Genomic DNA, 56,947 nt, shown 5'->3' on the forward strand with positions numbered 1-56,947 from the left:
GTGTTAGGCCTACCGCCAGCGTTCACTCTGAGCCAGGATCAAACTCTTCACTTAAAAACGCATAGTCCGAGGACTAAAAATTTAAAGCTGCAGATGCTTGACCGCTGGCAACGTTTCGCTTGCTTTAAAACAATTGATATGTTGCTTGATCAAACGTCTGCAAGATGGACAATCATCCTTCCTGCAGGCGCCTTCACAAGATACCTGCGCATACTGTCAAAGAACTTTGGAGTCGGCCTCAGCGCCTTCCTCCGTGTGCCCCGACGTTTCCGTCGTTGCGAGCCGCCCATTATAGCCGGCTTTTCCGCCTCGTCAACACCTTTTTTCAAGGCCGTTTCACCGAAGTGAGACGTTGTTGCCGATGCTGCTTCGTCGTGTGACCCGGAGGTCTTTTCGTCGAAGCGAGCCGCCTATTATGTCAGGCTTTTCGTTTCCGTCAACACCTTCTTTCGAAGCTTGTTGCCGTCGCTGCGGGTGGGTGTTCACCGGGGTGAAGACCGCGTCGCAGCGAGGGAGCGAATACTAAAGACTTCTGAAAATTCGTCAAGCGTTTTCGTCGATCTTTTTCATCATCGCGTCATCCATGCGTGCTGCTCGACAACAAGCGCGGCAGCACGCGCGTTGCGCGTGCTGCCGCAGGCTTGCTAACAATGCATCTCTTGTCATCAGGAATGCATGCGATGTCTGCGGTTGGCAAACGTTCGTTGTGGCGCGATCTCTCCCTGCCTGCGGTGATGGCAGGTTTCATTACCGTGTTGGTGGGCTTCGCCAGTTCGGCGGTGATCGTGTTCCAGGCCGCACGCGCGGTCGGCGCAGACCAGGCGCAGATCGCTTCGTGGATGTGGGCGTTGGGCCTTGGCATGGGCGTGACGTGTATTGGTCTGTCACTGCGCTATCGGATGCCGGTCGTCACTGCATGGTCCACGCCCGGTGCGGCGATGCTCGTGGTCGGTGCGGGCGCGGTCGGCTACAGCGATGCGATCGGTGCGTTCGTGCTTGCCGCCGTGCTTGGCATGTTGGCCGGCTTCTCGGGGATCTTCGCGAAGCTGATGAAGCGTGTGCCGATGGCGCTGGCCGCAGGCATGCTTGCGGGTGTACTGCTGCGCTTCGGGCTGGATGTGTTCGTCTCCATGGGCACCCAGCTGGGCATGGCATTGGCGATGTTCGTCACGTGGCTGATCGGGCGACGGCTGTTCCCGCGCTATGCGGTGATCGCCACGCTGCTTGTCGGTGTCCTGGTCGCCGCAGGTCAGGGTCTGCTTCATATGCAGGACGTGCGGCTGGAACTGGCCACGCCGGTGTTCACCTGGCCAACGCTGTCGTGGGCAGCGGTGTTCGGCATCGCCCTGCCCCTGTTCGTGGTCACCATGGCCTCGCAGAACATCCCGGGTGTCGCGGTGATCCGTGCCTCCGGGTATGACACGCCGGTCTCGCCCGTGATCGGCTGGATCGGCGTGGTCAATACGATCCTGGCCCCCTTCGGTGCGTATGGGCTCAATCTCGCCGCGATCACCGCCGCGATCTGCATGGGGCGCGAAGCGCACGAGGATCCGGCCCGCCGTTATACCGCCGCAGTGGCCGCGGGTGCCTTCTATATCGTGGTCGGGCTGTTCGGGGCGACGGTGGCCGCTGTATTTGCTGCCTTCCCCAAGGAGCTGGTCGCCTGCGTGGCCGGCATCGCGCTGTTCGGAACGATCGCCAACAGCCTGGCCATGGCGCTGCGCGAGGAGGCCGATCGCGAAGCGGCGCTGGTGACGTTCCTGGTCACCGCTTCGGGCCTGTCGCTGGCCGGGATCGGTTCGGCGTTCTGGGGGTTGGTGGCTGGCGGGATCTGTCTGGTGGCATTGCGGCCGCGCCCGGCCGCACACTGACCGGTCACGCGCCTTACAGCCGCCTCAGCACGACGGATGGCGGTCATGCACCGCCACGGCAGCATCGATCTGGGCGTCGATCATCGCCTCGTGCAGGGCGGCGCTGGGCGCGCGATAAGGATTGCCGGCCGTCTCGTCCGGCCGGGCCGGGGACGGAACCGTGCTCATAGCGGGCGAACCGCCAGGGTCTGCTGCAGCACATGCTGCGCGCCCGGCGCCAGGGTCACCACGTCCGGACCGGCGTTGGCCGCCTCCAGGCACACATAGTTGCGCCAACCGGCCCCGACGTCGGCCATCTTGCTGGCACCGGCCTCACCCGGGTTCCACGCCACCAGCGAGCGGCTGCCGGTGGTGGTGATCTCGATGCGGCGCTTCAGGCCCGGGTCCTTGAGCAGGTAACGGCCGCCAGCCTGCGTATAGATGCGGTCGCTGCGGCCCGGATCGCGCGGGTCGCGCAGGCTCCACTCGCCCTGCTGCTGGCGGGGGGCGGCGTAATTCTCGAACTTGTCCAGGTAGGACAGCCCCTCCAGCCCTTGCACGCTGACCTGCATCGCATCGCTGACATGGAAGTAGTTGTGCAGGGCCTGGGTGAAGGCGACCGGTTGGCGGCCGGTGTTCTCGGTGATCAGGCGCTGCTCCAGCGTGCGGCCGATCCGCAGCTCCATGCGCAGGCGCAGGTCCAGGTTCTCCAGCACCGGTGGGGCCAGGCTCAGCACCATGGTGCCATCGGCCTCGCGGCGGGCCTGCTGCAGCGTCCATGGCACGTTACGGACGAAGCCATGCGAGGGCACGTCGTTGCCCTGCCCCTGGCGGCCGAAATACGGCCAGCACACGGGGGTGCCGCCACGGATCGGCGTCGGCAGTGGCTGGGCACTGGGCGAGAGCCACATCAGGTCCTGCCCGCCCTTGGGCACATAGGACAGGAGCTGGCCGCCGAACACGCTGATCGCGGCGGTGGCGAACGGCGTCTCGACCTTCCAGGCAGGGAAGCCCTGGATGTCGGCCAGGCTGAGCCCGGGCACCTTGGGCAGGGCAGCGCGCGGCGCGGCCGGCGACTGGACGTACTGGGCGTGGTTGGGCGGAAGGGTGAACACGGTGGAGGTCGGCATGGTCGATGTTGATGAAAGAGGAGCACCGCGCAGGGCGGTGAGGATGCGCTGGCCGGCACGGCCATCGGCGGGGGTCCAGCCCAGGCGCTGCTGTTCGGCCTGGATGGCGCGCCGGGTGGCGGTGCCGATCATGCCGTCGGCTGTGCCGATATCGTGGCCGCGGGCCAGCAGCAGGGTCTGCAGTTCACGGCGTTCGGTACGGCCGATGCCGGGATCGTCGGTCGGCCAGGCGGCCACGATGCCCTGGCCACCGCGCAGGCGGTCGGCCAGGGTGGCGATCGCCAGGGCGTAGCTCTCGGCGGCGTTGTACGCGTAGATCGCGTCGTAGTTGCGGAACACCAGCCAGGCCGGGCCCTTGATCCCGGTGGGCAGCAGCAGCGCGGCACTGCTGTCGGCGGGCAGCCCGGCCGGGGCCAGCGCGCCGCCGGCCACCGGGACGATGCCCTGTGCACGCCAGTCGGCCAGTGGCCTGCGCTGGGTGCGGCCGGCCTGGCCGGCGTTGAAGCCGGCCGGAACCGTCACTTCCATCCCCCAGGGCTGGCCGGTGCGCCACCCGGCCTTCTTCAGATAATTGGCGGTGGAGGCCAGCGCATCGGGAATCGAGGCGACCAGATCGCGACGGCCATCGCCGTCGCCATCCACCGCGATGCGCGCATAGGTGGAGGGCATGAACTGGGTATGGCCGAACGCGCCGGCCCACGAACCGGTCAGGCCTTCGGCGCGCAGGTCGCCGGCATCGATCAGCTTGAGCAGGGCGAGCAGTTCGCCGCGGAAGAAGGGCTGGCGGCGGCCTTCGCAGGAGAGCGTGGCCAGCGACTGCAGCAGCGGGCGCTTGCCGAACACGCGGCCGTAGTCGCTCTCCACGCCCCAGACCGCCACGATGGTGGCCGGATCGACCCCGTACTCGGCCGAGACCCGGGCCAGCAGGTCACGGTGCTCGACCAGGCGGGCACGCCCGTCCTCGACGCGCTGGGTATCCACCAGCGCCGCAAGGTAGTCCCACAACGGGGTAGTGAATTCCGGCTGCGCGTCCAGCAGCGGCAGCACGCTGGGATCCGGGGTCAGCCCGGCGGTGAGCACATCGAAGCGCTCGGAGACGATGCCCTGCTTGCCGGCCTGCGCCTTGAGCGTGGCCAGACAGGTGGAGAACGCATCCGGGGCGGCCACCGCCAACGACGGTGCGCCGAGCCACAGCCCGGCCAACAACAGGGGCGACCATCGCATTGGCGGAATCCTTGCAGCCAGTGGACCTGCATCATAGCGGCAATGCCGCGCAGGTCAGACCGGCTGCAGCAGGCGCAGGCCGAAGGCGGGATCGGTGGCGTTCCAGTGGGCCGTCACCCGCAGGCCCGCGGCTGCGGCCATCGTTGCGAACACCGCGTCGGTGTACTTGTGGCTGTACTCCACCGTCATCGCCTCGCCTGCGGCGAAATCGAAGCTCTGCCCGTCCACCTGCACGCGCTGCTCGCGCTGGCTGACCAGTTCGGTTTCGATGCGCAGGCGCGGCACGCTGTACCGCGCGCGATGACGGAACCCGTCGAGATCGAAATCACTGCCGATGTCGCGGTTGAGCCGGCGCAGCAGATTGAGGGTGAAATCGGCCGTGACGCCGGCAGCATCGTTGTACGCGGCTTCGATCAGCCCCGCATCCTTGTGCAGGTCGATGCCGATCAGGGCCATGCCGTCGGGGCCCATGGTCTGGCGCATGGCCTTCAGCAGCGCAATGGCCTCGTCATGCGCGAAGTTGCCCAGCGTCGAGCCCGGGAAGAACACCAGGTGGCGCGCCGGCTCGCGCTGCGGCGATGGCAGCTGCACCGGCTGGGTGAAATCCGCGCAGACCGGCAGCATTTCGATCTCCGGCAGCAACGGGGCCAACCGGGTGATGCTGTCCAGCAGTGCGGCACGGGAGATCTCGATCGGGGTGTACGCCACCGGGTCACGCAGTGCCTGCAGCAGCAGCTCGGTCTTGCGCCCACTGCCGCTGCCCAGCTCGACCACGTGCAGGCGGGGACCGACCACCTTGGCGATGTCACGCGCGCAGTCCTGCAGCAGCTGCAGCTCGGTGCGGGTCGGGTAGTACTCCGGCTGCTGGGTGATCTGCTCGAACAACGCCGAGCCGTGGGCATCGTAGAAATACTTCGACGGCAGCTGCCGCGGCGTGGCGGAGAGGCCACGCAGGATGTCGGCGGTGATCTGGTCGCGGTCCGGCTGCAGATCGGTCAGCGCCTGGAGTGCGTCACGGACCGAACTCATGCGGCGTCCCGGGCCAGGCGCAGGCCGGCGAACTGCCACCGGGCCGACGGCGCGAAAAAATTGCGGTAGCTGGCGCGCAGGTGATCGGCAGGCGTGGCACAGCTGCCGCCGCGCAGGACCCATTGCCCGCACATGAACTTGCCGTTGTACTCGCCGAGATTGCCCGGGAAGGTGCGGAACCCCGGATACGGCCCGTAGGCGCTACTCGTCCATTCCCAGACATCGCCGAACAGCTGGACGATATCGCCTGACTCCTCCGCCCCGCCGGGGTGAAGCTGATCGCTATCGGCGAAACGACCCCGCAGCGGGCGGCCGGCGGTGGCCGCCTCCCATTCGAATTCGGTGGGCAGACGGGCCTCCTGCCAGCGCGCGTAGGCGTCGGCCTCGAAGTAACTGAGATGGCAGACCGGGGCATGCGGATCGAGCGGGCGCCACCCGCCGAGGGTGAACTCGCGCTCCAGTGCGTCATCCCAATACAGCGGATGCTGCCAGCGCTGGTCCTGGCACAGGGTCCAGCCTTCGCTCATCCACCAGCGCGGCTCGCGGTAGCCGCCGGCCTGGACGAACCGGCGATACTCGTCATTGCTGACCGGGCGGTTGGCCAGCGCATGCGCCGGGACCAGGGCGCGGTGTACAGGCGATTCGTTGTCGTAGGCGAATGTCGGCTGGGTAGGCCAGACCGGCGCGCCGATCTCCACGATCTGCTCGGGACTGCTGAGCCACTGCAGGGGCAGCGCACGGGCCGGCGCCACCGCAAGATCCTCGCGGTAGGCTGGCTGCAGCGGGTTGGACCAGAACGCATGCTTGATATCGGTCAGTAGCAGTTCCTGATGTTGCTGTTCATGGTGCAGGCCGAGCAGCAACTGGTGCCGGGCCTGCTCGCTGAGGCTGCCGGCCTGCAGGGCGGTGATCACGCGCTGGTCGATCCGGGCACGGAACGCCAGCACCTCCTCCAGCGACGGGCGCGAGAGCAGGCCACGCTGCGGACGTGCATGTGCCGGACCGATGCTCTGGTAATAGCTGTTGAACAGGTAATGCCAGTCCGCATCGATCGGTGCGTAACCGGGCCGGGTGGCCAGCACGAAGCGCTCGAAGAACCAGGTGGTGTGGGCCAGGTGCCATTTGGCCGGGCTGGCATCGGCCATGCTCTGCACCATGGCGTCTTCGGCGCTCAGCGGGGCGGCCAGTGCGACCGTGCGGGCCCGCACGCCGGCGTAGCGGGCGGCCAGCGACGACGGCGGGGCGGCAGTGAGCGGTGGTGCGGCAGCAACGGCGGTATTCATTGCGATCAGGATCGACCAGCCGGAGTGAGTGCCACGTCATGGCACGGCATCGGTCTGGTGACAGCGTTCAAGTTGAATACGCGACCCCCGTACGCGCCCGGGGCGACGGCGCTGGGGGTGCGTGCGGCCTCGTTGGGTCAGGGCAGCGCGTCGAGATAGAACCAGCGCCCCTCTTCACGCACGAAGCGGCTGTGCTCGAGCATCTTCACCGCACTGCCGCCGCCCACCTTGTAACGGGCAAGGAACCGGACCTGGGCGTGGTCCGGATCCGACTGCGTGTGGGCCTGGATCGTCAGCCCCAGCCAGTGGGTGCGCTGGCCGGGGGCTTCCTCCAGCGACAGCTCGGCCGGGCGCGTGGATGGGTGCCAGCTGGCCAGCAGGTAGTCGGCCAAGTGGCGCACGTAGGCGCTGTAGCGCGAACGCATCAGCGCTTCGGCATCCGGGGCGGGCGCGCCGGCGTGATAGCGGCCGCAGCAGGCGGTGTAGGCCACGGGGCGGCCGCAGGGACAGGGATCGGAGTTGGCGGTGGTCATGGGGGTATTGTCGCGCGATGACCGGGCGTATGCTGGCGCGCCTTCTGCCGCGATGTCCCGCCGTGCTTGAGCTGGTTCCCCCTGAGCTGTTGTGGTTGGTGGCGATCGCCTTCATCGCCGGTCTGGTCGATGCCGCGGTCGGCGGCGGCGGGCTGGTGCAGTTGCCCGGGTTGTTCACCGTATTGCCGCAGCACACGCCGGCCATGCTGTTCGGCACCAACAAATTCAGTTCGATGTTCGGTACGGCAGCGGCGGCGTTCCGCTATGCACGCAATGTGCGCTTCCCGTGGCGGCCAGTGCTGTTCGCCGCGGCCACGGCCTTCGTGTTCTCCTTCGCCGGTGCCACGGCGGTCAGCCTGCTGCCCAAGGACGCGGTGCGCCCGCTGGTGCTGGTGCTGCTGGTGGCGATGCTCGGCTACACGCTGTGGAAGAAGGACTTCGGTGCCCTGCACCGCCCGCGCGAGATCGGCCGCAAGGAGCTGGTGACTGCCCTGGCGATCGGTGCGGTGATCGGGTTCTACGACGGCTTCTTCGGGCCGGGGACCGGCAGCTTCCTGATCTTCCTGTTCGTGCGTTTCTTCGGGCTGGACTTCCTGCGCGCCTCGGCCGCCTCCAAGGTGGTGAACCTGGCCACCAACGTGGCGGCGATCTCGTTCTTCGTGCCGACCGGCAACATTCTGTGGCTGTTTGCGCTGCCGATGGCCGCGGCCAACATCATCGGCTCGGTGGTCGGCACGCGGATGGCGCTGCGCGGTGGCACGCCCTTCATCCGCAAGCTGTTCGTCGGCCTGGTGGTGGTGCTGATCGCCCGGATGGGCTGGGATACCTTCGCCGGCTGACAGGACGGGCCAGCCCTGGGGCTGACCCGTCGATTGCTCAACGCTTGGGCTTGACCGGCTTCTTCGCGGCGGTCCTGGGTGCCGGCCTGGCCGCCGCCTTGCTGGCGGCCTTCCTGGCCGGCGCTTTGGCGGGTGCCTTGGCCGGTGCCTTGGCCGCGGCTTTCTTCGGGCGCGATGCCGGTGACGGTGCATCCGGCGTCGCCGTGGCGGTGTCGGCCTGCCCGGCAGCCGGTTCGGCGATCACGGCATCGGCGGCCTGCCCTGGCACCTCGACCTCCGCCGGCGATGCGATCACGGGCGCCACCGATACCGGCGCCATTGCGGCCTCACCGCCGGCGCGGGCGCGTTCGGGCAGCTTCAGGCGCTTGCCTTCGTCGTCGTACTCGATCAGCAGTACGCCGGAGTCGTGGCGACCGCTGATCTCCACGAAGCACGCACCGCCGATGAACGGTTCCAGCGTCATCACCGACTTCAGCGGCGTGGCCACGACCATCTGGAACCCGAAGTTGTCGAAGATGTTCATCGCCAGCGCGGTGAACTCGTTGTCGGCCTTGTCGAAGGCTTCATCGAGCACGACTGCCGCGTAGCTGGGCAGCTGGCCGTCGGCACCACCGAGCTGGTAGCGCAGCGCGGCCGCCAGGCAGGTAGTGGCCAGCTTCTGGCGCTGGCCGCCGGATTTGCCCGCGCCGCTGCGGTAGATCTCGACCTGCTGGCGGGTGGCGGCATCGAGCTCGACGCCGACGAATTCCACATGCAGGCGCACGTCGAGTACCAGCTCGCGCCAGCGCTTGTCCTCGCCTTCCTGCGAGCCGAGCTTGGCGACCAGCTCACGCAGCACCGCGAACTGCGCTTCGGCCAGTTCACGCTGCTCGGTCTGCTGTTGGGACAGGACATCGCGCAGGCGCTGGTGGAAATCCAGCACCTCGGGCAGGCGGCGGTCGGTGAGTTCGATGGTCAGCAGGGTGCCGCGGTTGAACGGCACCTGCTCCAGCGAGGCATTGACCTCGTCCAGGCGCTGGGCGATCGACTTGCGCGCCTCGGCGGTGTGGCGCTGCAGGGCCAGCAGGTTGTTCTTGCTCTGGCTCTGCAGCAGATCGAAGAAGCGCGCCTCGTGCTGCGGCAGGCCATCGTTCTCCAGCCGTTGCAGGCGGGCCAGGAAATCGTCGGCGCTGGACAGGCTGACGGTGAAGTCGCCGCTGTCTTCCGGCCAGGCCTGGCAGTAGCGGCGGAAGCAGCCCAGCAGCAGGTTTTCCAGCCGGTTGTGTTCGGCCTGGGAGCCGCCGAGCTGTTCGTTGAGCGTGTTGCTGATCTGCCGGAAGTGCGCTTCCAGGTTTTCCAGGCTGAGCACGCCGAGCGCTTTGAGGCGTTCGTCCAGGCCCTGCTGCTGCAGGGGCGTGACCACGCGCTTGGCCAGCGGCGCGCACTGCTCGTGCAGGCGCGCCAGGCGTTCGTGCTCACGGCCGAGCTGGCCGCGCTCCACGCGCACGTCTTCATAGGTGCGCTTGGCCTGGGCCACATCGGCCCGGGTCTTTTCGATCTGTTCGCCGAGCCTGCGCAGGTCGGCATTGCCTTCGCGCAGGTCGTGCAGAGCCTGGGCGATGTCGTCCAGTCGCTGCAGCGGCGCGGCCACATCGATCTCGTCCCAGCCCAGCGTGCACAATTGATGGCAGGCTAGGCGGGCCTTGCCATCCTGTTCGCGCTGCGCGCGCAGGCCGGCCACGTCGCTGTCGCAGGCGGCGATGCGCTGCGCCAGTTCGATCGCTTCGCGCTCGTACAGGTCCAGCTTGTCGCGGTTGTTGAAGCCGAGCAGCCAGCGGCGGCGGTCGCTGATGTTGTGGCGATCGTCCTTCTCGAAACGCTCGCCCGGGTGCTTGACCTGGCCTTCCTTGGTGATGCCGCGGTCGGTATCGCGCAGGTGGCGTGCATCGACGCATTCGTAGTCGAAGCGCTTGCCCAGCTCGCGGCGCAGCCAGCCGGCATAGCCGTGCTCGCGCAGCACCAGCTTGTGCAGCAGCGAGCGTGCCCCCGGCTCGCGGCCATGCAGCGCATCATCGTTGCGGCGCACGCGGTAATACACCAGGCGGGTACCGAGGTGGGTCTGGTTGATCCACTCCGAGACCTGGGCATGGTGGCGCTCGTCAACCAGCAGCGACTGCGCGAAGCCATGCAGCACACGCTCGATCGCGCCCTGCCACGCGGCGTCTTCATCGCGGACCTGCAGCAGTTCACCCACGAACGGCAGCGCCGCCTCGGGAATGCCGGTGTCGCTGCTCAGGCGCGCGCGCAGCTGCTGCATCGGCGCCGGAATGCTGGACGGGGTGCGCTTGAGCGCCTCCAGTTCCGAACGCACCTCGGCAAAGCGGCGCTCGTCGTCGCGCTTGCCGCCCATGCGCTCGGCGATGGCTTCATCCAGCTCGGCCGCGGCACGCTGGCCGTCGTCCAGTCTGGCCTGGGCGCGGGCCAGCTGTTCGGCGAAGCCGTGCGCGGTCTCGGCCAGGGTTTCGCCGAGCTCGCGGCTGGCATGGTTGGCCTGGTTGCGCTTGGCCAGGCGGCGGTCGCGTTCCTGGGCGACACGGCCCTGTTCGCGCTCCAGCTCTTCGATGCGCTCGCCGCCCTGCTGGCGACGCTGCGCTTCCAGTTCGGCGAGGTGGCTTTCATGGTTCTCCAGCGCGCTGCGGCGCTGGCCTTCTTCACCGGACAGGCCGCGGTCGCGGGTATCCAGTTCCAGCAGGCGCGCCTCGAGCAGGGCCAGGCGACGCTGCTCGCGCACACCATCGATGCCCAACTTCATCTCGTCCAGGTCTTCACGCTGGCGGCGCAGTGCCTGCAGATCGGCGTAGTGACCGCGCGCCGGCAGCAGGGTTTCGACCTGGCGGCGCGCGGTGACCACGGCCTGGTGGGCGCCATCGAGTTCGGCGAAATCATCGACCAGGCGCTCGGCGGCATCGAAGGTGCGCGGCGCATCGAGCATGAAGTCGCGCAGGAACACGTTCAGATCGCCGAGGTTCTTCGCCGACTGCGTCTTGTGCAGCAGGCGCAGCGCCATTTCGTTCTCGATCCCGAGCACGTGGCGGAACCGTTCGGCATAGCTGGCGAAGCTGTCGAAGTGATGCACATCGCCCAGGCGCTGCTTGAGCTTGCGCAGGTCCAGGTCGAAGCCGCCGAGGTCGCGCGCGGTGTCGAAGCTGCGCTCTGCGACCATGTAGTGCTTGCGCACATCGGCCGCGGCGGCGCCGTTGCCGGCGATCCAGAACAGCCGCACCAGGCTGACGATGCGGCCGTCGTTGCTGCGGTACTCCAGCACCAGCGCGGTCCAGGTGGCGCCCTTGCGCAGGTACTGGGTGGCGATCTCGCCGGTGCCGCTGTCCTGCTGGTCAGCCCACGCGCCACGCACATAGGAGACCAGGTTGCGGTCGCGGCCACTGCGTTCGGCTTCGCGCGCGGCGGCGTTGAAGTCGACCAGGGCCGGCGGCACCAGCAGCGCGGACATCGCATCGAGCAGGGTCGACTTGCCCGAGCCGGAGCGGCCGACGAACAGGAAGCCACGTTCGGCGATCGGCACTTCGGTCAGGCCGGAGAAGGTGCCCCAGTTGTGGACCTGCAGGCGGCGCATGCGGAACTGCTGCGCGCGCGGGTCGGGCTGGTCGCCGGGGAACAGGGCGGGTGCGGGAATGTGGACGGTCATGGCAGGGCTAGCAATCCAGGCAGGGCAGCGGCGCGCGGGCGCGCGCTCAGGCGTCGAGGTCGGCCGGCGCTTCGCGCAGGCGGCGGTACACCTGGGCCAGGGCGGCGACATCTTCGGCGGAGAACATCAGTTTCAGTGCCGGCGAGACTTCATGACGCGCATCGTCACCGCCAAGGCGGGTGAGGATGTGGTTGTCCTTCATCTTCTGCACGGCACTGGCGACGCGGCGGTTGAAGCCGGCGCGGTCGGTGGACAGGTGGCGCTCGTACACGGCCAGTGCTTCGGCCAGCTCGCCATCTTCGACCACCGCGCGCACGCCGCGTGCATCGGCTTCAGCCAGCTGCTGGCGCAGGTGCAGCAGCAGCACCGAGTCGATGAAGGTCAGCGGCGAGGTACGCAGCAGCACCGGCGCGTCGATATCTTCGGTATCGGCCTGGCGGGTGAAGGCCACCCCGCTCTCGCGGTCCAGCACCAGCTCCAGGAACAGGTCCGAGAGCGCCGAGCGGATCGCCGCTTCACTGCGGATCAGCGCCGGCCACAGCTTGGCGTGGCGCAGCTGGTCGATGCTGGGGCCGATCAGCAGCTGGCACAGCGCACGGCGGCCATCGAGCGGCAGCCGGCCGGTGTCGCCCATGTAGAAGACATCGTTGCTGCGTCGCAGGACCGGCGTCACCACGACCGGCTCGTCGTCATGCTCGTCGGCGCCGCCGTCGATCGGGGTGTCGGTGGATTGTTCATGCCAGCTCATGGCGTTTCTCCTGGGTGAACCAGATCAGCGGAATGCGGGCGCGACGCCATTGGCCATCGCCGCCGCGCCATTGCGCGATCTCCTGTTGATCGGTGGCGACCTCGCCATGGCGGGTGCCGAGGGAGAGGTAACCGATGATGCTGCCCAGCCCCTGCGGGGCCTCACGGTGGTCGAGCACCTGCGCGATCGACAGCCGCGGCTGCTCGCCAAGCAGGTCGTGCAGATCGCGGCGCAGGGTGCGGAAGTCGATTTCCGAGGCGGCGACGAGATCGCCGACGCTCTCCAGCGAGATCGCGGCGGTGTCGTTGCGCTGCACGCTGCCATCGACCTGCGCCTGGCGCGGGTCGTGCAGTTTCCACTGCGACAGCGAGCGCAGGCGGCTGGTGGTCAGCTGCAGGTCGCGGCCGATGCTGCGCTGGGCCGGGATGTGGTCGCGCAGGCCCAGCGCCTCGCCCTGGGCCTGCTTGAGCAGCTGGTTGAGGCGGCGCTGTTCCAGGTAGCCGCGGCTCTGCACGAAGCCACGCAGGCTGCGCGCGAAGTGCTGCAGCACATCGTGGACCTGGCCACCGCGCTCGAGCATGGTGGTGGTGAAGCCGCGCAGGAAGGTGCGTTCGTTGCGGTCCAGCTTGCGGGCGAAGCCACGGGCAAGCACGGTCTCCAGCGCGGCGTCGAGCTGGGCGCTCTGTTCGGCATCGTTGAGCAGGCGCCAGAACGCGTCGAAACTGCGCCCGGCATCGCTGTCACCGATCACATCCACGCCTTCGAACAGCTTGGAGAGCACGTCGCCGCGCTCGCCTTCGTCATCGATGATGCGTTCGCGGAATTCGCGGTTGAGGCGTTCGAAGTCGTCACGCACGCGGCGGAAATCTTCGGTCAGTTCGTCGGCCAGCCCGATGATCTGGCGGGTCCGTTCCAGCGCGCGCTTGCCATCCAGCGAGGACACCTTGCCGCCGCTGACGCGGGCGATCTCGGCATCGATGCGGTCGCGTTCGTCGCGCAGCGCGGACAGGCGCGCATCCGGATTGGATTCGGTCAGCGCGGCCAGCTGCGAGAGCTGCTCGATCACCAGCGCCAGGCGGCTCTCGGTGGCGGCGGCGCGTGCCTGCTCCAGGCTGTCGGCGAAGCGGATCGCCTGCGCGGCCTGGGTGGACAGTTCGTACTGTTCCTGGTCGGCACCTTCGGGCAGGCGGCGTTCCAGCCAGCCCTGGGCCAGCCAGTGGGCGATGTAGGCCTGCGCGGTGCGCGGCAGATCGCGCGACAGTTCATCGGCCTTGAGATCGTCCAGCGCGCGCTGCAGGCGTTCGTGCAGCACCGCCGTGGACAGGGTCCGCTCGTCCTGCATCAGCAGGCTCTGCAGCAGGCCGATGATCTCCGGCGCGTGATCGGCCGCCAGCAGCTTCCACTGCGATTGTTCGCGCAGGTGGCGGTAACGGGTAATGCGCTCGCGATGCTTCATTCGAGACCGGGGACAGGAAGACGGGCCGCGCGGGTCGCAGCGGCCGGGAGGGAAACGGGACGCGCACGCACCCGCAGGGCCGGGCCGAAGCCCAGCACCTGCCGGCCGCGCGCGACGGCGCGGGGAATCAGCGCTTGCCGCCCACTTCGATGAAACGCAGGAACTCGGCGCGGGTACGCGCGTCCTCGCGGAAGCTGCCCAGCATCTTGGAGGTGACCATGCTGACGCCACGCTTGTGGATGCCGCGGGTGGTCATGCACTCGTGCGCACCTTCCACCACCACGCCCACGCCGACCGGCTGCAGCACGTCCTGGATGCACTGGGCGATCTGCGCGGTCATCTTTTCCTGGACCTGGAATCGGCGTGCGTACGCCTCGACCACGCGGGCCAGCTTGCTGATGCCCACCACCTTGCCGGCCGGCAGGTAGCCGACGTGCACGCGGCCGATGATCGGCGCCATGTGGTGTTCGCAGTGGCTTTCGTACTCGATGTCGCGCAGCACGATCAGTTCATCGTAGCCGGCCACTTCCTCGAAGGTCCGCTCCATGTAGGCGCGCGGGTCATCGCGGTAGCCGCTGAACCAGTCGCCATACGCTTCGGCGACGCGGCGCGGGGTATCCAGCAGGCCTTCACGGGTCGGATCTTCACCGGCCCAGCGCAGCAGGGTGCGCACCGCCGATTCGGCCTCGGCCTGGGTGACGGGGTTGGCGTCGTTGTCTTGCTTGCTCATTACATACAGCACCCGAAGGGGGGCGAGCATCGTACCCGACAGACCCCTCGGGCGTCCTGCGCCGGGGCTCGCTGGCCCTGCCGCGCAGGCCTTCGTTGGGCGACGGTTGTGCCGGAGGTATTGATAGGAGGGAAATTAGTAGTATCCTATCTATTCTGATGAACCGATCCTTCGACGAACGCACCCAGCTGCAGATGCAGCTCAGTTCCGGCCTGCTGTACGCAGGGCGGCAGTGGCAGCGCCTGGCCGACCAGGCCCTGGGCAGCTACGGCATCTCCGCCGCCTGCACCATGCCGCTGCTGATGATCGGGCGCGCCGGCGGGGGTATCCGCCAGGTGGCACTGGCCCATCAGCTGGGCATGGAAGGCCCGTCGCTGGTACGCCTGCTGGACAAGCTGGCCGCCAGCGACCTGGTCCGCCGCGAATGCGACGCCAGCGACCGCCGCGCCAACCTGCTGTGGCTGACCGACAAGGGCGAGGCCCTGGTCAGCGAGCTGGAAACCCAGTTGATCGGCCTGCGCCAGGACGTGTTCGGCGAGCTGTCCATGGATGAACTGCGCACCGTGCTGAAGCTGTGGCAGCTGCTGGCCGACGCTGCCGACCGCGTGACGTAAGCCTGTCCCCCCGTTGTGCCGCCCGGTGTCGTCCCTCGACGCCGGGCGATCCCCTTTCCGCTCCCCTGCGAATCCTTTGCCTCGATGTACGGTGAATTCAGTCTCTATGGTGTGTTCGTCCCGACCCTGCTCGGGCTGATGCTGCTTGCCTACCTGCTCAAGAGCGGGTTGCGCGTGGTCCTGCAGCGCACCGGCGCCTACCGCCACATCTGGCACCCCGCCCTGTTCAACCTGGCCGTGTACGTGATCGTGCTCGGCGGGTTGTTTTCCCTGATGCGTTGGATGCAATCGTGAACAAGATCCTCAAGCAGACATTCCCGGTCGTGTTGACCGTCGTGGCCGTGGTGGCCGCCGTGCTGGTGCTGCGCCACCTGTGGGCGTACTACATGGACGAACCGTGGACGCGCGATGCGCACGTCAGCGCCGACGTGGTGCAGGTGGCGCCGGATGTGTCCGGGCTGGTGGAGGCGGTGAAGGTGGCCGACAACCAGCCGGTCAAGCGCGGTGAGGTGCTGTTCGTGGTCGACCGGGCGCGCTATGAGATCGCGCTGGAGCAGGCCCAGGCCGCCCTGGGCGAGCGCCGCGCCACGCTGGACCAGCTGCGCCGCGAGATCGCGCGTGACCGCAGCCTGCAGGATCTGGTCGCCGCCGAGGATGCCGAAGTGCGCCGCGCCAAGCTGCTCGCCGCGCAGGCCTCGATGGCGACCGCACAGGCCGCGGTGGATCTGGCCAAGCTCAACCTGGCGCGCACTGAAGTGCGCAGCCCCAGCGATGGCCACGTCAACGACCGCACCGTGCGTGCCGGTGACTATGTGACTGCCGGGCGCCCGGTGATGGCCGTGCTCGATACCGGCTCGTTCCGCGTGGACGGCTACTTCGAGGAAACCCGCCTGCAGGGCGTGCATGCGGGCCAGAAGGTCGACATCCGCCTGATGGGCGAGGCGCAGCCGCTGCAGGGCCACGTGCAGAGCATCGCCGCCGGCATCGAAGACCGTTACCGCAGCGAAGGCAGCAGCCTGCTGCCGAACGTGACCCCGGCCTTCGACTGGGTGCGGCTGGCCCAGCGCATCCCGGTGCGCATCCATATCGACCGCGTGCCGGCCGGGGTCAACCTGATCGCCGGGCGCACCGCCACCGTCACCATCCAGCCGGACACCGCGCCGGCCACGCCGGCACAACCGGCACGGACGGCGCTGTGAACCGCCCGGCGCTGCACCGCATCGCGCTGGGGCTGGCGCTGACCACGCTGGCCGCGTGCCGCACCGTCGGCCCGGACTACGCGGTGCCGGCCGGCTCCGCGTTCCAGCGGCCGGAGGCCAATGCCGCCTTCCTCGACACCGGCAACCCGCAGGTCGCCGCTGGCGCCACGCTGCCCGCACGCTGGTGGGAGCTGTACCAGGACGACACCCTCAACGCGCTGGTGCAGCAGGCGCTGCGCGACAACGTGGAACTCAAGGTGGCCGATGCCAACCTGCGTCGCGCTGCTGCCGTGTACGAGCAGGCGCTGGATGCCGGTGGGTTCGAATACGAGGCCGAGGCCGGGGTGAGCCGCGCGCAGCTGTCGGCCGAATCGTTCCTGCTTGAACACGAACTGCCGCCGATCAACCTGGCCGACGGCAAGTTCGCGGTGTCCTATCAGTTCGATCTGTTCGGCAAGCTCAAGCGCGCCTCCGAAGCCGCGCATGCCGACGAGCAGGCCACCGCCGCCGCGATGGACCTGGCGCGCGTGTCGCTGGTGGCGCAGGTGGCCGGCAGTTACGTCGAGATCTGCCACGCCAACCACGAACTGCATGTGGCCGAGCACTCGCTGCAGCTGCAGCAGCGCAGCCGCGAGGTCACCCAGCGCTTGATCACCGCCGGCCGCGGCACCCCGCCGGAGCTGGCGCGTGCCAACGCCCAGGTGGCGATGCTGCAGGCCGCGTTGCCGCCGCTGCGCGCGCACCGGCAGGCTTCCGAATACCAGTTGGCCGCCCTGCTCGGCCGCACCCCGGGCCAGCTGCCCGACGGCGTGAGCGACTGCAGCCAGGCCCCGACCCTGGCCCAGGCGCTGCCGATCGGCGATGGCCGTGCGCTGCTGCAGCGCCGCCCGGACATCCGCCAGGCCGAGCGCAAGCTGGCCGCCGCCACCGCGCGGATCGGCGTGGCCACCGCCGAGCTCTACCCGGACATCCGCCTCGGCGCCTCGGTCGGTGCCGCCGGCCTGCTGGAGGATTTCGGCACGCCGCTGACCCAGCAGTGGTCGATCGGCCCGCTGATCTCCTGGACGCTGCCCTCCTCCGGCACGCATGCACGCATCCACGCCACCGAAGCCGGTGCCGATGCGGCGCTGGCCGAGTTCGACCACAGCGTGCTGCAGGCCCTGCGCGAAACCCAGACCGCGCTGAGCCGCTATGCCCAGGACCTGCAGCGCCTGCAGTTCCTGCAGCAGGCGCAGCAGCAGGCCGACCTGGCCGCCAGCCAGAACCGCCGCCTGTACCAGGGCGGGCGCACGCCCTACCTGGCCAGCCTGGACGCGGACCGCAGCCTGGCCAGCGCCGATGCGACGCTCGCCGAGGCGCAGGCGCAGGTCTCGCGCGACCAGATCCAGTTGTTCCTGGTGCTCGGCGGCGGCTGGAATGCCGACGCCGTCGCCGCCGGCACGGCCGCGAGGTAAGCCATGCTGCTGCTGGACAGACAGGCCTGGTTGTTCTCGGTCAAGACCTTCCTGGCGGCGCTGGCCGCGCTGTACATCGGGCTGGCCGGCAATCTCTCGCGCCCGTACTGGGCGATGGCCACGGTCTACATCGTGACCCAGCCGATGCTGGGCCCGACCCGTGCCAAGGGCGCCTACCGCATCCTCGGCACCCTCATCGCCGGCGCGGCCACGCTGTGGATGCTGCCGCACCTGGTGGAAACGCCGCTGCTGCTGAGCGCGGCGATGTCGCTGTGGCTGTCCACCTGCCTGTTCATCGCCCTGCTCAACCGAGGCCCGCGCGGCTACGCGTTCCTGCTGGCCGGGTACACCACCGCCTTCATCGGCTTCCCGGCGGTGACCTCGCCGGACACCATCTTCGACACCGTGGTGGCGCGCAGCGAGGAGATCATTCTCGGCACCGTGGTGGCGGTACTGTTCGCCTCGCTGTTCTTCCCCGCCTCGGTGCGGCCGATGCTGCGCGCGCGGATCGGCAGCTGGATGGGCGATGCCGCCGACTGGTGCCGGCAGATCCTCTCGCGCGGTCACGCGCATGGACCGCGCAACCGCCTGGCGGCCGATCTGGTCCAGTTTGAAGCGCTGATCGAGTTCATGCGTCGCGACGACCCGCGCCACGCCGGGGCGGCGGTCTCGATGGAGCGCCTGCGCGAACGCATGCTGCTGATGCTGCCGGTGCTGTCCTCGATCGCCGACCGGCTCGGTGCGCTGCGCGCGGGTGGCCGCGCGCTGCCACCGGGGCTGGAGCCGTTGATCGCCGATCTGGCGCAGTGGCTGGAGCAGCCGGGCCGCTCCAGTGCCAGCGCCTACGCCACGCTGCGCGCGCGCATCGTCGCGCTCAAGCCGGCGGTGGATGGCGAGCTGGATCACCTGCTGCTGGTCACCCTGCTGCTGCGCCTGGAAGAGCTGGTCGATCTCTGGCAGGACTGCACCACCCTGCACGCCGCCATCGACGCCGGCACCGCGCCGAGCGATACCGCGCACTACCGCGTGCGCACCCAGCGCGTGGACCACGTGCGCCATGTGGACTACGGCATGGCGCTGTTCTCCGCGGCCAGTGCCGGTGTCGCCCTGATGACCTACTGCGTGCTGTGGATCGGGCTGGGCTGGGAAGGCGGTGGCAACGGCGCGATGATGGCCGCGGTGGCCGCCGCGTTCTTCGCCGCGCAGGATGATCCCGCACCGAGCATGCTGTCCTTCCTGCTCTGGGCCATCGTGGCCAGCCTGGTGGCCGGCGTGTACCTGTTCGGGATCTTCCCGGCCGTGCACGACTTCGGCAGCCTGGCCCTGGTGCTGGCGGTGATCTTCCTGCCACTGGGCCTGCTGCTGCACCGGCCCAAGACCGCGTTGATCGGCTTGCCGCTGACGGTGAACCTGGTGGCGCTGCTGAACGTGCAGAACACCTACAGCGCCAACATCCAGAGCTTCATCAACTCCGCCGTGGCGATGTTCATCGGCATTGGCTTTGCGGTGGTGATGACCCGGCTGTTCCGCTCGGTGGGTGCCGAGTGGACCGCGCGCCGGCTGGTGCGCCAGGGCTGGACCACGCTGGCCGATGCGGCCGAGGGCCGCGGCCAGCAGGATCGCCAGCAGTTCGCCGCGCGCATGCTGGATCTGCTCGGCCTGCTCGCACCGCGCCTGGCAGCCACGCCGGAAGGCAGCGACATCGCCTCGGTGGACATGCTCACCGAGGCGCGCATCGGCCTGAACATCCTTCAGCTGCGCCGCTCCCGGCACGGCCTGCCGCCGGCCAGCGTGGCCGCGATCGAGGCCATCCTGGACGACATCGCCGCGTACTACCGCGCGCAGGCGGCCAAACGCCGCCCCCTGCCGGCACCGCCCGGGCTTCAGGCACGGCTGGAGGCCTCGCTCAAGCGCGTGCAGACCGTGGAGGCGGGCAAGGCCCGCGACGAGGCCCTGATGGGGTTGATCGGGCTGCGCTATGCGCTGTTCCCCGAGGCACCGGTCATCGAGGCCGCCGCCGACCCCGCCGCGGCAACACCGGGCCTGCCGGCGCCGCGCTGAACCGGCCCCGGCGCGCGCCGGCCGGTCCGCGCCGATCAGGGCTATCCTGACGCATGCATTTGCGCATGGATCAAGGTGATTCCCGATGAGTTACGACCTGATGGTGTTCGACCCCGCCGTCGCCCCGCGCGAGGCCGAGGCCTTCCTGCAGTGGTACGACGCGCAGACCGAGTGGAACGAGACGCACGACTACGACGACCCGGCCGTGTCGGTGCCGGCGCTGCAGGCGTTCTTCGCCGCGCTCGCCGAGCATTACCCGCCGATGGACGGTCCGCTGTCCGATGAGGAAGACGACCGCCCGGAGGTGACCGACTACAGCATCGGCCAGCACGTGGTCTACGCCTCGTTCGATGACGAGGTGGCCGAGAACGCGCATGGCCTGGTGCAGGTGCTGGCCAACACCCACCAGCTGGGCTTCTTCGATGTCAGCGGTGACGGCGCCATCGTGTTCCCCGATGGCACCGTGGTGATTCCGGAGTAAGACCGGACACGGGGCTAGAACAACTGCCCCTGGGCCGGCGCCGCCACGACGGCGTCGGCCACTGTGCTCCCCTCGCGGCCCTGCAGGCGAGCAGCCAGACCTGACAGCCGGCTGGCGTGCCGCGCCAATGCGGCCTCCAGCACCTCCGCACTGCCCAGCACATGCAGCGCCTGCCGCGCGCGGGTCATGCCGGTATAGATCAGCTCGCGCGACAGCACGCGGTTGTCGCGTCGCGGCAGCTGCAACCAGACCTCATCGAACTCCGAGCCCTGCGCCTTGTGCACGGTCATCGCGAACGCGCTTTCGTGCGCCGGCAATGCACCCGGGTGGAAGCCACGCGGTTGATCCGGCGTTTCGCCGGGGAACCACGCGGTCACGCTGCCGTGGCGATCGATCAGGCAGATGCCGATGTCGCCGTTGAACAGGCGGTGCCGGTAGCTGTTCTCGGTGATCAGCAGCAGCCGGCCGTGGAAGTAACCCGGCGCCATGCCCGGCCGCGGCACACCGGCCAGCAGCGCTTCGATGCGGGCATTGAGCCCGCGTGCGCCCTGCGGGCCTTCGCGCACGGCGGTGAGCAGGCGGATGCGGCCGGCATTGGCCAGCGCAGCGCCGGGATCGGCGGCTTCGCCGAGGCCGCGCCAATGCCCGAGCAGCTGCTCGCGGTGATGCTGCAGCGGATCGCTCTGGTCTTCGTGGAAGTGCACACCGGCCAGCGTACCCGTCCTCAGCAGTGCCAGCGCGGTGGCGCTGTTGCCGTTGCGCACGGCATGCGCCAGCGGCGCCAGATCGAGCGCGTCGGTCTGCCGATAGCCCCGCTGCAGCTGCACGCGCCGGCCGGCGAACCGGCGTGGCGGTGCCAGCGGTTGCAGGGCATCGGGGGCGAGCAGCACGCGCAGCGCCTGGGCATCGTCAGCCTGGGTACCCAGGCCATCGCCGCTGGCACGGAGGATGGCGCTGAGCACATCGCCGGCTTCCACCGAGGGCAGCTGGTCCGGATCACCGAGCAGCACCAGCCGGGTGCCATCGGCGACTGCCTCGACCAGCTTGGTCATCAGCGGCAGGTCGATCATCGAGGCCTCGTCCACCACCACCACGTCGTACGGCAGCGGGTTGTCGGGGTGATGCCGGAAGCGTGGCGAATCCGGGATCACCCCGAGCAGCCGATGCAGGGTGGTGCCGGTGCTCGGCATCGCGTCGCACAGCGCCGGTGCGATGCCCACCAGGCGCAGCCGCTGCACGGCCAGGCGCAGGCTCTCGGCCATGCGCTCGGCCGCGCGGCCGGTGGGCGCGGCGAGCGCGACCCGTGGCAATGCCTGGTCGGCCTGCACCGCCTGTGCGGCAAGCAGCACCAGCAGCCGCGCGATGGTGGTGGTCTTGCCGGTGCCGGGGCCGCCGGTCACCAGCACCAGTGGATGGCGCAGCGCGACGGCCGCGGCGCGGGCCTGGTGATCGATCCCATCGTGGGCCTGCGGGAACAGCTGGCCGAACAGCGTGGCCAGGGTGCCGGGATCGGCGTCGGGCAGCGGATGCGTGGCGATGCGCTGCAGGCCCTCGGCAAGCCGACGTTCGTATTCGCGGTAGCGACGCAGATAGAGCAGGCCGTTCTCCAGCACCAGCGGTGCATCGCCAGCGACCACGTCCTCCGCGCCGGGTACCTCCACCCACGGCGACGCCTGCAGCTGCGCCAACCACGCCTCGGGTGCCGGCCAGTCGACATCGACCTCGATCAGGCGCTGCGGCTGGGTCGGATCCAGGCCGGCGTGTCCTTCCGAGACCGCCAGCGAGGCCAGTGCGGCACCGACCAGCACCGCGTCGGGCGTGTCAGGGCGCAGCCTGCGCAGGCTCTGCGCCAGGGCATGGTCCAGCGTGCGAAGCACGTTGCCACGGTAGAGCGTGGTGAGCAGGCTCATGCCTCCCCCCGTGCGCGCGCGGCCATGCGTGCCTGGGCGTGTTCGCCCCCGGCGAACAGGGCATCCAGCGCATCGACCAGGGCCGGATCGAAGCGATGCGCATACAGGCCCGGGCTGTCGTCGCGGCGGGCATCCAGGCCGCGGCAGAACAGATAGCGGATACCGCCCATGTCGCGCGCATAGTCGTACTGCGCGCCCAGCCGGAAGCGCAGCCAGCGGTGCAACGCGACGGTGTAGATCAGCGCCTGCAGGTCGTATTCGCTGTGCTGCATGGCGCTGGCCAGCCGGGCCGCGTCGTAGCCGGGCAGGCGATTGGATTTATAGTCGAGCACGTACCAGCGGTCCGCACGCACGTAGGTGAGATCGATCTTGCCCGTCATCAGCCCCTCCAGCCGCCGGCGGGTGCCGAAGCCATGGCGGTCACGCACCAGCCCGTGCGCGTGCAGCAGGCTCAGCAGCGCTGGAACGGCGGTCGGCTGCATCGCGAAGTGGAATTCGATCTCGGCACGGCGTGCATCGGCCGGCAGGTCGTGCAGTGCGCCGCCTTCCGGCAGGGGCACGGTCAGGGTCTGGCCGACCAGCCCGGTCAGCATGGCCACGCCATCGTCCAGGTCTTCCTCGGCATAGCCTTCCGCGCGCAGCGAGGCGCGCAGGACCTCGGCTTCCTCGCCGGGTGCGGTCTCGCCGGCCTGCCAGCCGCCCCACTGCGCGAAGTCGGTGTTTTCCAGCGCATCGTGCAGCACGTTGCCGAAGCGGCTGCCCATGAAGCGCGGGTCACTCTCTTCGCTGGCCACGGCCGGTTGTTCTGCTTCCAGGCTGAGGTCCACGCTGGCCGGCTCATCAGCTGCGGGTGCCGGCACTTCGGTCGCGGCCGCATCGGTGTCGTGGCCCGCGTCGGCATGCGCCAGCTGGGTGAAGCTGTACACCCACCAGTCGTGCGGCACGCGGCGGGTCAGCGCGCGGACCGGTGGCAGTTCGCCGTCGCGCTCGAAGGCGAGCTGCGCCGGGCGGGGTTCCACCGGGCCCTCGATCACGGCGATGTCCGGATGCGCACGCAGCGCTTCCAGGTCCGACAGCATCGGTGCCAGGCGGGTCTTCGCCAGCCCGGCCAGATCACCGGCGGCGATCCACAGCGCGTGCTCGGCCCGGGTCAACCCGACGTAGAGCAGGCGCGCGTCTTCGGCGTCCTGTTCCTGGGTGCTGCGCGTGCTGGCCGCATTCCAGCTGTCGTCCTTGTCCAGTTTCCAGTGCAGCTCGCGGCGGCCGTTGGCGTACACCGTGCAGTTGGCCTCGGTGTTCGGTGCGCCCCCCCCGATGCCGACGAACGGCAGGAACACCAGCGGATACTCCAGCCCCTTGCTCTTGTGCAGGGTGATGATCTGCACGCGGCGCGCATCCGATTCCAGGCGCAGCAGCTGCTGTTCGTCGTTCTGGTCGGCATGCGCCATCTGCACCTGCAGCCAGTCGAGCAGGCCGTGCATGCCCAGCGTCTGCCCGGCCGCCTGCTGCAGCAGTTCACCCAGCTGCAGGTAGTTGGTCAGGCGGCGCTCGCCATCCAGCAGGCCCAGCAGGCGCTCGGCGTGTTCGGCGCAGAGATCGGCGATCACCGCGAACGGGCCGCCGCGCTGCCAGCGCTCACGCCATTCCAGCAGCCGCACCTGGAAGGAGCGCTGCGCATCGCCTTCGCGTTCCAGCGCATCGATCGCCCCGGCGTCTTCGCCGAGCAGTACGGTCGACAGTGCGGCGCGCAGCCGTCCTTCATCGGCCGGCTGCAGCAGCGCCAGCAACAGCAGGCGCAGGTCGTGCGCTTCGGGCGTGGCATACAGGCTCTGCTTGCCCGCAGCGACGGCGGGAATGCCTACCGCACCGAGCGCCTGCTGGATGCGCGTGGCCTCCTTGTGCGAGCGCACCAGCACCGCGATGTCGCCGGGTTGCACCGGCACGTCGCGCAGCAGCGCGCGCCCTTGCCGGGCTTCGCTGAGGATCTGGTGGATCGCGGCCACACAGGCATCACTGGCCTGCTGCCGCGACGGATCGGCCTTGAGGTCGCCGCCCTCGGTGTTGTGCAGCACGCGCACGGTCAGGCCAGGTGCCGGGATACCGTCGCGCAGGAAATCTGCATCCATCCGGGTGCTGCCGGGGTGCACCGGTTCGAAGGCGATGTCGGCTTCGAGGAAGGCGCGCTCACCGGCGTTGGCGTACAGCGCTTCGATCGCGTGCAGCACCGCCGGACGCGAGCGGAAATTGCGGTCCAGCGCGGGCGCGGCATCGGCCTGGCGCTTGGCCTTGAGATAGGTGTGGATATCGCCGCCGCGGAAGCCGTAGATCGCCTGCTTGGGGTCGCCGATCAGGAACAACGCCGGTGCCAGGCCCGCGTCCCGGGTCTCCTCCGAGTCGCCAAACACACGCTGGAAAATGCCCCACTGGCGGTCATCGGTATCCTGGAACTCATCCACCAGTGCGATCGCATACTGCGCGCGCAGCTGCTGCACCAGGGTGGCGCGGTGCGGGCCTTCCAGGGCATCGGCAACGCCATCGATCAGGTCATCGTAGGTCTGCACGCGGCCGATCCGCTTGAGCTCGGCCAAGCGCGCACGCGCTTCGTCGCGCAGATCATGCAGGAACGCGGTGGCCTGCTGGCGCAGCCACTGCTCGCGCGCATCGGCGGCATGCCACCAGGCCTGCAACGCATCGAACAGTGGCGAGGCCGGGCACTGGCCTTCCATGCCGTCCTTGCAGAAGGCCAGCAGCTGCACCGGCAGCAGTTTGCCCAGGTGGCTCTTGTCGCCACGCGGCCAGTGCTGCGCGCTGCGGCCGGCCAACAGCTCGCCGAAGGCCTTGTCGAAACTCGGCCGTTTGGCACGACGGCCGTCGAAGACCTTGCGGTCGAACGCCACGGCGATCTGCGCCTGGGCGTCTTCGACGTGCGTCTGGATCGCCTCTGCCAACGCAGCCGCGGTGAGCCGCAGTTGCGGGGCGGGATCGTCGAAGGTACGCGCGGGCCGCGCTGGCAGCAACGGCAACGGCTTGATCAACGTGGAGAGATCGCCTGCCAGCGCCTCGGGCGAGGACCACAGCCAGGTCAGCGCATCGACCGTGGCCGGGTCGTTGGCATGCACGCGCCACAGGTCGGCGGCCAGTTCTTCGTGCAGCTCGCGTTCGCTTGGCAGCAGGGTCGGCGGATCGAAGGTATGCCCGCTCTCCAGCGCATGTTCGCGCAGTACCCGGGTGCAGAAGCCGTGGATGGTGAAGATCGAGGCGAGGTCGATTTCATCAGCGGCGGTCTGCAGCCGGCGCGCCAGCGCGGCGGGTGTTTCTTCACCGAGAGCGAGCTGGCGTCGCAGGATCACCCGGGTCAAGGCGACATCGGGGCTGTCCTGTTCGCTGGGCGCGCGCTCCACCAGCTGCGCGGCCAGGGCCAGGCGCTCGCGGATTCGCTTGCGCAGTTCCTGGGTGGCGGCATCGGTGAAGGTGACAGCCAGGATCTGGCTGATGCGCCAGCCCTTCTCCACCACCAGCCGGGTGAACAGCGTGGCCAGGGTGAAGGTCTTGCCGGTACCGGCGCTGGCCTCGATCAGGCGCACGCCGTCCAGCGGCAGCGCCAGGTAGGGATCGTTGAGAAACTCGTGGTCGGTCATCGCAGGGCTCCTTCCTCGTCAAAGCCCGGGAACACCCGGCCTTCGCGCACCGCGGTGAACACCACGAAGCTGTTGTGCAGCAGTTGCCGGTAACTGTCGGCACTGGCGAAGGGGTCGTGGCCGCGCAGCGCGAGCTGGTAGCCGGCGCCGGTGGACTCGCCCCAGGTGCGGTCGCTGCCGTGCCACTTGGCGCGGCCCTCGGCCTCGCGCCTGGCCTCGGCGGCGGTGTACAGCACCCAGCCGGTGGACGGGCCGTGCAGCAGTGGCGCACGCAGCCCTTCGCTGCGCAGCTGCAGCAGGCGACGCAGCACCTGCTGCGCGCGCTCGGCGCCCAGCGGCGGCAGCGTGTGCGGACCCAGGCCGTCATCGCCTGCCTCGTGGAACTGCACCAGCGGCAAGGCATCGCCGGCGGCATTGGCCAGCAGCCAGTCCAGGCCCTGGCGGATCGCGGCACGGCCGTTGAGCGGACCCGGGCGCAGGCGCACCAGCCCGTGCGGATGCACTCCGTCCACGCGGCCGTGCAGGCGAACCCCGTCGATATCCACCTCGTAGCGGCGGCTGTCGGCCGTGGTACCGGCCTGCCACTGGGCCAGCGCCTGCGCATAAGGCTCGGTCTGGGCCTGCAGCAGCGCGAACTGTCGTTCGCCCAGGGCGCCGGAGGGCAGCAGCGCCCGCGCACGCAGCCGTGGGTACAGCGGCGTGTCGTCCTGCCCGAGGGTGGCCTCGATCACGGCCTGCTGCAGCAGCACCGTGTCGCCACCGCGCGCGGCCATCACCAGCGGCTCGACGTCGTCGGCGTTGTCCACGTCATCGGGCAGGCGCAGGCCGAGCCGTTGCGAGAGGAACTGGCTGGCCGGATCGGTGAGGAAACGACGCAGCGCATCCACGCTCAGTTCCGGCTCGGCAGCGCTGCTCTCCATCGGCGGCAGCGGCGTGGCGAACCACGGCGCCAGCGCGCGACGTGCACCGCCGAGCGAGCCGGCGGCGGGGTGCCATTGGCGGCGATAGCTGAAACGCCGTGGCTCCTCGCCCCCGCCGAACGCGGCCGGAGCGAACGGCTGCAGCGAATGGCGCACGGTCATCCTGCGCGCCGCCGCCGGGGGATCCAGGTGGTACTCGGCCGCGGCATCGATCAGCTCGCTGACCAGCACCGAGGGTTCGCGCACGCTGCCATCGCGCGGATCGGCGCCCAGGTAACTCAGGTAGAACACGTCCTGCGCCGAGGCGAACAGCTGCAGGAACAGGAAGCGGTCATCCTCGCGCAGCGAGCGGTCGCCATGCCGGCGCTTGTCGGTGCCCAGCTCGGCGGTGAGCTGGTTGAGGCCGGCGGCCGGATCGCGGCGCGGGAAGTCGCCATCGTTCAGGCCGAGCACGCAGATCACCCGGAACGGCAGCAGGCGCATCGGCACCATCCGGCCGAAGCTGACGCCACCGGTCAACAGCGGTGCACGCGTATCGGCCTGGGCGAGCACGCCGGCGAAATGGGCGCGCAGCACCTCCGGTGGCACGTCGCCCTCGAAGCCGGCGGTCTCCGCATCGCGGGCGAACTCGTTGATCAGTTTGCGCAGGCGCTCCAGCGCGCGCTGGCTGCTGGCCGCCTGCGGCGGTTCGGGCAGCAGCGCATCGAGCAGGGCCAGCAGGCGCTGCCGCCACTGCCCGGGCGACATGGCCTCACCGAGCGCGCGCTGGTAGCGCGCCAGCACGCGCAGCAGGCCGAGCAGGCGGTCCAGCGCGTCCAGCGCACTGCCTTCCAGCTCCGGCCATGGCGCGACCCCGGCGATATCCCCGTCGCTGCCGCTGGCGTGACCCAGCAGCAGGCGATCCAGCGCGAACTGCCAGGTAAACGCATCGTCCACCGGGGCCTGATGCTGGCCGCGATGGGCCGCATCCAGCCCCCAGCGCGCGCCGGCGGCCTGCAGCCAGTCGTGCAGGCGGTCGAACGCCGCGGCATCGAGGCCGGCGGCGTCCGCCAACGGTGCACTGGCGAGCAGATCGAGCACTTCGTTCAATCCGAAGCGCGAGACCGGCAGCCCGAGCAGGTGCACGAACACATCGGCCAACGGCTCGCCGGCCAGCGGGCTGGTATCGGCCAGCGCATAGGGAATGTGGTCATCGCCGCCGCTGCGGCCGCCGAACACCGCTTCCAGGTATGGCACGTAGGGATCGATGTCCGGTGCCAGCACCGCGATGTCGCGCGCCTGCAGCGGCGGATCGAAGCGCGGGTCCTGCAGCAGGCCGCGCAGCTGGTCATGCAGCACCTGCAGTTCGCGCAGGCGGGTGTGGCAGGCATGCACCTGCAGGCTGGGGTCGTCGTAGCGCAGCCCCTCGCGCAGCTCCCCCGCCGGCTGCCCGCGGCGGTGGAACAGATCGCGCTGCAGGCGGTGCAGCAGGCTGTCGGATAAGCCGCCCTCGGCCATGTCCGGGCGCGCATCCTCTTCCGGATCGTCGTACGCGGCGATCTCACCGGAGGGGTGCACGACCTCGTAGCTGCCCAGCACCGCCATGAAATCGCGACCCGCCGCGCCCCAGGCCTGCAGCAGGCGGTTCTCGCCCGCGGCCTCCCCGAACGGATCGGGCGCGCCGCTGCGCAGCTTCTCGCCCAGGGTCTGCAGATCGCCCCAGTAGGCCTGGGTCGGCGTGGGTAGATAGAAGTGCATCGTGCCGACCCGCGCCTGGGTGGCCAGCACCCGCAGCACGTCCGGGGAGATGTTGAGCGTGGCGAAGGCGAACACGCGCGTCGGCAGGCCCTGCGGCAACGGCTGTCCGGCGCCCTCGAAGCGGGCCAGGTAGGCATCGATGCGGCGCGCGCGGTACTGCTTGCCGCCGGCGATGCGCCGCCACAGGATCGCCTGCGGGTCGTTCGGCGCTGCGCCCGCGTCCCAGCGCAGCAGCCAATCGCGACGCCACGCCTGGTACTTCTCGAACACCGAGGCCAGCTCGGCCGCCAGCGCCCATGGCTTGAGCGGATCGGCCGCGGACAGATACGCCTGCAGCGCCGCCATCGGCGGCTGCGCCATCAACACCGGGTCTCGCAGGGCGGCATACAACCGCCAGCGCAGCCCCTCGGCATTGAGATCGTCATGTTCCCCGGGCACGTTGGCATTGAGGGCGCGGGCGACCAGCTCACCCGGCGTGAGGAACGCGAGGTTGGCGGCAATGCCATACTCGGCCGCCAGGGTCGATTGCAGCCAGCGGCGCATCGCAACCTGCGGGATCAGCACCACCTCCGGCACCAGGATGGATTGGCCCGGCACCGGCGTGCGCAGCGTGGTGGCCAGCAGGGCGGCCAGCACATCGAGCGAGTTGGAGTGGTACAGGCGAAAGTCTGAAGCAGCGTCGGTCATCGCAGGAGTGTGCCGTAGCCGACGCACGAACGCAGCGCTGCGGGCGGTGTGGACGGGGAAAAGGCGCGGGCCACCACCGGCCCGACACGCTGTGTTGCAGGTGACGGCATGCCCGCCGCGGCACTGCCCTCACCCGCCCGTGCGACAATACTGCACGGTCCAGTTCGGTTATGTTCAGCCGTTCACCACGATCTTACAACGTTGGAATTTTGTTAATGGCGCCCATGACGGTTTCCGAAGAGAGTCTGGTGCAGTTGTCCAACGTCCGCATCGACCGCGGCGGACGTACGATCCTGCGCGACGTTTCGCTGACCGTTCCGCGCGGCAGCATCACCGCCGTGCTTGGCCCGTCGGGCAGTGGCAAGTCCACGCTGCTGGCCGCGCTGACCGGTGAGCTGCGCCCGGTGGCCGGCGAGGTCACCCTGTTCGGCCAGCCCATTCCGACCGGCGCACGCGCGCTGTTGGAGATGCGCAAGAGCGTGGGCGTGCTGCTGCAGGGCAATGGCCTGCTGACCGACCTGACCGTCGCCGAGAACGTGGCCCTGCCACTGCGCACCCATACCCGCCTGCCGAAGCCCGTATTGCGCCGCCTGGTGCAGATGAAACTGCACGCGGTGGGCCTGCTGGCCGCTGCCGATGCCTGGCCGCGCGAGCTGTCCGGCGGCATGGCGCGGCGTGTGGCCCTGGCCCGTGCGCTTGCGCTCGACCCGCCGCTGATGATCTACGACGAGCCGCTGACCGGGCTGGACCCGATCGCCTCGGGCGTGATCATGAGCCTGATCCAGCGCCTCAACCACAGCCTGGGGCTGACCAGCATCATCGTCAGCCACCACGTGCACGAGACCCTGCCGATCTGCGACCAGGTGATCGCCATCGCCAACGGCGGCATCGTATTCCAGGGCAGCCCGGCCGCACTTGAATCCAGCCAGGACCCGCTGCTGCGGCAGTTCCTGCATGGTGAGCCGGACGGCCCGATCCCCTTCGATGCCGCACCACGTGCGAGGGTTGCCTGATGCCCTTCGTTGACGCTACCCGCTCGCTCGGTCGCGCCGGCCTGTTCTCGCTGACGGTACTGCGCGGCTCGCTGCCGACCGCCGATTTCCTTGCCGAGCTGACCCGCGAAATCTACAAGATCGGTGCACGTTCGCTGCCGATCATTGCCGTAGGCGGCGCGTTCGTGGGCCTGGTGCTGACCCTGCAGGGCTACCGCACGCTCACCACCTTCGGCGCCGCCGATGCGTTGTCCACGCTGCTTGGCCTCTCGCTGTACCGCGAACTGGCCCCGGTGCTGACCGCACTGCTGTTCATCGGCCGCGCCGGCAGTTCGATCGCCGCCGAACTGGGCCTGATGCGCGCCACCGACCAGATCAAGGCGCTGGAGCTGATGGCCATCGACCCGGTGGCCAAGGTCGTCGCCCCGCGCTTCTGGGCGGCGGTGCTGACCGTGCCGCTGCTGACCGGCATCTTCTGCTCGCTGGCGATCAGTGCCAGTTACTTCGAGGCCGTGCACGTGCTCGGCCTGGACAATGGCGTGTTCTGGTCGGCGCTGAGCAACAGCGTGGACTTCTGGGATGACTTCGGCGTGGCGATGCTGAAGTCGGCGATCTTCGGCGGCACGGCTGCCCTGGTCGCGTCCTATGTCGGCTTCCATGCCGAACCCACGATCGAAGGCACGTCGGTCGCCACCACGCGCGCGGTGGTCAACGCCTCGCTGCTGGTGCTGGTCTTCAACTTCGTGCTGTCCGCCATGATGTTCCAGTAGGTACCGACCGTTGGTCGGTACGGCCGTTGTCCCTGGCCAGCACCCCCGCTTGAGTACGCAAAGACTTCCCGCCCAGACACCTGTCCAGGCACCTGACAAAGAACAGTGAGATATCCCATGGCCATCCGCGGTCCCAGACTCGAATTTTCCGTCGGCGCGTTCCTGCTGCTGGCGCTGGCCTCGCTGCTGGTGCTGGCCGTGGCCTCCACCAATCAACGGTGGGGCACCGGCGGCAGCGGCTACGAACTCAAGGCGCGCTTCACCCAGATCGGCCAGCTGCGCAAGCAGGCGCCGGTCAAGATCGGCGGCGTGACCATCGGCCAGGTCTCGGGCATCGAACTGGATCCCCAGAAGTTCGACTCGATCGTGACCCTCAAGCTGGACGGCAAGTTCAAGGATCTGCCGGCCGACACCTCGGCCGGCATCTTCACCAGCGGTTTGCTCGGCGAGAGCTATATCGGTCTGCAGCCGGGCGGTGACCCGGATGTGCTCAAGTCCGGCGACGAGATCGTCTTCACCCAGCCGGCGGTGGACCTGCTCCAGCTGGTCGGCAAGTACATGTTCAGCGGTCCGGCCAATACCGGTGGCGCTGACTCCCACGATGGCAACGGCGCGCCTGCGCCTGCAACGGAACCGCAACCATGAAAAAGACCCTGATCCCGGCGCTGCTGGCCTCGGCCCTGCTCGCCGCCACGCCCTCGCTCTCCTTCGCCCAGGCCGCTCCCGCTGCCGCTGCCGCCCAGCAGGGCCAGGCCAGCAAGGCGGTGATGGACGCCAGCACCCGCATCCTGACCTCGCTGCAGCAGCGCCGCACCGAGTTCCGGGCCAACCCGGCGGTGCTGCGTGACTTCATCAACAGCGAGCTCAACAAGACCTTCGACCGCGACTACGCCGCCCGCCTGGTGCTGGGCGTGCACGGCCGCGGCGCCTCGGATGCCGACGTCAAGCTGTTCGCCGATGCGATGGCCGACAACCTGATGCAGCGCTACGGTTCGGCCCTGCTCGAGATCCAGGGCAAGCCGACCTTCCGCCTGAAGAGCGAGTCGCCGCTGCCGGGCAACCGCGGCGTGCGCGTGTCCACCGAGCTGATCCGCGCCGGCAACGAGCCGACCCCGGTCGACTACCTGATGCGCAACGTCAACGGCCAGTGGAAGATCTTCGATGTGATGATCGAAGGCATTTCCTACGTGCAGACCTTCAAGACCCAGTTCGACGCCCCGCTGCGCCAGAAGTCGATCCAGCAGGTCGCCACCGAACTGCGCAACGGCAGCATGCAGGCCGGGCAGGCCCCGCGTGGCAAGTAACAGCGCCAGCGTGCAGCGCAACGGTGCCTCGCTGGTGTTCAGCGGGGTGCTCGACCGCGCGGCGGTGACGGCCCTGTGGCCCTCGCTGGCCGCGCTGGACGGCGTGCAGCAGTTGGACCTGGCGGCGGTGACCGGACTGGACAGTGCCGGCCTGGCCCTGCTGGCCGAGCTGGCCGCACGCCTGCGTGCAAACGGGACCGCGCCGACGATCATCGGCAGCCCGGACGGTTTCACCGACCTCAGTGCCGCCTACCGGCTGGCACCCACCCTGGATTTCCATGCCCTTTCTGCGGCGAGCTGACATGAACGTCATACGCACCCTCCCCCTCCTCGTGCTGGCGCTGGCCCTGAGCGCCTGTGCCGGCAAACCCGCACGCGACACCGCACCGGTCAGCGTCGAGGTCGCCCCTGCGGCGGCACCGGTGGCCGATGTGGCCGACACGCCCGTGGTACCGGCCGACGCCGTCGCCGACAGCACGGCCCCGGCCGCGCAGGCCGGTACCGACCCGGCGGCGGAACCGGCCACGGCCGGCACCGCGCCGACCAACGCCGAGGACGACTTCGCTGCGTTGTACGGCGGGCCCGCCCCGAGCGCGGATGGCACCGAGCCCAGCGGCACCCCGTACGATCCGTGGGAACCGTTCAACCGCAAGGTGCACAGCTTCAACAACGTGGTCGACCGTGCGGTCGCACGCCCGCTGGCGGTGGCCTACACCAACGTGGTGCCGCGCTTCGCCCGCACCGGCGTGAGCAACTTCTTCAGCAACCTGCGCGCACCGGTGACGATCACCAACCAGCTGCTGCAGGGCCGCCCGGACGATGCCTGGGACAGCCTGGGCCGCTTCCTGATGAACTCCACGCTGGGTATCGGCGGGCTGTTCGATCCGGCCAGCAAGGCCATGGTGCCGCGTCGCAAGGAAGACTTCGGCCAGACCCTGGGCACGTGGGGCTGGCGCCGTTCGCGCTACGTGGAGCTGCCGTTCTTCGGCCCGCGTACCGTGCGCGATGTGTTCGGCCTGGCCGGCGACATGCCGCTCTCGCCGATCCGCACGATCGAAGAGGACAAGATCCGCATCGGCCTGCAGGGCCTGCAGCTGGTGGACATGCGTTCGCAGCTGCTGGCGGTCGATGACATGCGCGACAACGCCGTGGACGAGTATTCGCTCGTGCGCGATGCATGGCTGCAGCGCCGCAACTACCAGATCGAGAACGACCTGCGTGGCAAGCATGCGCGCGGCAAGGACGATCCGGACGCCCCGATTCCGGTCGATGCGATGCCGATGCCGAACTGGGGTAACTGATCCCCCACGAGAAAGCCCCGCCGAAGCGGGGCTTTTTTTGTTCCCGCGTCAGCCGATCAGGCCGCCAGCGCGGCGTCGATCGCGGCCACCAGGCGGGCATCGTCAGCCGGCACGTCCGGGGCGAAGCGCGCGATGACCTGGCCATCGCGGCCGATCAGGAACTTCTCGAAGTTCCACAGCACGCCCGGGGCGGCATTGACCACCAGCTCGGGGTACTTGGCCACGGCGCCCTGCAGCTTTTCGCGCATCGGGCCTTCGCCGGTGGCGGTCGGCTGCGCGGCGGTCAGCTGCTGGTACAGCGGATGGGTGTCCTCACCGGCCACGCTGATCTTGGCGAACATCGGGAAGCTGACGTTGTACTCGAGCTGGCAGAACTGCTGGATGTCCGCTTCGCTGCCCGGTTCCTGGGCCAGGAAGTTGTTGGCCGGGAAGCCCAGCACTTCCAGGCCGGCGGCCTGCTTGTCGGCGTACAGCGCCTGCAGACCTTCGTACTGCGGGGTCAGGCCGCACTTGGAGGCGACATTGACCACCAGCAGCACCTTGCCGCGGTAATCGGCCAGCGAGGTCGGCTGACCTTCGATGGTGGTGACGGGGATGTCGTAGACGGTCTGGCTCACGGCAGGTTCCTTGCGTTGGATCAGGGGAGGCACAGCATAGCCGTGCCGCGGGAAGCTCAGTCGACGCAGATCGTGCCCAGGGCCACGCCGCCATCGATGCGCTGGCGGCAGCCGAAGTTCTGGCTGACATCGCGCTGGCAGACGCCGCGCGCGGCCGTTCCCGGCGCGACATCGCTCGTGGCCAGGCATTGGCCACTGCAGTCGGCCTTGGCGCTGCAGACCTTGCCGGCATCGGCGTAGGGCACCACGCACTGCACGCGCTGCAGGCGACCCAGCGGCTGCAGGCTGCCACCGGCGGCGGTGCATGCGGCAGCGCTCGGTGTGGCGGAGGTGGTCGCCGCGGTGTCGGCAGGTGGCGTACTGCTGCAACCGGCCAGGGCGAGCAGGAGGGACAGCATCAGGGTCAGGCGCATCGGCGTTCCTTGGAAGGCGGAAGAGAGGCAGGGCAAAGCGTGTGCCGCGCAGCATGCGTGATCGCCTGCATGCATGGCGTCGGCGCTCACTCCTGCGCGGCGCTGGTCTCGTCGCCGGCCACGTCCTCGTCCTCGCCGCTCATGTCGCCGAGCAGATCCTGGGTCTGTTCGCTGCCCAGCGTTTCCACGCTGCGCAGGCGGCGCTCGATGGTGCGCGTCTTGCGGCTGGCTTCACCGAGGCTGCGGCCCACCGTGCTGATCTGCTTTTCGGCTTTTTCCAGGATGCCGGCGAACTTGCCGAACTCACTTTTGACCGCACCGAGCAGGCCCCACACTTCGCTGGAGCGCTGTTCGATGGCCAGCGTGCGGAAGCCCATCTGCAGGCTGTTGAGCAGCGCGGTGACGGTGGTCGGGCCGGCCACCACCACGCGGTGGTCGCGCTGCAGCAGGTCGATCAGGCCGGGGCGGCGGATCACTTCGGCGTACAGGCTTTCGGTCGGCAGAAACATCACCGCGAAATCAGTGGTGTGCGGCGGGGCGATGTACTTGTCGCAGATCGATTTGGCCTGGATGCGGATCGCGCGCTCCAGCTGCGCGCCCTGCACGCGTACCCCCTCGACATCGCCCTGTTCCTGCGCATCGAGCAGGCGCTCGTAATCCTCGCGTGGGAACTTGGAATCGATCGGCAGCCACACCGGGGTGTCTTCGTGGCCACGACCCGGCAGGCGCACCGCGATATCCACGATCTCGTTGCTGTCCGGGCGCACTTTGACACCGCGCCCGTACTGCTCCTGGGTCAGCGTCTGCTCGAGGATGTTGTCCAGCTGCACTTCGCCCCAGCTGCCACGGTTCTTGACGTTGGTCAGCACCCGCTTGAGGTCGCCCACGCCGGTGGCCAGCTGCTGCATTTCGCCGAGGCCACGCTGGACCTGCTCCAGTCGTTCGGAGACCAGCTGGAACGAAGCACCCAGGCGGGTTTCCAGGGTGGTCTGCAGCTTCTCGTCGACGGTCACGCGCATCTGGTCGAGCTTTTCGGCGTTATCGCTCTGCAGGCTCTTGAGCTGCTGCTCGAGCGTGGCGCGCATCTCGCCGATGCGCTGCTCGTTGCGCTGGGTCATCTCCTGCAGGCGCAGGCCCAGCGATTCGGCCAGGCGCTGCTGCGACTGCCCGGTTTCCTCACGGCCCAGGCGTGCGTCGTCGGCCAGGGCCTGGCGCAGCGCGGCCATGTGGCTGTCGGTGCGGGTGGTCAGTTCCACCAGCTGCTGGCCGAACGCTTCGATGCGCGCCTGCTGCTGGTGCCCGAACGCTTCCAGCTGCGCGCGCACGTCCTGCATGCGCAGCGCCAGCAGCTCGCCGGTGCGCTGCTGGCTGAGCGTGCTTTCCTCGCGGGCCTTGCGCGCGTCTTCACCCAGCGCGTCGCGCAACAGGTCCAGGCGCTGATCGGTACGGGTGGAAAGATCGGTCAGCGCGCGCGCGAAGCTTTCCAGCCGCGCGTCCTGCTGGCGGCCCAGGCCTTCGAGCTGCTCGCGCAGTTCGCTGCGGCCGACCCGGGCCTCCTCGCGCAGGCTCTGTTCGAGGTCGCCATGGCCGGAACGCCGCAGCAGCGCGAGCAGCTGCAGCACGAGGACGGCACACACCAGGGCGCCGAGAATGAGGAATTCGGTTTGCATGCGGCAAGTGTAGGCCGCGGCGGTCTCATTGGCTGCGTCAGAAACCTTCAAGCACGAGCTTGCCGCGGGCGCGGTGGCTTTCGATCAGGGCATGCGCCTGGCGCAGGTTGGCGGCGTTGATGCGGCCGTAATGCTCGCCCAGCGTGGTGCGCAGTACGCCGGCATCGATCAGCGCGGCAACGCGTTCGAGCAGCTCGTGCTGGCGCTGCACGTCGGGGGTGTTGAAGCTGGAGCGGGTGAACATCGATTCCCAGTGCAGCGACAGGCTCTTGCGCTTGAGTGCCATCACATCGAGCTGGCCCGGGTCGTCGATCAGCGCCAGCTGGCCCTGCGGGGCGAGCGCGGCGACGATCTGGTCGTAGTGCTGATCGGTATGGGTCAGGCTGGCGACGTGGCTGACCTCGGCGATCCCCAGGCGCTGCAGGCCTTCGCCCAGCGGCTGGGTGTGGTCGATCACATGGTGCGCGCCCAGCGCGTAGACCCAGTCCTGGGTGTCCGGGCGCGAGGCGGTGCCGATCACGGTCAGGCGGGTCAGCTGGCGGGCCAGCTGGACCAGGATCGAGCCGACGCCACCGGCCGCGCCGATCACCAGCAGGGTCTGGCCTTCACCGCCGTTCTCGGGGATGCGCAAGCGGTCGAACAGCAGCTCCCAGGCAGTGATCGCGGTGAGCGGCAGCGCCGCGGCGGCAGCGTCATCCAGGCTCGCCGGTTTGTGCCCGACGATGCGCTCGTCCACCAGCTGGTACTCGGCGTTGCTGCCGGCACGGCCGATCGCACCGGCATAGAAGACCGCATCGCCGGGCTGGAACAGCGTCACCTCGTCACCGACCGCATCCACGATGCCGACCGCGTCGAAACCGAGGACGCGCGGCTCGGTCACCGCCACGCCGTTGCGGACCTTGGTATCGACCGGGTTCACCGAGATCGCCCGGACTTCCACCCGCAGGTCGCGTGGGCCAGGCGTGGGGATCGGCAGGGTGATGTCCACCAGCGCGGCGGGGTCGCTGATCGGCAGGCCATGCTGGGTATAGGCGACGGCTTTCATGGGGGAGATCCGTTGGGGAAGACGGACAGACTGCGCTTCTCCGCCAAGCGGAGAAAGGCGCAAAATCGGGCAGCACTTTCACTCCAGGAATGAAAATGGTCCGGTTTGACGATCTCGCCCTGTTCGTCCGCACGGCGGCGCTGGGCAGCTTCTCCAACGCCGCGCGCGAGGCCGACCTGCTGCCCGGCCAGGTCGCGGCGGCGGTGGCGCGGCTGGAGCGCGAGCTGGACCTGCGCCTGTTCGTACGCTCGACCCGCAGCCTGCGCCTGACCGCCGAGGGCGCGTTGTACCTGCCCTACGCGCAGGAGGTGCTGGCCGCGCTGCGCGAGGGCGAGGCCCGGGTGCGTGGCGAGGATGCCGAGCTGCGCGGCACGCTGCAGGTGGCGGCGCCATCGGACCTGGGCCGCAACCTGCTGCTGCCGTGGCTGACCGAGTTCCGCGCCGCGCACCCGAAGCTGCAGCTGCGCCTGCAGTTGTCCGACCAGGTGGCCGATGTGTTCCGCGATCCGGTCGACATCGCCTTCCGGCTGGGCCGGTTCGACAACGCCAGCTATGTCGCCCTGCCCCTGCTGCCCGGCAACCGGCGGGTGCTGGCCGCCTCACCGGACTACCTGGCCCGGCACGGCACGCCGGACAGCCTGGACGCGTTGAAGGAGCACCACTGCCTGCTCTACCAGCTGGCCGGGCGTGCGTATGACCGCTGGAGCTTCGAGGCCGATGGCCGGCGCACGGTGATCCCGGTGCGCGGCAACATGGTCTGCGACGATGCCGACGTGGTCCGCCGCTGGGCGGTGGCCGGGCAAGGCATCGTGTTCAAGTCATGGCTGGATGTCTGCGCCGATGTCGAGGCGGGGCGCCTGCAGGTGCTGCTGGGCGGAGCCGGCGACAGCCTGCCGTTGAACCTGGTGTGCCCGCACCGCAAGCAGTTCTCCCCGGCGATCCGCCAGCTGCATGCGATGTTCGAACAACGGCTGCAGCCCCTGCTCGCCGGCTTGCCGGCCGGCGCGCGCTGACGCTATCGCCCGGGGCGCGGCTGCCGGACAATGCCTCTCCCCCGTTGTCGAGTCGCCGCCATGCCGTGGATGGGCATCCAGGATCTGTGGACATTTGTTGCTGCCGTGCTGGTGTTCCTGGCCCTGCCGGGCCCGGGCACGTTCACCCTGCTCACCGCCACCGGCCGCGGCGGCGTGCGTGGCGGTTACACGGCGTTGTTCGGCCTGCTGCTGGGCGATCAGATCCTGATGTGGCTGGCGGTGGCCGGTGTGGCTGCATTGCTCAAGGCCAACCCGATGGTGTTCCACGCGGTGCAGTACCTGGGCGCGGCCTACCTGGTATGGATCGGCATCGGCCTGCTGCGCCAGCCGCGCGCCCTGGGGGAGGAAGGCGGGATCCGCCTCACGCCGGGCCACTACTTCCGCCAGGCGGTGCTGATCAACCTGCTGAACCCGAAGGCGATCATCTTCTACATGGCTTTCCTGCCGTTGTTCATCGATCCGGCACGCCACCAGGGCGTGGTGACGTTCGCGACCATGGCACTGATCATCTTCGTCATGGGGCTGGCGTACTGCTCGGTGCTGATCGGGGTGGGCAACCTGCTGCGCCGTCGGATTCTCCAGCACCCGCGTGTGGGGCTTTGGCTGAGGCGGGTGGCAGGGGTGTTCCTGATCGGGTTCGGTGTACGCCTGGGCGTCAGCGGCTGAGGTCTTGGCCGCCGTCCGTCGGCGTGCCGCGACAGCGCGCGTCGCGTTCGGCCGCAGATAGACGCCGTCATCGCGACGGTTGCGTTTCATTCAAACATTGAGATTCCCCCGTGTCCCGGGGCAGTGTTCAATCGGCGCCATCGCCGTGTCGCGAGGATCCGATGGCCGCCCCGATCTACTTCGTGCAGCACCTCAATGGCCATGACGAGCGCCTGCTCGGCATGCACACCCGCCGCATCGATCTGGCCCACCCGGCCGTCAGCCGCATCCTTGCCGGCCTGCACCCGGTGGACCGGGTGGAACTGCGCGCCTGCCTGTTCGACTGCCAGGCCAGCCTGATGCTCGCGCTTCGCGATCGCATCGCGCGGGCCGAAGCCGCGGCCCAGGGCTGGCGGGTGTTCGATGCGCGCGGCGTGCTGTGCTGCAAGCGCTTCCCCGAGGATACGCAGGTGATCTATCCACAGGGTCATCCGCCGCTGGATGGCTGGGCCGGCGCGCTGCTTTCCCCGGTGCGCTGACCCGCCGGCGTCAGCGCCGCATCGCCTCGCGCAGGTAATCGATGAACACCCGCAGCTTGGGCGCCATCTGCTCGCGCGCCGGGTAGTACAGATGGAAGCCGGCGAACGGCTGCTGCCAGTCCTGCAGCACGCATTGGAGGCGGCCGGCCGCCACGTCGCCGGCGTACAGCGCCTCGAACCCCTGCGCCAGCCCCACCCCTTTGCGCACCGCCGCCCGGATCAGGCCGGCATCGTTGAACACCAGACGGCCCGCCACCTCGACCTCGAAATCGCGACCCTCGCCGGTGAACTCCCATGCCATCCGCCGGCCCGTGCTGAGCCGGTGCACGATGCACTCGTGGGCGACCAGATCCGCCGGGGTCGCGGGCACGCCGTGCGTGGCCAGGTACGCCGGAGTGGCCACCACCACCTGACGCTCCAGTGGCCCGATCGGCACCGCGATCATGCCGCGCGCCAGGCTTTCGCCCAAGCGGATGCCGGCGTCGAAACCGCCGGCGACCAGATCGGTCAGCGCGGTTTCCACGAACAGCTCCACCTCGATCTGCGGGTAACGCGCCAGGAAACCGGGCAGGTGGGGCAGCACCAGCAGTTCGGCGGCGATCCGCGGCACGTTGATGCGCAGCTTCCCGGCGGGCACATCGCGCTGCTGGTCCAGATCCTCGAAGGCCGCATCGATGCGGGCCAGGCCCTCGCGCACCTGCGCCAGGAAACGGGCGCCCTGCTCGGTCAGGCCGACCCGGCGCGTGGTCCGCTGCAGCAGCCGCACGCCGAGGTGCGCCTCCAGCGCGCGGACCGTCTGGGAGAGCGCCGAGGGCGACACCCCCAGCTCATCGGCGGCCCGGGTGAAGCTGGCATGGTGCGCGACGCGGGCGAAGGCGACGACGGCGGGCAGGGGGCGCTGAGCACTCATTGTGAAGGCTGGCTTCAAGGATGATGCAGGAGCGGCCAGTTTATCCACATAGTCCGCAGGAGGATGCTGGTCCTGTTCCTTTCCTTCCCCGGAGTACTTCATGCAGACCCGCACCCTTGGCCGTGATGGCCCCACCGTTTCCGCGCTCGGCCTGGGCTGCATGGGCATGAGCGCTTTCTATGGCGGCCGCGGCAGCGATTCCGACGCCACCGCGGTCATCCACCGCGCGCTGGAGCGCGGCGTCACCCTGCTCGACACCGCCGACATGTACGGCCCACACACCAACGAGGTGCTGGTGGGCAAGGCGATCGCCGACCGCCGCGACCAGGTGTTCCTGGCGACCAAGTTCGGCATCAAGCTGGAGCCGAGCGACACCGCCGCACGCAGCGTCGATGGACGCCCCGAGTACGTGATCGCCGCCTGCGAGGCCAGCCTGCAGCGGCTGGGCGTGGACCACATCGACCTGTACTACCAGCACCGCGTGGACGGCGAGGTACCGATCGAAGACACCGTGGGCGCAATGGCGCGCCTGGTCGAGCAGGGCAAGGTGCGCTTCCTCGGCCTGTCCGAAGCCTCGGCCGGCACGATCCGCCGCGCCCATGCGGTGCATCCGATCACCGCGGTCCAGACCGAGTACTCGCTGTGGTCGCGCGATCCGGAAGACAACGGCGTGCTGGCGACGGTGCGCGAGCTCGGCATCGGCTTCGTGCCCTACTCGCCGCTGGGCCGTGGCTTCCTGACCGGCGCGATCCGCAGCCCGGCCGATTTCGACGCCGATGACTACCGCCGCCAATCGCCGCGCTTCCAGGGCGAGAACTTCGACCGCAACCTGGCGCTGGTCGATGCGGTTACGGCGATGGCCAACGCCAAGGGCGTGAGCCCCGGGCAGCTGGCCCTGGCCTGGGTACTGGCGCAGGGCGAGGACCTCGTGCCGATCCCGGGTACCAAGCGCCTGGCGTATCTGGACGAGAACCTGGGCGCGCTGCAGGTGCAGCTCAGCGCCGACGAGCTGGCCCGCATCGACGCCCTCTTCCCGGCCAATGCCGCCGCCGGCCCGCGCTATGCCCCCGCGGCGATGGCGACATTGAACCGCTGAGATCCACCGGCCGGATCGGGAGGCTCGGTCCGGCCGATGCGGCCGATGCGGCCAGCAGCGTGCGCGGCAGCCAGACCGCGTTCGGCAACGATACCGGTGCCGTGGCCGGTACCGGATGCCACTGGGATGAGTGCCCGGGCTTTGTGCTGGTTTCGTCACCTTCGCCCCAGTCATGGCGACCGTGCGGCCGCTTACGACGCTTGGCAGTAGTAATGCTGCGCCGCGTTCGGTAAAACTCGCAGACTTGTCGTTCACAGTCATCCACCGCGAGGCCCCATGTCATTGCTCCGGCGCAAGTCCCTAGACACTGTCACCGTCCATGAAGCCGGCAGGCAACTGATCCCGACCCTGAGTTGGCCGCACCTGATCGCGCTGGGCATCGGCGCGATCGTCGGCACCGGCATCTACACCCTGATCGGTGTCGGCGCGAACCTGGCCGGGCCGGCGGTGTTGATCTCGTTTGCCATCGCCGGCGCGGTCTGCGCCTGCGCGGCGCTGTCCTATGCCGAACTGGCCACGATGATGCCGGCCGCCGGCAGCGCCTACACCTACAGCTATACCGCGCTCGGCGAGATGGTGGCCTGGGTGGTGGGCTGGAGCCTGATCCTGGAGTACTCGCTGGTGGTCAGCACGGTGGCGGTGGGGTGGTCCGGCTACGCGGTCGGCTTCCTGCACGGCTGGGGCATCGACCTGCCCTTGATGCTCACCGCCGGCCCGCACGTGGAAGGCGGCTTCATCAACCTGCCGGCCGTGCTGATCACCTTCCTGGTGGCCGGCATGCTGATGGCCGGGACCAAGGAGAGTGCGACGCTCAACGCGGTGCTGGTGGTGGTCAAGATCATCGCGCTGACCGTGTTCGTGGCGATCGCCCTGCCGCACTTCGATACCGGCCACATGGAGCCGTTCATGCCGTTCGGCTTCGTCAAGTCGCTGGGCGCCGATGGCGTCGAGCGCGGAGTGATGGCGGCCGCGGCGATCATCTTCTTCGCGTTCTACGGCTTCGATGCGATCTCCACCGCGGCCGAAGAAACCAAGAAACCCGAGCGCGACCTGGCGATCGGCATCATCGGCTCGATGGTCGGCTGCACCATCATCTACGTGCTGGTGGCGCTGGCCGCCGTGGGTGCGATGAGCTACACGATCTTCGGCCAGAGCGCCGAGCCGCTGGCACTGATCCTGCGCGAGCTGGGCAGCCCGGGCGCGGCCAAGTGGATCGGCGCGGCGGCGGTGATCGCCCTGCCGACCGTGCTGCTGGCCTTCCTGTATGGCCAGAGCCGCATCTTCTTCGTCATGTCGCGCGATGGCCTGCTGCCGCGTGGCCTGTCCAAGGTCAGCGCGCGCACCGGCACCCCGATCGCGACCACGCTGTTCACCGCGGTGCTGGTGGCCGCGCTGGCCGGCGTGGCACGCCTGGATGAAATCGCCGCACTGGCCAACGCCGGCACGCTGGCCGCGTTCACCGCGGTGGGCCTGTGCCTGGTGGTGCTGCGCAAGCGCGAGCCCAACCGCGTGCGCAAGTTCCGCACGCCGCTGGCCTACGTGGTCGGCCCGCTGGCGGTGATCGGCTGCGTGTACCTGTTCTTCAGCCTGCCGAGCACCACGCAGTTGTACTTCCTGGCGTGGAACGTCGTGGGCCTGATCGCCTACTTCGCCTATGGCCGCCGCAATGCGGTGCTGGGCAAGGGCTGAGCTATCGCGCCGGCCACCGGGCCGGCGATGAGATGACCGGGTGTGAAAAAGGCAGGCCCAAGGCCTGCCTTTTTCGTTGTTGGCAGCGGTGACGCCGCCCTGCCGGGCAGGGCGCGACGCGCCACTGGCCTCAGGGCTTCGCGGCCGCGGCCTTGGCGGCATGATCCTGCGCCTGCTGCATGACGCGCAGCAGGTTGCCGCCCCAGATGCCGGCGATCTGCTGCTCGGTGTAACCCTTGCGCAGCAGCCAGGCGGTGATCTTCGGCAACTGGCTTACGTCCTGGAGATCGGCCAGGCCACCGCCGCCATCCCAGTCCAGGCCGATGCCTGCGTGTTCGGGGCCGACCACCTTGAGGATGTGCTCGAAGTGGGCGAAGAAATCGTCCAACGTGGCCTTGCGCAGCGGGATGCGCTGGTCGATCTCCTCCAGCCCCTTCTTCAGCGCAACGCCCTGCTGGATGCTCATCCCGTCGTAATCGGTGCCGAGCTGCGCCATCAGCGCCGTCTCGGCCGCTTTGCGCGCCTCGCTTTTGCCGGTATCGATCAGGTAACCGCCATAGGCGTTGACCTGGATCACGCCGCCGGCCTTGGCCAGCCGCTTCAGGCGCGCATCGTCGAGGTTGCGCGGATGGTTGTAGATCGCCTTGGCCGAGCTGTGCGAGAGCACGAACGGCACCGGCATGCGCTCGATCAGATCATCGAACACCGCATCGGAGGCATGCGATTGATCGATCACGATCCCCAGCCGCACTGCTTCATCCACCAGCGCCTTGCCGGCCGGGCTCAGGCCCTTCCATTCGGCGCCCTTGGGATCGGTGGCCGAATCGGCGAACTCGTTGTTGGCGAAGTGCACGGTGCTGAGCAGGCGCAGGCCGGCCAGGTGGTAGTAGCTGAGCAGCGTGGGATCGTCGACCAGCGGGCTGGCGTTCTCCATGCTGATGTAGACCACGCGCTTGCCGGCGGCCTTGATGCGCGCGGCATCGGCGGCGGTCAGCGCGAGCTGGAAGGTATCCGGATGCGCGGCGAGCATCTCGCGGATTTCCGTCAGCCGCAGGAGGCCGGCATCGCGGTCGTGCTGGTGCGCCAGCGCACTGCGGTCGCCCTGGTCGGTGTAGATCGCCCAGAAACCGCCATCCAGCGCGCCTTCCACCATGCGCGGGTAGTCCACCTGCGACAGCGCGTTGTGGTCGTGCCGCTGGGTGATGTCGAAGCCGTCGCGGTGGAAGTTGGCCGGTGTATCGAGGTGGCTGTCCAGGGTCAGCAGCCGCTGCTGCAGCGTGGACGCCCTGGCCAGTTCCTGCGGGGTGAATTCGATCGCGTGGGCGGCCAGTGGCGTGCACAACGCCAGCGAAACCAGCAAAGACAGACTGCGCAACGTCATGACGCCTCACCTTGGATTGTAGAGCCACGCCATGCGTGGCTGGGCTTGATCTGGCCCGCGAAGCCACGCATGGCGTGGCTCTGCGGTCCCGGGTTCAACGGGTCTGGCCCGGACAGACCTCAATCCACCACGCGGCAGAACACGGCCTTGAGGTAGCGCGATTCCTGCACGTGGGCCATGAACGGATGGTCCGGACCGGCGCCAGCCACTTTCAGGATCTGGATGGTGCGGCCGGCGTAGAACGCGGCGCGGCGCAGCATGTCCAGGAACTGATCCTCGGCCACCAGGCCGGTGCAGGAGAACGTGGCGAGCAGGCCGCCGGGCTTGACTACGCCCAGCGCCAGCTTGTTCATGTCCAGGTACTTCTTCAGCGCGGTGATGACCTGGTCGCGGTCGCGGGTCATCTTCGCCGGGTCGAGGATCACCACGTCGTACTGCTCACCGCGGTTGGAGGCATCGCGCAGCCACGGGAAGATGTCGGACTGGATGAACTTCGGGCGCACGTTGTTGAGCTTGGCGTTGCCCTTGGCGATGGCGATCACGTCTTCATCGATGTCGATGCCGACCACTTCGGCCGCACCGCGCGCAGCGGCATACACCGCAAAGCCACCGGTGTTGCAGCACAGGTCGAGCACGGTCTTGCCTTCCACCTGCTGGCTCAGCCACTGGCGGTTCTCGCGCTGGTCAGCGAAGAAACCGGTCTTGTGCGCACCGGCCGGGTCGGCGCGGAACTTCACGCCGTACTCGGTGATCACCGACGCTTCGGTGGTGGTGTTGCCGTGGAAGTCGAAGCTTTCCTGCTTCTGCACGTGCTCGTCGGCGAAGCTGTGGAAACGGCAGCCCGGGAACTGTTCGCGCAGGGCCTCGTAGACCCATTCGCGGTGGCGGAACATGCCGGCGGCGAAGAATTCGACCACCACCAGGTCGCCATAGCGGTCCACGACCAGGCCGGACAGACCGTCGCCTTCGCTGTGGACGACGCGCCAGGCATCGGAGACCTGGTCCAGCTTGAGCACCTCACGACGCAGCGACACCGCCTGGGCGATCTTGCGCGAAAACCAGCCGGCGTCGACAGGGATGGCCTGATCGGTCTCCAGGATGCGCACGGCGATGCGCGAGTGACCGTTGTAGAAGCCACGCCCGATCCACTCCCCGTCTACGCCGACGACGTCGACGATGGCACCGGGTTTGGGACGGACGGCCGGCTTTTCGACCAGTTTCTGGAAGATCCACGGGTGGCTGGAGCGCCAGGCGTTCTTGAGGCGGACAACGGGGGCAGGGGTATTCATGGGCGTATTGTAAACGGGAAGCCTGCAGCCCTCGGCGCTGGGAGCGACGCCGCTGGCGCTCTGGTAGTGGCGGCCGCCGGCCGTCAGCGCGGCAAACCCGGCCATGACGTGGTTCACGGCCAGCGGCCGTCACGGCCTGTCGGGGTGTTTCGTTCAGCCGTGCCGGGGCAAGGAAAGGATTTGACGGCGGCCCCGCCACCCCGCAGAATCGGCCCCAGAAGGGGAGTAGCTCCCAGACGTTGTCGCCGTCAATTCGAGCCCGCAGGCTCCGGTGCAACGGCAGTCCCACCCATCGGGACTGCGAGCGAGACCTTCGCCGTATGGCGAAGCTCTGTCCCCGGATCCCCCCGATCCTCCGTTGCAGATCCTCGCCGTCCGGCTTGAGGCATTCCATTTTTCCAACGGACAAACCCAATGCAGACGATCGGTAATGTGTGGTTGTGGGGCGGCTTCGGCGCGGTGGTGATCATCGCGCTGCTGGTCGACCTCGTATTGATGCGACATGGCGGACCGCACAAGGTCACCTTCAAGGAGGCCCTGTGGTGGTCTATCGGCTGGGTCGTGCTGGCCCTGGCCTTCAACGGTGGCCTCTGGTACTACCTCAATGAGACCGCCGGCCAGGTGGTGGCCAACAAGGTCGGGCTGGAGTTCCTGACCGGTTACCTGGTCGAGAAAGCCCTGGCCGTGGACAACATCTTCGTGTTCCTGATGATCATGGGCTACTTCGCGGTGCCCGAGGAACAGCGCCAGAAGGTGTTGATCATCGGCATCCTGGGCGCGATCGTGCTGCGTACGATCATGATCTTCGCCGGCAGCGTGCTGCTGACCAAGTTCCACTGGCTGCTCTATGTGTTCGGCGCGTTCCTGCTCTTCACCGGCTGGAAGATGTGGTTCTCGGCCGGCAGCGAGCCGGATCTGGAGACCAACCCCGCCCTGCGCTGGATGCGCAAGCACCTGCGCCTGCTGCCCGACTACGCCGGCAATGCCATGAGCGTGATGCGCGATGGCAAGCGCTGGTTCACCCCGCTGTTCGTGGTGCTGATCCTGATCGCGGTGACCGACGTGATCTTCGCGGTGGACTCCATCCCGGCGATCTTCGCCATCACCACCGACCCGTTCATCGTGCTGACCTCCAACGTCTTCGCGGTGCTGGGCCTGCGGGCGATGTTCTTCCTGCTGGCCGGCATGGCCGATCGCTTCCACCTGCTGCCGTACGGCCTGGCCCTGGTGCTGGCCTTCATCGGCATCAAGATGATGCTGATCGACATCTTCAAGATCCCCACCCCGATCTCGCTGGGTGTGGTGGCGGTGATCATCGCCGCGACCGTGGTGCTGAGCCTGAAGAATCCGCCGAAGGAAGGCGGCCACGCCTGACCGACCGTGCCGCCTGCGGGATTGTCCCGCAGGCGGTACCTCTCTCTCCCACGGCGTTGCCCTTGTGTTCATCCGGGGCGGCGCCATCCCTAAGGGTATGAACGCCAACCTGCCCCAGCCCACCGGCGCGCCGCCGGTCCCCTCCCGCAACGACCGTGGTGGTGTACTGCGGGCGTTCAACCTGAGCCTGGCCTTCGTGCTGCTGCTGGTGGCGGTATATACCGCCCAAGGCCACTTCGACTGGCGTCCGTGGGCGGTTGCCCCGCTGGACAAGGCCGGCCTGCTCGGCATTCTCGGTGCACCGCTGCTGCATGGTTCGATCCAGCACCTGGGTGCCAATGCGGCGGCCCTGCTGATCCTCGGCACCCTGGCCGGCAGCGTCTATCCCAACGCAACGCTGCGCGCGCTGCCCCTGCTGTGGCTCGGTTCGGGACTCGGTGCCTGGCTGCTCGGCGATCTGGGCAGCCGCCATCTCGGTGCCAGTGGCATCACCCACGGCCTGATGTTCCTGGTGTTCGTGCTTGGCCTGCTGCGCCGCGACCGGCCCGCCATCGCCGCCGGGCTGATCGCGTTCCTGTTCTACGGCAGCATGCTGCTCACCATCCTGCCGCACGAGCCGGGCGTGTCCTGGCAGTCGCACATGGGCGGCGCCTTCGCCGGCATCATCAGCGCACTGCTGTTCCGCCTCTCCGACCCGATGGCGCCGCGCAAGCGCTACAGCTGGGAGGACGAGGAAGAGGACGAGCTCGAGGCAGCGCGCGATGCCGACCTGGAGCCGCCCTCCCCGACCCGCGTGCCGGTGCTGTGGCAACCGCGCGAGGGCAAGCACTTCGTGGTGCTGCCGTTCCGGCGGCGCGATGAAGGCTCATCGCTGGACTGACCGGCAGCGCCATCTGATTGCATGCCACGGTAGAGCCACGCCATGCGTGGCTGCCGTGCGCCGGATGTTCCGATATCGCGCCCACCGATCATGATCGTACCGACCAACGGTCGGTACCTACCGGGTCGCCGGTGTCCCGTCCCCATCCACCGCACGCCGGCCCAGCGCCGGGTCATCGGTGAAGAACGCATCGATGCCGGTGGCCAGATAGGCCCGCATTTCGGCGACCGAGCCGTCGGCATTGCGGGCATTCGGCTCGCCCTTGCGGAACTCCGCCGCCTGGAATTGGTTCTCCGGCCGGAACGTATACGGCACCACCATCAAGCCGGCCGCATGCGCATCGCGCACCAGCGAGGTCGGGGTGCCCAGCTTCCCCTGCGCGTCCAGTGGGATGACCATGCGCAGGCTCGGGCCGATGCCATCGGCATAGGTGGCCACCTCGCGCAGCCCGGCCGGGGTGATCAGATCGGCATAGCGCTGGCGGCCCTTGGCGGCCAGCACGTCACCGGGCTGCTGCGCGGGATCGCCGAGCAGCTGCAGCAGGCGGATGTTGCTGTCGCGGCCGAGCTTGCCACGCAGGTAACGCAGGTTGCCGACCTCGAAGGACTGGATCGTCACCGGCGCCACGCGCGTGTAGGCGTTGCCCTGGAGCGCGGCGACCACCTTGTCTTCCATCGGCAGGCCGACGCTGGTGAAGTAGGTGCCGTGCTTGATCTCCGGTACCAGCCCGATGCCGCGGTTGGCGCGGCCGGCCTGCTGCACCAGGAAGGCGATGATCTCGTCCAGCGTGGCGATGCGGAACTGGCCGTCGAAGGCGGTGCTGCGCAGCTGGGGCAGGCGCTCGCGGGCGTACAGCGTTTTCAGCTCGGCCAGGGTGAAGTCTTCGGTGAACCAGCCGTCGATGCGCTCGCCGTCGATGGTCTTGACGGTCCTGCGGCTGGCGAATTCGGGGTGCGCGGCCACATCGGTGGTGCCACCGATCTCGTTCTCGTGGCGCGATACCAGCACGCCGTCCTTGGTCATCACCAGGTCCGGCTCGATGTAGTCGGCGCCGTCGGCGATGGCCTGCGCATAGGCGGCAAGCGTGTGCTCGGGCAGCAGCGCACTGGCGCCGCGGTGGCCGTAGACGGCGGCCTTGGCCGGCGTAGGGGAAGACGATTCAGCGCTCATGGCCACCGATGGTGCCACGGCCAGCGACACCAGCAATACACACCCCCACAACGGCTTGGACACTGCGAATCCCTGTCGATAAAGAACCGGGTCAGTCTGCTGCAGGGGTGTGACAGCGCGAAGAAAGGCGCCGCCTACTTCCCGATGCAGAAGCTGGAGAAAATGCGCCCGAGCAGATCATCGGCGCTCATCCGCCCGGTGATCTCGCCCAGCGCCTCATGCGCCAGGCGCAGTTCCTCGGCGGCCAGCTCCAGGTGCTCGTGGACCAGCTCCGCTTCGGCGCGTTCGGCATGGCCGATGGCTTGGTTGATCGCCTCGACGTGGCGGGCACGCGCGGAGAACTCGCCGTCCACGCTGTCGCCGGCACTGCCGCTGGCCAGCGCGCGCAGGCGCGCGTGCAGCTGATCCAGGCCGAGGCCGGTGGCGGCCGAGACATGCACCACGTCCGCAGCGGCGTCAGACGGAATCGCGTCCAGCAGATCACTCTTGTTGTGGATCCACAGCTGCTGCGGCACCTCGGCGATGCTGTCGCCCACCGCGTCGCGGCCCGCCTGCGGGTCGCGCGCATCGACCACCACGATGGCCAGGTCGGTGCGCTGCATTTCCGCACGCGCCCGGCGCATGCCTTCGCGTTCGATCGCATCGCCCCCTTCGCGCAGGCCGGCGGTGTCGACCAGGGTCAGTTCCAGCCCATCGATACGGATGGTTTCGCGCAGGGTGTCGCGGGTGGTGCCGGCGATGTCGGTGACGATCGCCCGCTCGCTGCCGGCCAACGCGTTGAGCAGCGAGCTCTTGCCGGCGTTCGGCGGGCCCACCAGCACCGCGTGCAGACCATCGCGCAGCCTGCGCCCGCGTTCGGCATCGTCGCGCAGCCGGATCAGTGCCTGCAACGCGGTGACCAGACCGCTGCGCACCTGGGCGCCGCCGAGGGTATCCAGGGGTTCGTCGGCGAAATCGATCGCCGCTTCCACGTGGATCCGCAGCAGAACAAGCTGTTCTGCGACCTCGTCCACGCGGCGCGAGAACACGCCATCCAGCGAGCGGCGGGCCGCGCGCGCTGCGCGGGTATCGCTGGCGGCGATCAGGTCGGCGATCGCCTCTGCCTGGGCCAGGTCGAGCTTGCCGTTGAGGAAGGCGCGCTCGCTGAATTCACCGGGCCGCGCCTGGCGCGCGCCCAAGGCGATGCAGCGCGCGACCAGCTGCTGCAGCACCACCGGGCTGCCATGCCCCTGCAGCTCCACCACTTCTTCGCCGGTGAAGCTGTTCGGGGCCGGGAACCACAGCGCGATACCGTCATCAATCACCTCGCCGGCCGCATCGCGCAAGCGCGCGTAGTGCGCATGCCGCGGCTGCATCGCGCGCACGCCGATGGCTTCGGCGATGGGCCGCGCCTGCGGGCCGGACAGCCGCAGCATGCCGACGCCGCCCGCGCCGGGCGCGGTGGCGATGGCCACGATGGTGTCGGGGGCATGGGTCATGTCGGGCTCACTGCGGCGTGCGGGAATCAGGGGGCATTCTACGGACCGCACGGATGCGCGGGCCGCAGATGCAGGAAACCCGCCTTGCGGCGGGTCTCCTGTGCGGCTTACTTCTTGGCGGTGACGACCGGCAGCGGGTCGCTGCCGTGGCGCTTGGTCATCCACCACTGCTGGAGCAGGCCCAGGCCGCCGTTGACGACCCAGTACAGCACCAGACCGGACGGCATGAAGGCCATCATGACGCCGAACACCAGCGGCATCAGCTGCATCATCTTGGCCTGCATCGGGTCCATGCCCGGGGCCGGGGTCAGCTTCTGCGTGGCCCACATCACCGCCACGTTGATCACCGGCAGGATGAAATACGGGTCACGTGCGGTCAGATCCTGGATCCAGCCCAGCCACGGGGCCTGTCGCAGTTCCACCGATTCCACCAGCACCCAGTACAGCGCGAAGAAGATCGGCATCTGGATGAGGATCGGCAGACAGCCGCCCATCGGGTTGATCTTCTCTTTCTTGTACAGCTCCATCATCGCGGTCTGGAATTTCTGGCGGTCATCGCCATAGCGTTCCTTGAGCTGCGCGATGCGCGGCTGGAAGCGACGCATCTTGGCACCGGACTTGTACTGCACGGCCGAGAGCGGATACAGCACCAGCTTCAGCAGCACCACCAGGCCGACGATGGCCCAGCCCCAGTTGTCGACCACCTTGTGGACCTGGTTCAACACCCAGAACAGGCCCTGGCCGATGATCGCCATCAGCGAGAAGCGGCTGTAGTCGACCACGCGGTCCAGGCCCTTCACGTCTTCCTTGGCGATCAGGTTGACCAGCTTCGGGCCGACCCACAGGCGGGCTTCGGTGCTGACCTGCTGGCCCGGGGCCACGGTGAAGGCCGGGCCGCGCGCTTCGATCTGGTCACGGCCGTTGTTCTGCGCCAGCGAGTACTGCGCGGCCTGGTCGGCCTGCGGAATCCACGCGGTGAAGAAGTGGTGCTGCAGCATCGCCAGCCAGCCGCCGGTGATGGTGCGGTTGAGGTGGCCGTCGTCCAGGTAATCCTTGAACGCGCGACGCTCGTAACCGTCCTGCGGGCTGAACCAGGTCGCGCCGTTGAAGCTGAACGAGTCCGGGTTGGTCATGCTGCGCGAGAGGATGGTCGGGGTGCGGTCCAGGGTGCGGAACACGTAGCCGCTCCACGGGGCGCTGCCGCCGTTGACGACTTCATCCTTGACCGTGATCGCGTACTCGTTGCGACCCAGCGAGTAGGTGCGGCGGATGGTCACGCCGTTCGGGCCGGTCCATTCGAACGGCACGGTGACCTCGTCCTGGCCCTTGGCCAGCACGAAGTCGTGGTTGTCGCCGACCAGCTTGAAGCCGTTGGCGGCCGGCACCGGCATGGTCTTGTCTTCACTGATCCAGCCACTGACCGCGCGGTACGGGTGGGTGGCTTCTTCGGTCAGCAGGCGGACCGGCGGGCTGCCTTCTTCCTTGGTCTGCGGGAACTGCAGCAGTTCGGCGTCCAGCACCGTGCCACCGTCCAGCACCAGACGCAGCACGTCGGTGGTGATGGTCACGCGGGCCGGGCCGGCCTCGGTCTGTGCGGCCGGCTGTGCCGCCGGCAGGGAACCGTCAGCCTGGGGCACGGGTGCACCGGGAATGCTGCCGGCCGCCGCACCCGGCACGCTGGCCTGGGTGGTCTGGGTGGCCACGGCCGGGGTCGGCGGCGCGGCTTTGTCGCGGCCCCACTCCATCCACAGCAACACGGCCACCATCAGCCAGGCAAAAATCAGGAAAACGCGGGTCTGGTTCATCAGCGTGCAGGCTCGACGGGGCCGGCACGCAATGCCGGCTCGGACTGGGAAAGGGGTACAACGCCCAGGGGCGGCGGCATTGTGCCGTCCGCGCCCGGCATGGGCAATGCGCCAAGGCGGCGCAGCAGGCGTTCAAAGGCCTGGCGGATATCTGAATTGCTGGCGGTACGGGCGGCGCTGCGGGCAACGACGACGTAATCGCCGGCACTCATCCACGGCCGTAGGTGGCGTGTGGCATCGCGCAGCACACGCTTTACTCGGTTGCGACCCACGGCTCGGGGATCGACTTTGCGCGACACCGCAAGACCCAACCTGGCTGGCGTATCGCTCTTCAGCCAGTGCAGGGTCATCAGCGGATCGGACACACGGCGGGCGCCGTTGAAGACCGTTGTATATTCGGCACGCGTACGAACCCGCGCAGAGCGAGGAAATCGCTTGCGCGGGTCGGAACTGCTCACAGTCAGGATTGCGTCTGCCGCGGGAAGCGGCATTGCAATCAAGCGCTCAGGACTTTACGGCCCTTGGCGCGGCGACGCGACAGGATCTTGCGGCCGTCAGCGGTCTTCATACGGGCACGGAAGCCATGGTCGCGCTTACGCTTGAGGTTGCTGGGTTGGAAAGTGCGCTTGGTGGCCATGCGGGCCTCTATATGAAGGGGACGGAAAGAACCGGAAATTCTATAGACCTCATCGAGGTCCCGTCAAGTGTCTGTTACTACGGGAATTCACCGGGCTGTGCAATAGCTGTGGATCGTTTTGTGAATAACTTTGGGACAACCATTCCCGGCCCCCCTCGTCGGTGGTAGTCTGCGCCATCCATTCTTCCCCCCTTCCGGCCTGCGGTGCGGCGCTTTTGTTCGCCTATCCGCTGGCCCCAGACGATTATTGCCGATGGATGCCTGGTCTCGTTCCCTCGAACGCCTCGAAGCAGAGTTTCCGCCCGAGGATGTTCACACCTGGTTGAAGCCGCTGCAGGCAGATCTGCGCGCGGACAGCCTGGTGCTTTATGCGCCGAACGCCTTCATCGTCGACCAGGTGCGCGAGCTGTATCTGCCGCGCATCAAGGAACTGCTGGCGCACTTCGCCGGTTTCGGCGACGTTTTTCTTGAAATCGGCTCGCGTCCGCGCCCGGTGGAGGCGCAGATCGCGCCAATTCCGGGCCTGTCCGCACCGGCGGCGCCGGCCGAGCCCCTGGTGCCGTTCGCCGGCAACATGGATTCGCACTACACCTTCGCCAACTTCGTGGAGGGCCGCAGCAACCAGCTGGGCCTGGCCGCGGCGTTCCAGGCGGCGCAGAAGCCGGGCGACCGGGCCCACAACCCGTTGCTGCTGTACGGCGGGACCGGCCTGGGCAAGACCCACCTGATGTTCGCGGCCGGCAATGCGATGCGTCAGGCCAACCCGGCGGCCAAGGTGCTGTACCTGCGTTCGGAACAGTTCTTCAGCGCGATGATCCGTGCGCTGCAGGAAAAAACCATGGACCAGTTCAAGCGCCAGTTCCAGCAGGTGGACGCGCTGCTGATCGATGACATCCAGTTCTTCGCCGGCAAGGACCGTACCCAGGAAGAGTTCTTCCATACGTTCAACGCCCTGTTCGACGGCAAGCAGCAGATCATCCTGACCTGCGACCGGTACCCGCGCGAAGTCGAAGGCCTGGAAGCACGGCTGAAGTCGCGACTGGCCTGGGGCCTGTCGGTGGCGATCGAGCCGCCGGACTTCGAGACGCGTGCAGCAATCGTGCTGGCCAAGGCCCGCGAGCGTGGCACCGATATCCCCGACGATGTGGCGTTTCTGATTGCCAAGAAGATGCGCTCCAATGTCCGCGACCTCGAAGGTGCGTTGAATACCCTGGCCGCACGCGCCAATTTCACCGGCCGTGCGATCACCACTGATTTCGCCCAGGAAACCCTGCGCGACCTGCTTCGCGCCCAGCAGCAGGCGATCAGCATTCCCAACATCCAGAAAACCGTGGCCGACTACTACGGGCTGCAGATCAAGGATCTGCTGTCCAAGCGTCGGACCCGCTCGCTGGCCCGTCCCCGTCAGGTCGCCATGGCCCTGACCAAGGAACTGACCGAGCACAGCCTGCCGGAAATCGGCGACGCCTTTGCCGGCCGGGACCACACCACGGTGCTGCATGCCTGCCGGCAGATCCGGACGTTGATGGAAGCCGACGGCAAGTTGCGGGAAGACTGGGACAAGCTGATCCGGAAGTTGAGCGAATGATGCATGTACGCCGCTAAGGCGTCATCGCATAAAACGGTGCAGAATCCGGTAGTAAGCGAGGTATAGGTTGTGGATAAAAAAGCCGCTCGATTCGGCGGTAAAGTTATCCACACCTTTCCCCACCCCTTGGGGGCTAGTAATGCAGAGGGTTTCGAGGTCAAAAACCCTTTTGTTTACAAAGGCTTAGTCGTGTTTTCCCGCGATTCTGGCCCTACCAGCACCACCAAGCTTTTGATTTATTCCACATTTTTTTAAAGCATAGGGGCACGGAACCACATGCGTTTCACACTGCAGCGCGAAGCCTTTCTCAAGCCGTTGGCACAAGTCGTCAACGTGGTCGAACGCCGCCAGACCCTGCCGGTTCTGGCTAATTTCCTGGTTCAGGTCCAGAACGGACAGCTGTCGCTGACCGGTACGGACCTGGAAGTGGAAATGGTGTCGCGGATCGCGGTGGAAGATGCCCAGGACGGCGAGACCACCATCCCCGCCCGCAAGCTGTTCGAGATCATCCGTGCCCTGCCCGACGGCAGCCGGATCACCGTCTCGCAGACCGGTGACAAGATCACCGTGCAGGCCGGGCGCAGCCGCTTCACCTTGGCAACGTTGCCGGCCAACGACTTCCCGTCTGTCGACGAAGTCGAAGCTACCGAGCGCGTGGCCATCGGCGAAGCGACCCTGAAGGAACTGATCGAACGCACCGCGTTCGCGATGGCCCAGCAGGACGTGCGCTACTACCTCAACGGCCTGTTGTTCGACCTGCGTGGCGATGCCCTGCGTACCGTGGCGACCGATGGTCACCGCCTGGCGCTGTGCGAAACCGAGCTGGAAAAGGCCAGCGGTGCCAAGCGCCAGATCATCGTGCCGCGCAAGGGCGTGACCGAGCTGCAGCGCCTGCTGGAAAGCGGTGATCGCGAGATCGAGCTGGAAGTCGGCCGCAGCCACGTGCGCGTCAAGCGCGACGATGTGACCTTCACCTCCAAGCTGATCGACGGTCGCTTCCCCGATTACGAGGCCGTCATCCCGATCGGTGCCGATCGCGAAGTGAAGGTCGATCGCGAAGCCCTGCGTGCCTCGCTGCAGCGTGCTGCGATTCTGTCCAACGAGAAGTACCGCGGTATCCGCGTGGAAGTCTCGCCGGGCAACCTGAAAATCAGCGCGCACAACCCGGAGCAGGAAGAAGCCCAGGAAGAGATCGAGGCCGATACCACGGTCAGCGACCTGGCCATCGGCTTCAACGTGAATTACCTGCTGGATGCCCTGTCGGCACTGCGCGACGAGCACGTCGTGATCCAGCTGCGTGATTCGAACTCCTCTGCCCTGGTCCGCGAGGCCAGCAGCGAGAAGTCGCGTCATGTGGTGATGCCGCTACGTCTCTGACCTGGCGCGCTGGTTCCACGTGGAACCGAGTTGTTTGAGAAGCCCGGCACTGCCGGGTTTCTTTTTGAGCGAAAGAAGCGATGTTCCACGTGGAGCATCGTCGTAGCGTTGAACTTTTGGAGATGCTTGGTTCGTCTGCCCGTCTGCCCATCTGCCCGCCTGCTTGTCTGACCGGGTATCCGCAAACGCAGGCCTGCTGCATGGGTAGGCGGTAAACGCTGATGTCCATGGTTACCGGCCACGTGGACCAAGGTCGCCACCGGTACACGCGATTCGCATCCCCGCTGCGCTCATAAACCAGTGGCGATCTTGCGATGGGGCGATCGTTATCGCACTCAGGTGCATAAGTGGCTCGGTAGCGCCTGCCCGCCGCCAATCTCGCGAATCCTGTTAAGCCGCCACTGCGAACCAGGACAGATTTCTCTCCAGATCTGGAGCGCCGCGTCGAGCCGGCTTTCTGCCGCTGAATCACAGCTCTATGCTTTTAAAAACTGTATATAAATCTAAAGCTAGGTGGTGGTGGTAGGGCCAGATTTGGTTGAAAAGTAGGTTAAGTGTTTGGTTATAAAGGGAATTGGGGGCTCGAAACCCCCGGTAAAACAGGGCCTGAGCCTGGGGGTGATCCTGTGGATATCTTTAAGGCCTGTTCCAGGGCCTCTTTTTATCCACAGATTGCCCTGAGGTTGTGCATAACTCATACATGGGGGATGTGGACAGTCTCGTTTGGGTCTGCGC

At 68.2% G+C, this 56,947-nt stretch carries 46 protein-coding genes, 1 rRNA gene and 1 pseudogene (1 of these 48 running past the window's edge); 23 read left to right on the forward strand and 25 right to left on the reverse strand.

Features of this window, described 5'->3' with window-relative positions; all coding sequences use genetic code 11:
* Positions 1–54, reverse strand: a 16S ribosomal RNA gene (locus tag BIZ42_RS09245) (it extends 1,493 nt beyond the left edge of the window).
* Between the two features lie 626 nt (positions 55–680).
* Between BIZ42_RS09245 and BIZ42_RS09250 the strand changes: the two genes are divergently transcribed.
* The gene (locus tag BIZ42_RS09250) at positions 681–1,871 is read left to right on the forward strand and encodes a benzoate/H(+) symporter BenE family transporter (RefSeq protein ID WP_070426254.1); all 1,191 of its coding nucleotides are present in this window, start codon (positions 681–683) and stop codon (positions 1,869–1,871) included.
* 24 nt (positions 1,872–1,895) lie between these two features.
* Here the strand turns inward: BIZ42_RS09250 and BIZ42_RS19530 are convergent, their stop codons facing one another.
* From BIZ42_RS19530 to BIZ42_RS09270, 5 genes are all read right to left on the reverse strand, one after another.
* Positions 1,896–2,039: a hypothetical protein gene (locus BIZ42_RS19530; RefSeq protein WP_156785713.1), complete on the reverse strand. Its 144-nt coding sequence runs from the start codon at positions 2,037–2,039 to the stop codon at positions 1,896–1,898.
* Positions 2,036–4,204, reverse strand: a complete 2,169-nt coding sequence (locus BIZ42_RS09255; protein ID WP_070426255.1) for a lytic murein transglycosylase — start codon at positions 4,202–4,204, stop codon at positions 2,036–2,038. The genes BIZ42_RS19530 and BIZ42_RS09255 overlap by 4 nt, the downstream gene beginning before the upstream one ends.
* Before the next feature lie 54 nt (positions 4,205–4,258).
* The gene (egtD, locus tag BIZ42_RS09260) at positions 4,259–5,233 is read right to left on the reverse strand and encodes an L-histidine N(alpha)-methyltransferase (protein ID WP_070426256.1); all 975 of its coding nucleotides are present in this window, start codon (positions 5,231–5,233) and stop codon (positions 4,259–4,261) included.
* Positions 5,230–6,516 (reverse strand): ergothioneine biosynthesis protein EgtB, encoded by a 1,287-nt coding sequence (egtB, locus tag BIZ42_RS09265; RefSeq protein WP_070426257.1) that lies wholly within the window; start codon positions 6,514–6,516, stop codon positions 5,230–5,232. The genes egtD and egtB overlap by 4 nt, the downstream gene beginning before the upstream one ends.
* A 137-nt stretch (positions 6,517–6,653) precedes the next feature.
* Entirely contained in the window at positions 6,654–7,049 is a 396-nt protein-coding gene (locus BIZ42_RS09270; protein ID WP_046274378.1) for a YchJ family metal-binding protein, read from the reverse strand.
* A 62-nt stretch (positions 7,050–7,111) separates the two neighbouring features.
* Between BIZ42_RS09270 and BIZ42_RS09275 the strand changes: the two genes are divergently transcribed.
* On the forward strand, positions 7,112–7,888 hold the full coding sequence (locus BIZ42_RS09275) for a TSUP family transporter (RefSeq protein WP_070427493.1): 777 nt from the start codon (positions 7,112–7,114) through the stop codon (positions 7,886–7,888).
* A gap of 37 nt (positions 7,889–7,925) precedes the next feature.
* Here BIZ42_RS09275 and BIZ42_RS09280 read toward each other — a convergent pair whose 3' ends face one another.
* From BIZ42_RS09280 to folE, 4 genes and pseudogenes are all read right to left on the reverse strand, one after another.
* Positions 7,926–11,573 carry an SbcC/MukB-like Walker B domain-containing protein gene (locus tag BIZ42_RS09280; protein WP_070426258.1) on the reverse strand — a complete coding sequence of 1,216 codons (3,648 nt, stop codon included), beginning with the start codon at positions 11,571–11,573 and terminating at the stop codon, positions 7,926–7,928.
* 46 nt (positions 11,574–11,619) lie between these two features.
* Positions 11,620–12,219 (reverse strand): annotated as a pseudogene (locus BIZ42_RS09285) (DUF4194 domain-containing protein); the annotation flags it as partial.
* Between the two features lie 88 nt (positions 12,220–12,307).
* A complete protein-coding gene (locus BIZ42_RS09290; protein ID WP_046274169.1) occupies positions 12,308–13,777 on the reverse strand; it encodes a DUF3375 domain-containing protein in 1,470 nt (489 codons plus the stop codon).
* 127 nt (positions 13,778–13,904) lie between these two features.
* Entirely contained in the window at positions 13,905–14,507 is a 603-nt protein-coding gene (gene folE / locus BIZ42_RS09295) for a GTP cyclohydrolase I FolE (RefSeq protein ID WP_019183982.1), read from the reverse strand.
* A gap of 158 nt (positions 14,508–14,665) precedes the next feature.
* Here folE and BIZ42_RS09300 point away from each other — a divergent pair, with 158 nt between their 5' ends.
* The 6 genes from BIZ42_RS09300 to BIZ42_RS09325 all read left to right on the forward strand — a co-directional run bounded on the left by BIZ42_RS09300 (position 14,666) and on the right by BIZ42_RS09325 (position 20,316).
* Positions 14,666–15,121 carry a MarR family transcriptional regulator gene (locus BIZ42_RS09300; RefSeq protein WP_019183983.1) on the forward strand — a complete coding sequence of 152 codons (456 nt, stop codon included), beginning with the start codon at positions 14,666–14,668 and terminating at the stop codon, positions 15,119–15,121.
* A gap of 84 nt (positions 15,122–15,205) precedes the next feature.
* A complete protein-coding gene (locus BIZ42_RS09305; protein ID WP_019183984.1) occupies positions 15,206–15,415 on the forward strand; it encodes a DUF1656 domain-containing protein in 210 nt (69 codons plus the stop codon).
* Positions 15,412–16,320, forward strand: coding sequence for an HlyD family secretion protein (locus BIZ42_RS09310; protein ID WP_070426259.1), 909 nt, complete (start codon positions 15,412–15,414; stop codon positions 16,318–16,320). The genes BIZ42_RS09305 and BIZ42_RS09310 overlap by 4 nt, the downstream gene beginning before the upstream one ends.
* Positions 16,317–17,774, forward strand: a complete 1,458-nt coding sequence (locus BIZ42_RS09315) for an efflux transporter outer membrane subunit (protein ID WP_070426260.1) — start codon at positions 16,317–16,319, stop codon at positions 17,772–17,774. The genes BIZ42_RS09310 and BIZ42_RS09315 overlap by 4 nt, the downstream gene beginning before the upstream one ends.
* A 3-nt stretch (positions 17,775–17,777) precedes the next feature.
* Positions 17,778–19,835 (forward strand): FUSC family protein, encoded by a 2,058-nt coding sequence (locus BIZ42_RS09320; RefSeq protein ID WP_019183987.1) that lies wholly within the window; start codon positions 17,778–17,780, stop codon positions 19,833–19,835.
* Between the two features lie 85 nt (positions 19,836–19,920).
* Entirely contained in the window at positions 19,921–20,316 is a 396-nt protein-coding gene (locus tag BIZ42_RS09325) for a hypothetical protein (protein WP_019183988.1), read from the forward strand.
* Between the two features lie 14 nt (positions 20,317–20,330).
* Here the strand turns inward: BIZ42_RS09325 and recD are convergent, their stop codons facing one another.
* Genes recD through recC form a run of 3 tightly spaced genes read right to left on the reverse strand, consistent with a single transcriptional unit; the run spans position 20,331 to position 29,208 of the window.
* Positions 20,331–22,226, reverse strand: coding sequence for an exodeoxyribonuclease V subunit alpha (recD, locus tag BIZ42_RS09330; protein ID WP_070426261.1), 1,896 nt, complete (start codon positions 22,224–22,226; stop codon positions 20,331–20,333).
* Positions 22,223–25,864 (reverse strand): exodeoxyribonuclease V subunit beta, encoded by a 3,642-nt coding sequence (gene recB, locus BIZ42_RS09335; protein ID WP_070426262.1) that lies wholly within the window; start codon positions 25,862–25,864, stop codon positions 22,223–22,225. The genes recD and recB overlap by 4 nt, the downstream gene beginning before the upstream one ends.
* Positions 25,861–29,208, reverse strand: a complete 3,348-nt coding sequence (gene recC, locus BIZ42_RS09340) for an exodeoxyribonuclease V subunit gamma (RefSeq protein WP_070426263.1) — start codon at positions 29,206–29,208, stop codon at positions 25,861–25,863. The genes recB and recC overlap by 4 nt, the downstream gene beginning before the upstream one ends.
* A gap of 224 nt (positions 29,209–29,432) precedes the next feature.
* Here recC and BIZ42_RS09345 point away from each other — a divergent pair, with 224 nt between their 5' ends.
* The 6 genes from BIZ42_RS09345 to BIZ42_RS09370 all read left to right on the forward strand — a co-directional run bounded on the left by BIZ42_RS09345 (position 29,433) and on the right by BIZ42_RS09370 (position 33,575).
* On the forward strand, positions 29,433–30,221 hold the full coding sequence (locus tag BIZ42_RS09345; protein WP_019183992.1) for an ATP-binding cassette domain-containing protein: 789 nt from the start codon (positions 29,433–29,435) through the stop codon (positions 30,219–30,221).
* Positions 30,221–30,970, forward strand: coding sequence for an MlaE family lipid ABC transporter permease subunit (locus tag BIZ42_RS09350; RefSeq protein ID WP_019183993.1), 750 nt, complete (start codon positions 30,221–30,223; stop codon positions 30,968–30,970). The genes BIZ42_RS09345 and BIZ42_RS09350 overlap by 1 nt, the downstream gene beginning before the upstream one ends.
* Before the next feature lie 117 nt (positions 30,971–31,087).
* The gene (gene mlaD, locus BIZ42_RS09355) at positions 31,088–31,615 is read left to right on the forward strand and encodes an outer membrane lipid asymmetry maintenance protein MlaD (protein ID WP_019183994.1); all 528 of its coding nucleotides are present in this window, start codon (positions 31,088–31,090) and stop codon (positions 31,613–31,615) included.
* Entirely contained in the window at positions 31,612–32,274 is a 663-nt protein-coding gene (locus BIZ42_RS09360) for an ABC transporter substrate-binding protein (RefSeq protein WP_019183995.1), read from the forward strand. Before mlaD ends, BIZ42_RS09360 begins: the two co-directional genes overlap by 4 nt.
* Complete coding sequence (locus tag BIZ42_RS09365) at positions 32,264–32,575, forward strand: STAS domain-containing protein (RefSeq protein WP_070426264.1); 312 nt, start codon at positions 32,264–32,266, stop codon at positions 32,573–32,575. Before BIZ42_RS09360 ends, BIZ42_RS09365 begins: the two co-directional genes overlap by 11 nt.
* A gap of 1 nt (position 32,576) precedes the next feature.
* Positions 32,577–33,575 (forward strand): VacJ family lipoprotein, encoded by a 999-nt coding sequence (locus BIZ42_RS09370; protein ID WP_070426265.1) that lies wholly within the window; start codon positions 32,577–32,579, stop codon positions 33,573–33,575.
* 56 nt (positions 33,576–33,631) lie between these two features.
* Here the strand turns inward: BIZ42_RS09370 and BIZ42_RS09375 are convergent, their stop codons facing one another.
* From BIZ42_RS09375 to BIZ42_RS09390, 4 genes are all read right to left on the reverse strand, one after another.
* On the reverse strand, positions 33,632–34,192 hold the full coding sequence (locus BIZ42_RS09375) for a glutathione peroxidase (protein WP_046274138.1): 561 nt from the start codon (positions 34,190–34,192) through the stop codon (positions 33,632–33,634).
* Between the two features lie 56 nt (positions 34,193–34,248).
* Positions 34,249–34,605 (reverse strand): hypothetical protein, encoded by a 357-nt coding sequence (locus tag BIZ42_RS09380; protein WP_019184030.1) that lies wholly within the window; start codon positions 34,603–34,605, stop codon positions 34,249–34,251.
* An 86-nt stretch (positions 34,606–34,691) separates the two neighbouring features.
* A complete protein-coding gene (gene rmuC, locus BIZ42_RS09385) occupies positions 34,692–36,275 on the reverse strand; it encodes a DNA recombination protein RmuC (RefSeq protein ID WP_019184031.1) in 1,584 nt (527 codons plus the stop codon).
* Between the two features lie 37 nt (positions 36,276–36,312).
* A complete protein-coding gene (locus BIZ42_RS09390) occupies positions 36,313–37,320 on the reverse strand; it encodes a zinc-binding alcohol dehydrogenase family protein (protein WP_070426266.1) in 1,008 nt (335 codons plus the stop codon).
* 95 nt (positions 37,321–37,415) lie between these two features.
* On the opposite strand from BIZ42_RS09390, the gene BIZ42_RS09395 reads away from it, so the two are divergent.
* From BIZ42_RS09395 to BIZ42_RS09405, 3 genes are all read left to right on the forward strand, one after another.
* Positions 37,416–38,333: a LysR family transcriptional regulator gene (locus BIZ42_RS09395; protein ID WP_156785714.1), complete on the forward strand. Its 918-nt coding sequence runs from the start codon at positions 37,416–37,418 to the stop codon at positions 38,331–38,333.
* 60 nt (positions 38,334–38,393) lie between these two features.
* Entirely contained in the window at positions 38,394–39,020 is a 627-nt protein-coding gene (gene leuE / locus BIZ42_RS09400; protein ID WP_070426268.1) for a leucine efflux protein LeuE, read from the forward strand.
* A gap of 161 nt (positions 39,021–39,181) precedes the next feature.
* Positions 39,182–39,538, forward strand: a complete 357-nt coding sequence (locus BIZ42_RS09405; RefSeq protein WP_070426269.1) for a hypothetical protein — start codon at positions 39,182–39,184, stop codon at positions 39,536–39,538.
* A 10-nt stretch (positions 39,539–39,548) separates the two neighbouring features.
* Here the strand turns inward: BIZ42_RS09405 and BIZ42_RS09410 are convergent, their stop codons facing one another.
* The gene (locus BIZ42_RS09410; RefSeq protein WP_070426270.1) at positions 39,549–40,448 is read right to left on the reverse strand and encodes a LysR family transcriptional regulator; all 900 of its coding nucleotides are present in this window, start codon (positions 40,446–40,448) and stop codon (positions 39,549–39,551) included.
* A gap of 100 nt (positions 40,449–40,548) precedes the next feature.
* On the opposite strand from BIZ42_RS09410, the gene BIZ42_RS09415 reads away from it, so the two are divergent.
* Entirely contained in the window at positions 40,549–41,544 is a 996-nt protein-coding gene (locus tag BIZ42_RS09415) for an aldo/keto reductase (protein WP_070426271.1), read from the forward strand.
* Between the two features lie 276 nt (positions 41,545–41,820).
* Entirely contained in the window at positions 41,821–43,233 is a 1,413-nt protein-coding gene (locus BIZ42_RS09420; RefSeq protein WP_019184038.1) for an amino acid permease, read from the forward strand.
* Between the two features lie 130 nt (positions 43,234–43,363).
* On the opposite strand, the gene BIZ42_RS09425 is transcribed toward BIZ42_RS09420, so the two are convergent.
* Complete coding sequence (locus BIZ42_RS09425) at positions 43,364–44,614, reverse strand: dipeptidase (RefSeq protein ID WP_070426272.1); 1,251 nt, start codon at positions 44,612–44,614, stop codon at positions 43,364–43,366.
* A 119-nt stretch (positions 44,615–44,733) separates the two neighbouring features.
* Positions 44,734–45,903, reverse strand: a complete 1,170-nt coding sequence (locus BIZ42_RS09430) for a class I SAM-dependent rRNA methyltransferase (RefSeq protein WP_019184040.1) — start codon at positions 45,901–45,903, stop codon at positions 44,734–44,736.
* 414 nt (positions 45,904–46,317) lie between these two features.
* Here BIZ42_RS09430 and BIZ42_RS09435 point away from each other — a divergent pair, with 414 nt between their 5' ends.
* Positions 46,318–47,277 (forward strand): TerC family protein, encoded by a 960-nt coding sequence (locus BIZ42_RS09435; RefSeq protein WP_019184041.1) that lies wholly within the window; start codon positions 46,318–46,320, stop codon positions 47,275–47,277.
* A gap of 97 nt (positions 47,278–47,374) precedes the next feature.
* Positions 47,375–48,157, forward strand: coding sequence for a rhomboid family intramembrane serine protease (locus tag BIZ42_RS09440; RefSeq protein WP_070426273.1), 783 nt, complete (start codon positions 47,375–47,377; stop codon positions 48,155–48,157).
* 117 nt (positions 48,158–48,274) lie between these two features.
* Here BIZ42_RS09440 and BIZ42_RS09445 read toward each other — a convergent pair whose 3' ends face one another.
* The 5 genes from BIZ42_RS09445 to rpmH all read right to left on the reverse strand — a co-directional run bounded on the left by BIZ42_RS09445 (position 48,275) and on the right by rpmH (position 53,247).
* Positions 48,275–49,327 carry a glycerophosphodiester phosphodiesterase gene (locus tag BIZ42_RS09445; RefSeq protein ID WP_070427494.1) on the reverse strand — a complete coding sequence of 351 codons (1,053 nt, stop codon included), beginning with the start codon at positions 49,325–49,327 and terminating at the stop codon, positions 48,275–48,277.
* 134 nt (positions 49,328–49,461) lie between these two features.
* On the reverse strand, positions 49,462–50,805 hold the full coding sequence (gene mnmE / locus BIZ42_RS09450) for a tRNA uridine-5-carboxymethylaminomethyl(34) synthesis GTPase MnmE (protein ID WP_070426274.1): 1,344 nt from the start codon (positions 50,803–50,805) through the stop codon (positions 49,462–49,464).
* Positions 50,806–50,912: 107 nt separating this feature from the next.
* The gene (gene yidC / locus BIZ42_RS09455; protein WP_070426275.1) at positions 50,913–52,610 is read right to left on the reverse strand and encodes a membrane protein insertase YidC; all 1,698 of its coding nucleotides are present in this window, start codon (positions 52,608–52,610) and stop codon (positions 50,913–50,915) included.
* Positions 52,610–53,101 carry a ribonuclease P protein component gene (rnpA, locus tag BIZ42_RS19280; RefSeq protein WP_019184046.1) on the reverse strand — a complete coding sequence of 164 codons (492 nt, stop codon included), beginning with the start codon at positions 53,099–53,101 and terminating at the stop codon, positions 52,610–52,612. The genes yidC and rnpA overlap by 1 nt, the downstream gene beginning before the upstream one ends.
* Before the next feature lie 5 nt (positions 53,102–53,106).
* Positions 53,107–53,247, reverse strand: coding sequence for a 50S ribosomal protein L34 (rpmH, locus tag BIZ42_RS09460; protein ID WP_006404565.1), 141 nt, complete (start codon positions 53,245–53,247; stop codon positions 53,107–53,109).
* Positions 53,248–53,500: 253 nt separating this feature from the next.
* Here rpmH and dnaA point away from each other — a divergent pair, with 253 nt between their 5' ends.
* Both dnaA and dnaN read left to right on the forward strand, forming a co-directional pair.
* Positions 53,501–54,835: a chromosomal replication initiator protein DnaA gene (dnaA, locus tag BIZ42_RS09465; RefSeq protein WP_046272260.1), complete on the forward strand. Its 1,335-nt coding sequence runs from the start codon at positions 53,501–53,503 to the stop codon at positions 54,833–54,835.
* Positions 54,836–55,111: 276 nt separating this feature from the next.
* Positions 55,112–56,212, forward strand: a complete 1,101-nt coding sequence (gene dnaN / locus BIZ42_RS09470) for a DNA polymerase III subunit beta (protein WP_019184048.1) — start codon at positions 55,112–55,114, stop codon at positions 56,210–56,212.
* The last annotated feature ends 735 nt before the right edge of the window (positions 56,213–56,947 follow it).

Source organism: Stenotrophomonas sp. LM091, assembly GCF_001806305.1.
Lineage (GTDB): Bacteria > Pseudomonadota > Gammaproteobacteria > Xanthomonadales > Xanthomonadaceae > Stenotrophomonas > Stenotrophomonas bentonitica_A.

Bases quoted from the DNA above. Each gene is read 5' to 3' on its own strand.
- BIZ42_RS09250 (WP_070426254.1), top strand. From the start codon at position 681: ATGTCTGCGGTTGGCAAACGTTCGTTGTGGCGCGATCTCTCCCTGCCT.
- BIZ42_RS19530 (WP_156785713.1), bottom strand. From the start codon at position 2,039: ATGAGCACGGTTCCGTCCCCGGCCCGGCCGGACGAGACGGCCGGCAAT.
- BIZ42_RS09255 (WP_070426255.1), bottom strand. From the start codon at position 4,204: ATGCGATGGTCGCCCCTGTTGTTGGCCGGGCTGTGGCTCGGCGCACCG.
- egtD (WP_070426256.1), bottom strand. From the start codon at position 5,233: ATGAGTTCGGTCCGTGACGCACTCCAGGCGCTGACCGATCTGCAGCCG.
- egtB (WP_070426257.1), bottom strand. From the start codon at position 6,516: ATGAATACCGCCGTTGCTGCCGCACCACCGCTCACTGCCGCCCCGCCG.
- BIZ42_RS09270 (WP_046274378.1), bottom strand. From the start codon at position 7,049: ATGACCACCGCCAACTCCGATCCCTGTCCCTGCGGCCGCCCCGTGGCC.
- BIZ42_RS09280 (WP_070426258.1), bottom strand. From the start codon at position 11,573: ATGACCGTCCACATTCCCGCACCCGCCCTGTTCCCCGGCGACCAGCCC.
- BIZ42_RS09290 (WP_046274169.1), bottom strand. From the start codon at position 13,777: ATGAAGCATCGCGAGCGCATTACCCGTTACCGCCACCTGCGCGAACAA.
- folE (WP_019183982.1), bottom strand. From the start codon at position 14,507: ATGAGCAAGCAAGACAACGACGCCAACCCCGTCACCCAGGCCGAGGCC.
- BIZ42_RS09300 (WP_019183983.1), top strand. From the start codon at position 14,666: ATGAACCGATCCTTCGACGAACGCACCCAGCTGCAGATGCAGCTCAGT.
- BIZ42_RS09305 (WP_019183984.1), top strand. From the start codon at position 15,206: ATGTACGGTGAATTCAGTCTCTATGGTGTGTTCGTCCCGACCCTGCTC.
- BIZ42_RS09320 (WP_019183987.1), top strand. From the start codon at position 17,778: ATGCTGCTGCTGGACAGACAGGCCTGGTTGTTCTCGGTCAAGACCTTC.
- BIZ42_RS09325 (WP_019183988.1), top strand. From the start codon at position 19,921: ATGAGTTACGACCTGATGGTGTTCGACCCCGCCGTCGCCCCGCGCGAG.
- recD (WP_070426261.1), bottom strand. From the start codon at position 22,226: ATGAGCCTGCTCACCACGCTCTACCGTGGCAACGTGCTTCGCACGCTG.
- recB (WP_070426262.1), bottom strand. From the start codon at position 25,864: ATGACCGACCACGAGTTTCTCAACGATCCCTACCTGGCGCTGCCGCTG.
- recC (WP_070426263.1), bottom strand. From the start codon at position 29,208: ATGACCGACGCTGCTTCAGACTTTCGCCTGTACCACTCCAACTCGCTC.
- BIZ42_RS09345 (WP_019183992.1), top strand. From the start codon at position 29,433: ATGACGGTTTCCGAAGAGAGTCTGGTGCAGTTGTCCAACGTCCGCATC.
- BIZ42_RS09350 (WP_019183993.1), top strand. From the start codon at position 30,221: ATGCCCTTCGTTGACGCTACCCGCTCGCTCGGTCGCGCCGGCCTGTTC.
- mlaD (WP_019183994.1), top strand. From the start codon at position 31,088: ATGGCCATCCGCGGTCCCAGACTCGAATTTTCCGTCGGCGCGTTCCTG.
- BIZ42_RS09360 (WP_019183995.1), top strand. From the start codon at position 31,612: ATGAAAAAGACCCTGATCCCGGCGCTGCTGGCCTCGGCCCTGCTCGCC.
- BIZ42_RS09370 (WP_070426265.1), top strand. From the start codon at position 32,577: ATGAACGTCATACGCACCCTCCCCCTCCTCGTGCTGGCGCTGGCCCTG.
- BIZ42_RS09380 (WP_019184030.1), bottom strand. From the start codon at position 34,605: ATGCGCCTGACCCTGATGCTGTCCCTCCTGCTCGCCCTGGCCGGTTGC.
- rmuC (WP_019184031.1), bottom strand. From the start codon at position 36,275: ATGCAAACCGAATTCCTCATTCTCGGCGCCCTGGTGTGTGCCGTCCTC.
- BIZ42_RS09390 (WP_070426266.1), bottom strand. From the start codon at position 37,320: ATGAAAGCCGTCGCCTATACCCAGCATGGCCTGCCGATCAGCGACCCC.
- BIZ42_RS09395 (WP_156785714.1), top strand. From the start codon at position 37,416: ATGGTCCGGTTTGACGATCTCGCCCTGTTCGTCCGCACGGCGGCGCTG.
- leuE (WP_070426268.1), top strand. From the start codon at position 38,394: ATGCCGTGGATGGGCATCCAGGATCTGTGGACATTTGTTGCTGCCGTG.
- BIZ42_RS09405 (WP_070426269.1), top strand. From the start codon at position 39,182: ATGGCCGCCCCGATCTACTTCGTGCAGCACCTCAATGGCCATGACGAG.
- BIZ42_RS09410 (WP_070426270.1), bottom strand. From the start codon at position 40,448: ATGAGTGCTCAGCGCCCCCTGCCCGCCGTCGTCGCCTTCGCCCGCGTC.
- BIZ42_RS09415 (WP_070426271.1), top strand. From the start codon at position 40,549: ATGCAGACCCGCACCCTTGGCCGTGATGGCCCCACCGTTTCCGCGCTC.
- BIZ42_RS09420 (WP_019184038.1), top strand. From the start codon at position 41,821: ATGTCATTGCTCCGGCGCAAGTCCCTAGACACTGTCACCGTCCATGAA.
- BIZ42_RS09425 (WP_070426272.1), bottom strand. From the start codon at position 44,614: ATGACGTTGCGCAGTCTGTCTTTGCTGGTTTCGCTGGCGTTGTGCACG.
- BIZ42_RS09430 (WP_019184040.1), bottom strand. From the start codon at position 45,903: ATGAATACCCCTGCCCCCGTTGTCCGCCTCAAGAACGCCTGGCGCTCC.
- BIZ42_RS09435 (WP_019184041.1), top strand. From the start codon at position 46,318: ATGCAGACGATCGGTAATGTGTGGTTGTGGGGCGGCTTCGGCGCGGTG.
- BIZ42_RS09440 (WP_070426273.1), top strand. From the start codon at position 47,375: ATGAACGCCAACCTGCCCCAGCCCACCGGCGCGCCGCCGGTCCCCTCC.
- BIZ42_RS09445 (WP_070427494.1), bottom strand. From the start codon at position 49,327: ATGAGCGCTGAATCGTCTTCCCCTACGCCGGCCAAGGCCGCCGTCTAC.
- mnmE (WP_070426274.1), bottom strand. From the start codon at position 50,805: ATGACCCATGCCCCCGACACCATCGTGGCCATCGCCACCGCGCCCGGC.
- yidC (WP_070426275.1), bottom strand. From the start codon at position 52,610: ATGAACCAGACCCGCGTTTTCCTGATTTTTGCCTGGCTGATGGTGGCC.
- rnpA (WP_019184046.1), bottom strand. From the start codon at position 53,101: ATGCCGCTTCCCGCGGCAGACGCAATCCTGACTGTGAGCAGTTCCGAC.
- rpmH (WP_006404565.1), bottom strand. From the start codon at position 53,247: ATGGCCACCAAGCGCACTTTCCAACCCAGCAACCTCAAGCGTAAGCGC.
- dnaA (WP_046272260.1), top strand. From the start codon at position 53,501: ATGGATGCCTGGTCTCGTTCCCTCGAACGCCTCGAAGCAGAGTTTCCG.
- dnaN (WP_019184048.1), top strand. From the start codon at position 55,112: ATGCGTTTCACACTGCAGCGCGAAGCCTTTCTCAAGCCGTTGGCACAA.